This is a genomic window from Diaphorobacter sp. (assembly GCF_050251835.1).
Taxonomy (GTDB): domain Bacteria; phylum Pseudomonadota; class Gammaproteobacteria; order Burkholderiales; family Burkholderiaceae_C; genus JBFXIE01.
On sequence record NZ_JBFWLZ010000009.1, the window covers coordinates 18,130 to 74,603 of the forward strand.

At 67.1% G+C, this 56,474-nt stretch carries 51 protein-coding genes, 1 tRNA gene and 1 riboswitch (1 of these 53 running past the window's edge); of the genes, 28 read left to right on the top strand and 24 right to left on the bottom strand.

The window, feature by feature from the left end:
• From AB7E35_RS05075 to thiC, 11 genes are all read left to right on the top strand, one after another.
• Positions 1-641, top strand: a 641-nt coding sequence (locus AB7E35_RS05075; protein ID WP_428167180.1) for a glutamate ligase domain-containing protein, incomplete at its 5' end; no start/stop codon positions are given.
• A complete protein-coding gene (ftsW, locus tag AB7E35_RS05080; protein WP_428167181.1) occupies positions 638-1,924 on the top strand; it encodes a putative lipid II flippase FtsW in 1,287 nt (428 codons plus the stop codon). The genes AB7E35_RS05075 and ftsW, both read left to right, overlap by 4 nt.
• A complete protein-coding gene (murG, locus tag AB7E35_RS05085) occupies positions 1,921-2,994 on the top strand; it encodes an undecaprenyldiphospho-muramoylpentapeptide beta-N-acetylglucosaminyltransferase (protein WP_428162151.1) in 1,074 nt (357 codons plus the stop codon). Before ftsW ends, murG begins: the two co-directional genes overlap by 4 nt.
• A 76-nt stretch (positions 2,995-3,070) precedes the next feature.
• Positions 3,071-4,504, top strand: a complete 1,434-nt coding sequence (gene murC, locus AB7E35_RS05090; RefSeq protein WP_428162152.1) for a UDP-N-acetylmuramate--L-alanine ligase — start codon at positions 3,071-3,073, stop codon at positions 4,502-4,504.
• On the top strand, positions 4,501-5,499 hold the full coding sequence (locus AB7E35_RS05095; RefSeq protein ID WP_428167182.1) for a D-alanine--D-alanine ligase: 999 nt from the start codon (positions 4,501-4,503) through the stop codon (positions 5,497-5,499). The genes murC and AB7E35_RS05095 overlap by 4 nt, the downstream gene beginning before the upstream one ends.
• Complete coding sequence (locus AB7E35_RS05100) at positions 5,496-6,440, top strand: cell division protein FtsQ/DivIB (protein ID WP_428162154.1); 945 nt, start codon at positions 5,496-5,498, stop codon at positions 6,438-6,440. The genes AB7E35_RS05095 and AB7E35_RS05100 overlap by 4 nt, the downstream gene beginning before the upstream one ends.
• Before the next feature lie 5 nt (positions 6,441-6,445).
• The gene (gene ftsA / locus AB7E35_RS05105; protein WP_428162155.1) at positions 6,446-7,675 is read left to right on the top strand and encodes a cell division protein FtsA; all 1,230 of its coding nucleotides are present in this window, start codon (positions 6,446-6,448) and stop codon (positions 7,673-7,675) included.
• A gap of 165 nt (positions 7,676-7,840) precedes the next feature.
• The gene (gene ftsZ, locus AB7E35_RS05110; RefSeq protein ID WP_428162156.1) at positions 7,841-9,070 is read left to right on the top strand and encodes a cell division protein FtsZ; all 1,230 of its coding nucleotides are present in this window, start codon (positions 7,841-7,843) and stop codon (positions 9,068-9,070) included.
• A 210-nt stretch (positions 9,071-9,280) separates the two neighbouring features.
• Entirely contained in the window at positions 9,281-10,204 is a 924-nt protein-coding gene (gene lpxC / locus AB7E35_RS05115; protein WP_428162157.1) for a UDP-3-O-acyl-N-acetylglucosamine deacetylase, read from the top strand.
• 1 nt (position 10,205) lies between these two features.
• Positions 10,206-10,382, top strand: a complete 177-nt coding sequence (locus AB7E35_RS05120; RefSeq protein WP_428162158.1) for a hypothetical protein — start codon at positions 10,206-10,208, stop codon at positions 10,380-10,382.
• Positions 10,383-10,412: 30 nt separating this feature from the next.
• Positions 10,413-10,534: riboswitch (TPP riboswitch) on the top strand.
• A 99-nt stretch (positions 10,535-10,633) separates the two neighbouring features.
• Positions 10,634-12,511, top strand: coding sequence for a phosphomethylpyrimidine synthase ThiC (gene thiC / locus AB7E35_RS05125; RefSeq protein WP_428162250.1), 1,878 nt, complete (start codon positions 10,634-10,636; stop codon positions 12,509-12,511).
• 194 nt (positions 12,512-12,705) lie between these two features.
• Here the strand turns inward: thiC and ruvC are convergent, their stop codons facing one another.
• The 5 genes from ruvC to AB7E35_RS05150 form a co-directional block, all read right to left on the bottom strand.
• A complete protein-coding gene (ruvC, locus tag AB7E35_RS05130) occupies positions 12,706-13,266 on the bottom strand; it encodes a crossover junction endodeoxyribonuclease RuvC (protein ID WP_428162159.1) in 561 nt (186 codons plus the stop codon).
• Between the two features lie 80 nt (positions 13,267-13,346).
• Positions 13,347-14,063, bottom strand: a complete 717-nt coding sequence (gene mtgA, locus AB7E35_RS05135) for a monofunctional biosynthetic peptidoglycan transglycosylase (protein WP_428162160.1) — start codon at positions 14,061-14,063, stop codon at positions 13,347-13,349.
• Positions 14,064-14,155: 92 nt separating this feature from the next.
• Positions 14,156-15,007 (bottom strand): shikimate dehydrogenase, encoded by an 852-nt coding sequence (gene aroE / locus AB7E35_RS05140; RefSeq protein ID WP_428162161.1) that lies wholly within the window; start codon positions 15,005-15,007, stop codon positions 14,156-14,158.
• Positions 15,007-15,867: an energy transducer TonB gene (locus tag AB7E35_RS05145; RefSeq protein WP_428162162.1), complete on the bottom strand. Its 861-nt coding sequence runs from the start codon at positions 15,865-15,867 to the stop codon at positions 15,007-15,009. The genes aroE and AB7E35_RS05145 overlap by 1 nt, the downstream gene beginning before the upstream one ends.
• A gap of 79 nt (positions 15,868-15,946) precedes the next feature.
• On the bottom strand, positions 15,947-18,034 hold the full coding sequence (locus AB7E35_RS05150; protein ID WP_428162163.1) for a ribonuclease catalytic domain-containing protein: 2,088 nt from the start codon (positions 18,032-18,034) through the stop codon (positions 15,947-15,949).
• A gap of 246 nt (positions 18,035-18,280) precedes the next feature.
• Between AB7E35_RS05150 and AB7E35_RS05155 the strand changes: the two genes are divergently transcribed.
• Positions 18,281-19,855, top strand: a complete 1,575-nt coding sequence (locus AB7E35_RS05155; RefSeq protein WP_428167183.1) for a PglL family O-oligosaccharyltransferase — start codon at positions 18,281-18,283, stop codon at positions 19,853-19,855.
• 14 nt (positions 19,856-19,869) lie between these two features.
• Here the strand turns inward: AB7E35_RS05155 and AB7E35_RS05160 are convergent, their stop codons facing one another.
• The 3 genes from AB7E35_RS05160 to AB7E35_RS05170 form a co-directional block, all read right to left on the bottom strand.
• Positions 19,870-20,490, bottom strand: a complete 621-nt coding sequence (locus tag AB7E35_RS05160; RefSeq protein WP_428167184.1) for a YqiA/YcfP family alpha/beta fold hydrolase — start codon at positions 20,488-20,490, stop codon at positions 19,870-19,872.
• Between the two features lie 308 nt (positions 20,491-20,798).
• A complete protein-coding gene (locus AB7E35_RS05165; protein WP_428167197.1) occupies positions 20,799-21,173 on the bottom strand; it encodes a VOC family protein in 375 nt (124 codons plus the stop codon).
• Between the two features lie 43 nt (positions 21,174-21,216).
• Positions 21,217-22,125: a LysR family transcriptional regulator gene (locus tag AB7E35_RS05170; RefSeq protein ID WP_428162166.1), complete on the bottom strand. Its 909-nt coding sequence runs from the start codon at positions 22,123-22,125 to the stop codon at positions 21,217-21,219.
• A gap of 70 nt (positions 22,126-22,195) precedes the next feature.
• On the opposite strand from AB7E35_RS05170, the gene AB7E35_RS05175 reads away from it, so the two are divergent.
• The 8 genes from AB7E35_RS05175 to AB7E35_RS05210 all read left to right on the top strand — a co-directional run bounded on the left by AB7E35_RS05175 (position 22,196) and on the right by AB7E35_RS05210 (position 29,484).
• Positions 22,196-22,885 (top strand): class I SAM-dependent methyltransferase, encoded by a 690-nt coding sequence (locus tag AB7E35_RS05175; protein WP_428162167.1) that lies wholly within the window; start codon positions 22,196-22,198, stop codon positions 22,883-22,885.
• 49 nt (positions 22,886-22,934) lie between these two features.
• A complete protein-coding gene (locus AB7E35_RS05180) occupies positions 22,935-23,741 on the top strand; it encodes a hypothetical protein (protein ID WP_428162168.1) in 807 nt (268 codons plus the stop codon).
• Complete coding sequence (locus AB7E35_RS05185; RefSeq protein WP_428162169.1) at positions 23,728-24,309, top strand: hypothetical protein; 582 nt, start codon at positions 23,728-23,730, stop codon at positions 24,307-24,309. The genes AB7E35_RS05180 and AB7E35_RS05185 overlap by 14 nt, the downstream gene beginning before the upstream one ends.
• Positions 24,310-24,345: 36 nt before the next feature.
• Positions 24,346-25,527, top strand: a complete 1,182-nt coding sequence (gene rodA, locus AB7E35_RS05190) for a rod shape-determining protein RodA (protein WP_428162170.1) — start codon at positions 24,346-24,348, stop codon at positions 25,525-25,527.
• A 63-nt stretch (positions 25,528-25,590) separates the two neighbouring features.
• Positions 25,591-27,051: a metalloprotease TldD gene (tldD, locus tag AB7E35_RS05195; RefSeq protein ID WP_428162171.1), complete on the top strand. Its 1,461-nt coding sequence runs from the start codon at positions 25,591-25,593 to the stop codon at positions 27,049-27,051.
• A gap of 42 nt (positions 27,052-27,093) precedes the next feature.
• Entirely contained in the window at positions 27,094-27,714 is a 621-nt protein-coding gene (locus AB7E35_RS05200) for a hypothetical protein (RefSeq protein ID WP_428162172.1), read from the top strand.
• Positions 27,715-27,952: 238 nt separating this feature from the next.
• Complete coding sequence (locus AB7E35_RS05205; RefSeq protein WP_428167185.1) at positions 27,953-29,071, top strand: 3-deoxy-7-phosphoheptulonate synthase; 1,119 nt, start codon at positions 27,953-27,955, stop codon at positions 29,069-29,071.
• Positions 29,072-29,172: 101 nt separating this feature from the next.
• The gene (locus AB7E35_RS05210; RefSeq protein ID WP_428162174.1) at positions 29,173-29,484 is read left to right on the top strand and encodes a hypothetical protein; all 312 of its coding nucleotides are present in this window, start codon (positions 29,173-29,175) and stop codon (positions 29,482-29,484) included.
• A gap of 51 nt (positions 29,485-29,535) precedes the next feature.
• Here AB7E35_RS05210 and mpl read toward each other — a convergent pair whose 3' ends face one another.
• Positions 29,536-30,957 (bottom strand): UDP-N-acetylmuramate:L-alanyl-gamma-D-glutamyl-meso-diaminopimelate ligase, encoded by a 1,422-nt coding sequence (gene mpl, locus AB7E35_RS05215; RefSeq protein WP_428167186.1) that lies wholly within the window; start codon positions 30,955-30,957, stop codon positions 29,536-29,538.
• A gap of 208 nt (positions 30,958-31,165) precedes the next feature.
• Between mpl and AB7E35_RS05220 the strand changes: the two genes are divergently transcribed.
• The 7 genes from AB7E35_RS05220 to AB7E35_RS05250 all read left to right on the top strand — a co-directional run bounded on the left by AB7E35_RS05220 (position 31,166) and on the right by AB7E35_RS05250 (position 37,551).
• A complete protein-coding gene (locus AB7E35_RS05220; protein WP_428162176.1) occupies positions 31,166-31,777 on the top strand; it encodes a hypothetical protein in 612 nt (203 codons plus the stop codon).
• Positions 31,774-32,385 carry a TlpA family protein disulfide reductase gene (locus AB7E35_RS05225; RefSeq protein ID WP_428167187.1) on the top strand — a complete coding sequence of 204 codons (612 nt, stop codon included), beginning with the start codon at positions 31,774-31,776 and terminating at the stop codon, positions 32,383-32,385. The genes AB7E35_RS05220 and AB7E35_RS05225 overlap by 4 nt, the downstream gene beginning before the upstream one ends.
• A 111-nt stretch (positions 32,386-32,496) precedes the next feature.
• Entirely contained in the window at positions 32,497-32,955 is a 459-nt protein-coding gene (gene accB, locus AB7E35_RS05230) for an acetyl-CoA carboxylase biotin carboxyl carrier protein (RefSeq protein ID WP_428162178.1), read from the top strand.
• A gap of 15 nt (positions 32,956-32,970) precedes the next feature.
• A complete protein-coding gene (accC, locus tag AB7E35_RS05235) occupies positions 32,971-34,320 on the top strand; it encodes an acetyl-CoA carboxylase biotin carboxylase subunit (RefSeq protein WP_428162179.1) in 1,350 nt (449 codons plus the stop codon).
• Between the two features lie 91 nt (positions 34,321-34,411).
• On the top strand, positions 34,412-35,308 hold the full coding sequence (prmA, locus tag AB7E35_RS05240; protein ID WP_428162180.1) for a 50S ribosomal protein L11 methyltransferase: 897 nt from the start codon (positions 34,412-34,414) through the stop codon (positions 35,306-35,308).
• Positions 35,309-35,367: 59 nt separating this feature from the next.
• On the top strand, positions 35,368-36,627 hold the full coding sequence (locus AB7E35_RS05245; protein WP_428167188.1) for a zinc-ribbon and DUF3426 domain-containing protein: 1,260 nt from the start codon (positions 35,368-35,370) through the stop codon (positions 36,625-36,627).
• 27 nt (positions 36,628-36,654) lie between these two features.
• Complete coding sequence (locus tag AB7E35_RS05250) at positions 36,655-37,551, top strand: carbohydrate kinase family protein (protein WP_428162182.1); 897 nt, start codon at positions 36,655-36,657, stop codon at positions 37,549-37,551.
• A gap of 130 nt (positions 37,552-37,681) precedes the next feature.
• Here AB7E35_RS05250 and AB7E35_RS05255 read toward each other — a convergent pair whose 3' ends face one another.
• The 8 genes from AB7E35_RS05255 to AB7E35_RS05290 form a co-directional block, all read right to left on the bottom strand.
• A complete protein-coding gene (locus tag AB7E35_RS05255) occupies positions 37,682-38,278 on the bottom strand; it encodes a histone (protein WP_428162183.1) in 597 nt (198 codons plus the stop codon).
• A 189-nt stretch (positions 38,279-38,467) separates the two neighbouring features.
• Positions 38,468-39,658 (bottom strand): ribonucleotide-diphosphate reductase subunit beta, encoded by a 1,191-nt coding sequence (locus AB7E35_RS05260; RefSeq protein WP_428162184.1) that lies wholly within the window; start codon positions 39,656-39,658, stop codon positions 38,468-38,470.
• Between the two features lie 137 nt (positions 39,659-39,795).
• The gene (locus AB7E35_RS05265; RefSeq protein ID WP_428162185.1) at positions 39,796-42,696 is read right to left on the bottom strand and encodes a ribonucleoside-diphosphate reductase subunit alpha; all 2,901 of its coding nucleotides are present in this window, start codon (positions 42,694-42,696) and stop codon (positions 39,796-39,798) included.
• Positions 42,697-43,024: 328 nt separating this feature from the next.
• Positions 43,025-43,645: a 1,6-anhydro-N-acetylmuramyl-L-alanine amidase AmpD gene (gene ampD, locus AB7E35_RS05270; protein WP_428162186.1), complete on the bottom strand. Its 621-nt coding sequence runs from the start codon at positions 43,643-43,645 to the stop codon at positions 43,025-43,027.
• On the bottom strand, positions 43,642-45,159 hold the full coding sequence (locus AB7E35_RS05275) for a sigma-54-dependent transcriptional regulator (protein WP_428167189.1): 1,518 nt from the start codon (positions 45,157-45,159) through the stop codon (positions 43,642-43,644). Before AB7E35_RS05275 ends, ampD begins: the two co-directional genes overlap by 4 nt.
• Before the next feature lie 24 nt (positions 45,160-45,183).
• On the bottom strand, positions 45,184-46,875 hold the full coding sequence (locus AB7E35_RS05280; protein WP_428167190.1) for a sensor histidine kinase: 1,692 nt from the start codon (positions 46,873-46,875) through the stop codon (positions 45,184-45,186).
• A 3-nt stretch (positions 46,876-46,878) separates the two neighbouring features.
• Positions 46,879-47,103, bottom strand: coding sequence for a PP0621 family protein (locus AB7E35_RS05285; protein ID WP_428162189.1), 225 nt, complete (start codon positions 47,101-47,103; stop codon positions 46,879-46,881).
• Positions 47,100-47,900, bottom strand: a complete 801-nt coding sequence (locus AB7E35_RS05290; protein WP_428162190.1) for a cytochrome C assembly family protein — start codon at positions 47,898-47,900, stop codon at positions 47,100-47,102. Before AB7E35_RS05290 ends, AB7E35_RS05285 begins: the two co-directional genes overlap by 4 nt.
• Before the next feature lie 359 nt (positions 47,901-48,259).
• On the opposite strand from AB7E35_RS05290, the gene ffh reads away from it, so the two are divergent.
• Positions 48,260-49,636 carry a signal recognition particle protein gene (ffh, locus tag AB7E35_RS05295; protein ID WP_428162191.1) on the top strand — a complete coding sequence of 459 codons (1,377 nt, stop codon included), beginning with the start codon at positions 48,260-48,262 and terminating at the stop codon, positions 49,634-49,636.
• Between the two features lie 65 nt (positions 49,637-49,701).
• Here the strand turns inward: ffh and miaB are convergent, their stop codons facing one another.
• From miaB to AB7E35_RS05330, 7 genes are all read right to left on the bottom strand, one after another.
• Complete coding sequence (gene miaB, locus AB7E35_RS05300; RefSeq protein ID WP_428167191.1) at positions 49,702-51,066, bottom strand: tRNA (N6-isopentenyl adenosine(37)-C2)-methylthiotransferase MiaB; 1,365 nt, start codon at positions 51,064-51,066, stop codon at positions 49,702-49,704.
• 123 nt (positions 51,067-51,189) lie between these two features.
• The gene (locus tag AB7E35_RS05305; protein WP_428167192.1) at positions 51,190-51,612 is read right to left on the bottom strand and encodes a hypothetical protein; all 423 of its coding nucleotides are present in this window, start codon (positions 51,610-51,612) and stop codon (positions 51,190-51,192) included.
• A 102-nt stretch (positions 51,613-51,714) separates the two neighbouring features.
• Positions 51,715-51,791 (bottom strand) — tRNA-Met (locus tag AB7E35_RS05310).
• 26 nt (positions 51,792-51,817) lie between these two features.
• Positions 51,818-52,597, bottom strand: coding sequence for an enoyl-CoA hydratase (locus AB7E35_RS05315; protein WP_428162194.1), 780 nt, complete (start codon positions 52,595-52,597; stop codon positions 51,818-51,820).
• Between the two features lie 72 nt (positions 52,598-52,669).
• Positions 52,670-54,466 (bottom strand): M61 family metallopeptidase, encoded by a 1,797-nt coding sequence (locus tag AB7E35_RS05320; protein ID WP_428167193.1) that lies wholly within the window; start codon positions 54,464-54,466, stop codon positions 52,670-52,672.
• Between the two features lie 168 nt (positions 54,467-54,634).
• Entirely contained in the window at positions 54,635-55,348 is a 714-nt protein-coding gene (locus AB7E35_RS05325) for a DsbC family protein (protein ID WP_428162196.1), read from the bottom strand.
• A gap of 51 nt (positions 55,349-55,399) precedes the next feature.
• Positions 55,400-56,474 carry the 3' portion of an FAD-dependent monooxygenase gene (locus AB7E35_RS05330; protein WP_428167194.1) on the bottom strand. The gene runs 71 nt beyond the window's last position, so 1,075 of the gene's 1,146 nt are visible here — the last part of the coding sequence; its start codon lies beyond the right edge, outside the window; it ends in the stop codon at positions 55,400-55,402.

Below are 56,474 nucleotides of genomic sequence, written 5' to 3' on the forward strand. Positions count from 1 at the left end.
CCAAGGGTGCCCGGGCGCAACAGGCCGACCTGCACATCCAGCGCCTGATGCCCGAGGGCGCCCTGCGCATCCGCGGCCGGCACAACGCCATCAACGCCCTGGCCGCGCTGGCGCTGGCCCAGGCCGCGGGCTGCCCGCTGGGGCCCATGCTGTACGGCCTGCGCGAATACCGCGGCGAGCCGCACCGCGTGGAGCCCGTGGGCATCGTGCGCGAGGTGGAATACTTCGACGACAGCAAGGGCACCAACGTGGGCGCCACGGTGGCTGCACTGACCGGGCTGGGGGCCGACCGGCGCCTGGTGGTGATTCTGGGCGGCGACGGCAAGGGGCAGGATTTTTCACCCCTGGCCGCGCCGGTGGCGCGCTACGCCCGCGCCGTGGTGCTGATCGGGCGCGACGGGCCGCAGATTCGCGCTGCGCTGCAGGACTGCGGCGTGCCGCTGCTGGACGCCGCCACGCTGCCCGGCGCCGTGCAGCTGGCCGCGCAGCGCGCCCACGCGGGCGACGCCGTGCTGCTGTCGCCGGCCTGCGCCAGCCTGGACATGTTCGACAACTACGCGCACCGCGCCCAGGTGTTTCGCGATGCAGTGCAGGCCCTGGCCGAAGAGGCCGGTCAGCCGCTGCAAGGGGGGCTGGCATGACGGGCGCGACCAACCCGCTGCACAGCCGCCCCAGCGCGTGGCGGCGCCTGCTGGCCTGGGTGGGCGCGGCACCGGCGCGCGACGCCGACGTGCTGCCCGTGCGCGTGGGCGGCACCGAGTACCGCCGCACCGCCGCCACGCCCGCGCATGTGCTGGGCTTTGACCAGGCGCTGCTGTGGGCGGTGGTGCTGCTGCTGGCCTTCAGTGTGGTGATGGTGTATTCGGCCTCGATTGCCATGCCCGACAACCCGCGCTTTGGCAACATCGCGCCCACGCATTTCGTGGTGCGGCACGCGCTTGCCATCGGTGTGGGCTTTGTGGGGGCGCTGTTCGCCTTCCAGGTTTCCATGCAAACCTGGGAGCGCATGGCGCCGGCGCTGTTTCTGGTCTCCATTGCGCTGCTGATTGCGGTGCTGATCCCGCATGGGGGCACCATGGTCAACGGCGCGCGGCGCTGGCTCAGCCTGGGGGTGATGAACTTCCAGCCGTCCGAGCTGGCCAAGTTTGCGGTGCTGATCTACGCGGCCGACTACATGGTGCGCAAGATGGATGTGAAAGAGCGCTTCTTTCGCGCCGTGGTGCCCATGGCCACGGCCGTGGCCGTCGTCGGCGTGCTGCTGCTGGCCGAGCCGGACATGGGCGCCTTCCTGGTGGTGGCGGTGATTGCCATGGGCATCCTGTTTCTGGGCGGGGTGAACGCCCGCATGTTCTTTCTGATCAGCGGCATTCTGGTGGCGGCCTTCGGGCTGATGATTGCCAGCTCGCCCTGGCGGCGCGAGCGGGTGTTTGCCTACCTCGACCCGTTCAGCCAGGAGCACGCGCTGGGCAAGGGCTACCAGCTGTCGCACTCGCTGATTGCCTTTGGTCGCGGCGAAATCTTTGGCGTGGGCCTGGGCGCCAGCGTGGAAAAACTGCACTGGCTGCCCGAGGCGCACACCGACTTCCTGCTGGCCGTGATCGGCGAAGAGTTCGGCCTGGTCGGAGTGCTGGTGCTGATCGTGCTGTTTCTGTGGCTGACGCGCCGCATCATGCACATCGGCCGCCAGGCGATTGCACTGGACCGCGTGTTCTCCGGCCTGGTGGCGCAGGGCGTGGCCATCTGGGTGGGTTTTCAGGCCTTCATCAACATGGGCGTGAACCTGGGCGCGCTGCCCACCAAGGGCCTCACCCTGCCGTTCATGAGCTATGGCGGCTCGGCCATCCTGATGAATCTGGTGGCCATTGCGGTGGTGCTGCGGGTGGATTACGAAAACAAACTGCTCATGCGTGGAGGCCGCGCATGACGGGCCAGCGCGACAAGGTCGCACTCATCATGGCCGGCGGCACGGGCGGCCACATCTTCCCCGGCCTGGCCGTGGCCGAGGAGCTGCGCGCGCGCGGCTGGCAGGTGCACTGGCTGGGCACGCCCGGCAGCATGGAGTCGCGCATCGTGCCGCAGCATGGTTTTGCGCTGCAGACCATCGATTTTTCGGGCGTGCGCGGCAAGGGCCTGGCCACGCTGGCGCTGCTGCCCCTCAAGCTGCTGCGCGCCTTCTGGCAGGCGCTGGCCGTGGTGCGGCGCGTGCGCCCCGACGTGGTGGTGGGCATGGGCGGCTACGTCACCTTCCCCGGCGGCATGATGGCCGTGCTGGCCGGCAAGCCGCTGGTGCTGCATGAGCAGAACTCGGTGGCCGGCATGGCCAACAAGGTGCTGGCTGGCGTGGCCGACCGCATCTTCACCGCCTTCCCCGGCGTGCTGAAAAAGGGCCAGTGGGTGGGCAACCCGCTGCGCGCCGCGTTCACGCGGCAACCCGCCCCGGCCGAGCGCTTTGCCGGGCGCACCGGCCCGCTGAAGCTGCTAGTGGTGGGCGGCAGCCTGGGTGCGCGCGCGCTCAACGAGATCGTGCCGCAGGCGCTGGCGCTCATCCCGGCAGACCAGCGCCCCCAGGTCACGCACCAAAGCGGCGCCACGCAGATCGAGCAACTGCGCGCCAACTACGAGGCGGCGGGCGTGCAGGCCCAGCTGACACCTTTCATCGACGACACGGCCGCGGCCTATGCCGAGGCCGACGTGATCGTCTGCCGCGCGGGCGCCAGCACCGTCACCGAGATCGCCGCCGTGGGCGCGGCCGCGGTGTTTGTGCCGTTTCCGCATGCGGTGGACGACCACCAGACCACCAACGCGCGCTTTCTTGTCGATGCGGGCGGCGGCTGGCTGGTGCAACAGCCCGACCTGACGCCGCGCTGGTTGGCTGAAATGCTATTGAATACAGAGCGCCCCGCGCTGATGGAGCGGGCGCTAAAGGCTAAAACGATGCAGAAAACACAAGCCACCCGCGAGGTGGTCTCCGCGTGCGAGGAGCTGGCCGCATGAAGCAAGCCATTCGCCATATCCACTTCGTCGTGAACCTGCAGCACGCCGACGAGTTGTGCTGCGCCGGGGGCACGCCATGAAGCAGGCCATTCGCCACATCCATTTCGTCGGCGTGGGCGGCTCGGGCATGTGCGGCATTGCCGAGGTGCTGCACAACCTGGGCTACGGCGTGTCGGGCTCGGACCTGTCCGACAGCCCTACGCTGCGCCGCCTGCAGTCACTGGGCGTGGCCACCCACGTGGGCCATGCCGCGGCGCATATCGCGGGCGCGGACGCGGTGGTCACTTCCACGGCTGTGCAGGCCGACAACCCCGAGGTGCTGGCCGCGCGCGAGCGCAAGATTCCCGTGGTGCCGCGCGCGCTGATGCTGGCCGAGCTGATGCGCCTGCGCAAGGGCATCGCCATTGCCGGCGCGCACGGCAAGACCACCACCACCAGCCTGGTGGCCAGCGTGCTGGCCGAGGCGGGGCTGGACCCCACCTTCGTGATCGGCGGGCGCCTGAACAGCGCGGGCACCAACGCCAAGCTGGGCCAGGGCGAGTACATCGTGGTCGAGGCCGACGAGTCCGACGCGTCGTTCCTGAACCTGCTGCCCGTGATGGCCGTGGTCACCAACATTGACGCCGACCACATGGAAACCTATGGCCATGACTTTGGCCGGCTCAAGCAGGCCTTCGTGGACTTTCTGCACCGCATGCCGTTTTACGGCACGGCCATTTTGTGCATCGACAACCCGGCGATCCGCGACATCCTGCCGCTGGTGACCTGTCCGGTGACCAGCTACGGCCTGAGCGAAGGGGCCGAGGTGCGCGCCGTTCAAGTCCGCGCCGTGGGCACGCAGATGCACTTCACGGTGCAGCGGCGCAACGGCGTCACGCTGCCCGATCTGGATGTGGTGCTCAACCTGGCGGGCGAGCACAACGTGCTCAACGCCCTGGCGGCCATTGCCGTGGCCGTGGAGCTGAACGTGCCCGACGCAGCCGTGCTGCGCGCGCTGGCCGGCTTTACCGGCGTGGGACGGCGCTTCCAGCGCCACGGCGACCTGCCCGCGCAGGACGGCGGGCAGTTCACCCTCATCGAGGACTACGGCCACCACCCCGTCGAGATGGCCGCCACCCTGGCCGCAGCGCGCGGCGCCTACCCGGGCCGGCGCCTGGTGCTGGCCTTCCAGCCGCACCGCTACAGCCGCACGCGCGACTGTTTCGAAGATTTTGTGAAAGTGCTCGGCACGGCCGATGCCGTACTGCTGACCGAGGTCTATGCCGCTGGCGAGGCGCCCATCGTCGCCGCCGATGGCCGGTCGCTGGCGCGCGCGCTGCGCGTGGCGGGGCTGGTCGAGCCGGTGTTCATCGACAACGTGGCCGACATGCCCCAGCGCATCGCCACCGGCGCGCGGGGCGGCGACGTGGTGCTGTGCATGGGCGCGGGCTCCATCGGCGGCGTGCCCGCCAAGGTGGTTGAGTTGCTACAAAAAAGTGAGCTGCTAGCGCAGGAAGGACGGGCGCTATGATCCAAAATGACCAAAACATTGATGTGAAGGCGCTGGGCAAGGTGGCCGTGCTGATGGGCGGCACCTCGGCCGAGCGCGAGGTGTCGCTGATGTCCGGCGGCGGCGTGCTGCAGGCGCTGCGCTCGCGCGGGGTGGATGCCCATGCGTTCGATCCGGCGCACAGTGACCTGTCCGAGCTGAAAACCCACGGCTACACCCGCTGCTTCATCGCGCTGCACGGCCGCCACGGCGAAGACGGCACGGTGCAGGGCGCGCTGGAACTGCTGGGCATTCCCTACACCGGCTCCGGCGTGATGGCCTCCAGCATCGCCATGGACAAGATCATGACCAAGCGCATCTGGCGCTTCGAGGGCCTGCCCACGCCCGACTGGCGCCTGGTGGCCAGCAGTGCCGAGACGGCGCAGGCCTTTCAAGAGCTGGGCACGCCCATGATCGTCAAGCCCTCGCGCGAGGGCTCCACCATCGGTCTGACCAAGGTGACCTCGCTGGGCCAGTGCGAGCAGGCCTACCTGCTGGCCGCGCAGCACGACCCCGAGGTGCTGTGCGAGCAGTTCATCGACGGTGACGAGACCACCTGCCCGGTGCTGGGTCAGGGCGGCGAGGCGCGCGCGCTGCCGGTGATCCGCATCGTGGCGCCCGAGGGCAACTACGACTACCAGAACAAATACTTTGCCGACGCCACCCAGTACCACTGCCCCAGCGGACTGAGCGAGGCCGAGGAGCGCGAGATCCAGCGCATCGTCGTGCACGCCTACCGCACGCTGGGCTGCCGCGGCTGGGCGCGTGCGGACATCATGATCCGCAAGAGCGACCGCCAGCCCTTTTTGCTGGAAATCAACACCTCGCCCGGCATGACCGGGCATTCGCTGGTGCCCATGTCGGCCCAGGCCAGCGGCATCAGCTACCCCGACCTGTGCCTGCGCATCCTGGCCAGCGCCTCGCTGGACGCGCTGCAGGGCCGCGCCGGCGCGGCAGGAGGGCAGGAGCAGCCATGACGACCGCCACGCTGCCCGCACCCCTGGACGTGCGCCTGATGAACATGACCGCCACGGTCTTGTTCATCGGCTGCGCCGTGGGCGTGCTGGTGGCGGGCGGGAGCTGGCTGCTGCGCCACCCGGTGTTTGCCATACGGCAGATCGCCGTGGAGGGCGACCCGGTGCACACCAGCGCCATCAGCCTGCGCGCCAACGTGGCGCCGCAGCTGGAGGGCAATTTCTTCACCATCGACCTGCAGGCTGCGCGCCACGCCTTCGAGCAGGTGCCCTGGGTGCGCAGCGCCCAGGTGCGCCGCGAGTTTCCCGCCAGCCTGCGCGTGCAGCTGCAAGAGCATGACGTAGTGGCCTTCTGGGGCGCCGAGGGCAGTGAGGGCAGCGACATGTTGGTCAACAGCCACGGCGAGGTATTTGAGGCCGATGCCGGTGATCTGGAGCAAGGCCGCCTGCCGCGCCTGGTGGGTGTGCCGCAGCGCTCGGCCGAGATCCTGCAGATGTACCAGCGCCTGATGCCAGCGCTGGCGCCGCTGGGCTCGGGGATCGACACGCTGGAGCTCAAAGACAACGGCGGCTGGCGCGTCACGCTGGAAAACGCCGCCGTGCTGGAACTGGGCAGCGGCACCCCCGAGGTGCTGCTGGAGCGCGTGCGCCGGCTGGTCAACACCCTGCCTGCCGTGGCGCAGCAGCAGGGCCGGCGCGTGGATGCGCTGGAGTACGCCGACCTGCGCCATGAAAGCGGTTACGCGCTGCGCCTGCGCGGCGTGACCACGGTGGCCAACGAGGCGCTGCGGGCGGCGGCAGAGAAAGCGGCAGCGAAAGCGGCAGAAAAGGCCGCACAAAAAGCCGCACAAAAAGCCGCCGACCAGGCAGCCCGCAAGGCAGCCGCAGCGCGCACGGAGGCAAAAGCCAAATTGGCGGGACACAACACCCGAGGGGAGGACTGAAAACTATGGCAAGAGAGTACAAAGATGTGGTCGTGGGGCTGGACATCGGCACCGCCAAAGTCATGGCGGTCGTCGCCGAGGTGCTGCCCGGTGGCGAGCTGAAGCTGGCGGGCCTGGGCGTGGCGCCCAGCAACGGCCTCAAGCGCGGCGTGGTGGTCAACATCGACGCCACGGTGCAAAGCATCCAGCAGGCGCTGAAAGAGGCCGAGCTGATGGCCGACTGCAAGATCCAGCGGGTGTACACCGGCATCACGGGCAGCCATATCCGCGGCCTCAACTCCAGCGGCATGGTGGCCGTCAAGGACAAGGAGGTCACGCCGACCGACGTGGCGCGCGTGCTGGAGACGGCCAAGGCCATCAACATCTCCAGCGACCAACGCCTGCTGCTGGTGGCGCCGCAGGAGTTCGTGATCGACGGGCAGGACGTGAAGGAGCCCATCGGCATGAGCGGCATCCGCCTGGAGGCCAAGATCCACATCGTCACCGGCGCGCAGAGCGCGGCCGAGAACATCATCAAATGCGTGCGCCGCTGCGGGCTGGACGTGGAGCAGCTGCTGCTCAACCCGCTGGCCAGCAGCCAGGCCGTGCTGACCGACGACGAGCGCGAGCTGGGCGTGGCCGTGGTGGACATCGGCGCGGGCACCACTGATGTGGCCATCTTCACCGGCGGCGCGATCCGCCACACGGCCGTGATCCCGATTGCCGGCGACCTGATCACCAGCGACATCGCCATGGCGCTGCGCACGCCGACCAAGGACGCCGAGGACATCAAGGTGGAAAGCGGCTACGCCAAGCAGCTGCTGGCCGACCCCGAGGCGCAGGTGGAAGTGCCCGGCCTGGGCGACCGCAACCCGCGCATGCTCAGCAAGCAGGCGCTGGCCGGCGTGATCGAGCCGCGGGTGGAAGAGATCTTCTCGCTGGTGCAGCAGGTGATCCGCGAGTCCGGTTACGAAGAGGTGCTGTCGTCGGGCATCGTGCTGACGGGCGGCAGCTCGGTCATGCCGGGCATGGTGGAGCTGGGCGAGGACATCTTCCTCAAGCCCGTGCGCCGCGGCCTGCCCAAGTATTCGGGGGCGCTGGCCGACATGATCGCCCAGCCGCGTGCGGCCACCGTCATGGGCCTGCTGGAAGAGGCGCGCCAGGCGCGCCTGCGCGGCTTCAAGGTGGCGCAGAAAAGCGGCTCGGTGAAGACCGCTTTCGGCCGCTTCAAGGACTTCATCGTGGGGAACTTCTGACATGAACTACCCATGCCTTTGGATGGCCCGCGCCAGCCCGCACCCCAGACCCCGCGGCCGGTGGCAAAGCACCGGGCCGCCACCTGGCGCGCAACCCGCGCCATACCAACGATTTCCCCTTTTTTCAGCAATTGCAAATCACCCAGTAGTTTCAGGAGCACCATCATGACCATCGAAATGATCGAGTCCGAAGAGTTCAACCAGGGCACGCAGATCAAGGTGATCGGTGTCGGCGGCGGCGGCGGCAACGCTGTCGAGCACATGATTTCGCGCTGCGTGCAGGGCGTGGAATTCGTCTGCGCCAACACCGACGCGCAGGCGCTCACGCGCAGCGCGGCGCACCGCATCATCCAGCTGGGTGGCAGTGGCCTGGGCGCAGGCAGCAAGCCGGCCATGGCCCGCGAAGCCGCAGAGGCCGCCGAAACCGACATCCGCCAGGCGATCCAGGGCGCGCACATGCTGTTCATCACCGCCGGCATGGGCGGCGGCACCGGCACCGGCGCGGCGCCTGTGATTGCGCGCATCGCCAAGGAAATGGGCATCCTCACCGTGGGCGTGGTCACCAAGCCCTTCGACTGGGAGGGTGGCCGCCGCATGAAGAACGCCGACGAGGGACTGGCCGAGCTGGAAGCCAACGTCGATTCGCTGATCGTCGTGCTCAACGAAAAGCTGCTTGAGGTGCTGGGCGACGACATCACCCAGGACGAAGCCTTCGCGCACGCCAACGACGTGCTCAAGAACGCCGTGGGCGGCATCGCCGAGATCATCAACGAGTACGGCCAGGTGAACGTGGACTTTGAAGACGTGCGCACCGTGATGGGCGAGCCCGGCAAGGCCATGATGGGCACGGCCACCGCCAGCGGCCCCGACCGCGCCCGCATTGCCGCCGAGCAGGCCATCGCCTGCCCGCTGCTGGAGGGAATCGACCTGTCGGGCGCCAAGGGCGTGCTGGTGCTGGTGACGGCCAGCAAGGGCAGCCTGAAGCTGTCCGAGTCGCGCCAGGCGATGAACACCATCAACGCCTACGCCTCGCCGGATGCGCATGTCATCTTCGGCGCCGCCTATGACGACAGCCTGGGCGAAGACATCCGCGTGACGGTGGTGGCCACGGGCCTGTCGCGCCAGGGCGCGCGCCGCCAGACCATGCAGGTGGTGCAGGGCAGCTTGCGCACCGGCACCGACAACGTGGCCTACCAGATGCCTGCGGCCGGTGCTGCGCTGGGTGTGCCAGGCGGCATGGTGGGCGGCACGGCCCAGACCGACTACGGCAGCATGGCCGTGCCCAGCGTCTGGCGCACCAACCGCACCCAGGCCGCAGCGCGTGTCGATGCCCTGTCGTCGGGCGGCATGGACGATCTGGAGATTCCGGCCTTTTTGCGTCGGCAGGCTGACTGATTCGGCACTTCCCCCTGAGCGGCTTCGCCGCTTCCCCCATCCCTTTGCGCGCTGCGCGCTCAGGGAAGGGGGATGACGCCAGCGCGGCGGGGCGGCCCTTGCGCGGCATCTTCGGCGTGCGCCGCGCCGGTTTCAGGCACTTTGTTTTTCTATGAAGGTCATAGAGGAACATGGGCGCTCACTTTGAGACCGGGCCACTAAAATGCCCCGATGCTCCAGCAACGCACCATCAAAACCCTGACCCGCGCCGTGGGCGTGGGCCTGCACAGCGGCCAGCGGGTCGAACTGACGTTGCGCCCCGCTGCGGCGGACACGGGCATTGTGTTTCGCCGCGTGGATCTGCCCGAGCCCGTGGACATCCCCATCAACGCCACCGCCGTGGTCGATACGCGCATGGCCTCGACCATCGGCGCAGGGGGCGCCAAGGTGCATACGGTGGAGCACCTCATGTCGGCCTGCGCCGGGCTGGGGCTGGACAACCTCTACATCGACATCACCGCCGAAGAAGTGCCCATCCTCGACGGCTCCTCGGCATCGTTCGTGTTCCTGCTGCAAAGCGCGGGCGTGGAGCTGCAAAACGCGCCCAAGCGCTTCATCCGCGTGAAGCGCACGGTGGAAGTGCGCCAGGGCGAGGGCCAGCAACTCAAGTGGGCGCGCCTGGAGCCCTACCACGGCTTCAAGCTGCGCTTTGACATCGACTTTGCCCACCCGGCCGTCGATTCCACGGGGCAAAGCGTGGAGTTCGACTTTGGCGAGGGCAACTACGCGCGCGACATCGCCCGCGCGCGCACCTTCGGCTTCACCAAGGACGTGGAGGCCCTGCGCTCCAGCGGCCTGGCGCTGGGCGGCGGGCTGGACAACGCCATCGTCATGGACGACTACAAGGTGCTCAATTCCGACGGCCTGCGCTACGACGCAGAGTTTGCCCGGCACAAGATTCTCGACGCCATTGGCGACCTGTACCTTGTGGGCAAGCCGCTGCTGGCGGCCTACAGCGCCTTCCGGTCCGGCCACGCCATGAACAACCAGCTGCTGCGCGAGCTGCTGTCACAGCCTGACGCGTGGGAGGTGGTGAGCTTTGACAATGAGCGCCAGGCACCCGCGGGCTTTGCGCAGCCCGTGCGGGCGTGGTGACATGCTGATCTTCCGCTGGGCCGTGATGCTGCTGCTGATTGCGGCGGGCGTGTCGTTTGCCTTCTTTGTCGCAACCGGCCAGCAGCGCTACAAGCGCTTTGGCCTGGTGATCCTCAAATGGACGGTCATTGCGGCGTTCATGTTTTTTCTGGTGCTTATCCTGGAGCGTGTGCTGTAGCGCTTGCCGCGCGTCAAGTCACCTATACTCGCCCCCGCTCCGGGGTGCACGTAGAAATGATTTTCTGGGCGTGCTGAGATGGCGGACCTGACCGCCGGAACCGCGAACTTGATCTGGGTAATGCCAGCGTAAGAAGAGCTGCAGTCGAATGGGGAGAGGGCCGCGCGCACCCGCCAGGGGGCGCTCAGGCTTTTGCCATGCGATCGATAGCGGAGCAATTCCATCCATCCCTGATGAAGGAGCTGCCCGCCATGAATGCCCCCGACAAGTTCGCCAGCCTGCTGGCCCTCACGCGCGAACCGTTTCCCGCCTCCACCAAGTCCTACCTCACGGGCAACCATCCCGGCCTGCGTGTGCCCGTGCGGGATATCCAGCTCACCAACGGCGAGGTGGTCAGCGTCTATGACACCTCTGGCCCCTACACCGACCCTGCCGTGCAGATCGACGTGCGCAAGGGCCTGGCCAGCGTGCGCGGCGAATGGATCGCCGCGCGAGGCGACACCGAAAGCTACGAGGGCCGCGTGCGCAAGGCGCTGGACGACGGCCAGAAGGCCGAGGACGGCGACCGGCTGGCCCAGCTGCGTGCCGAAGCCGCTGCCCTGCAACGCCAGCCCTTGCGCGCCAGGAGCGGCGCCAACGTCACGCAAATGCACTACGCCAAGCGCGGCATCATCACCCCCGAAATGGAATACGTGGCCCTGCGCGAAAACGGCCGCCGCGAATGGATGGCGCAATACCAGCAGGACGCCGCGCGCGAGCAGCGCCTGGCCGGCAACCCGATGGGCGCCAGCATCCCCAAGATCATCACGCCCGAGTTCGTGCGCGACGAGGTGGCGCGCGGCCGCGCCATCATCCCGGCCAACATCAACCACCCCGAGGTGGAGCCCATGGCCATCGGGCGCAACTTCAAGGTCAAGATCAACGCCAACATCGGCAACTCGGCCGTCACCTCCAGCATCGAGGAAGAGGTGGAAAAGCTCGTCTGGGCCATCCGCTGGGGCGCGGACAACGTGATGGACCTGTCCACCGGCAAGAACATCCACACCACGCGCGACTGGATCGTGCGCAACTCGCCCGTGCCGATTGGCACGGTGCCCATCTACCAGGCGCTGGAAAAGGTGGGCGGCATTGCCGAGGACCTGACCTGGGAGATCTTCCGCGACACCCTGGTCGAGCAGGCCGAGCAGGGCGTGGACTACTTCACCATCCACGCCGGCGTGCGTCTGGCCTACATCCACCTCACGGCCAACCGCCGCACCGGCATCGTCTCGCGCGGCGGCTCCATCATGGCCAAGTGGTGCATGGCGCACCACCGCGAGAGTTTTTTGTACGAGCACTTCGAGGACATCTGCGACATCATGAAGGCGTACGACGTGTCGTTCAGCCTGGGCGACGGCCTGCGCCCCGGCTGCGCGTCCGATGCCAACGACGAGGCGCAGTTTGCCGAGCTGCACACCCTGGGCGAGCTGACGCAAATCGCCTGGAAGCACGACGTGCAGACCATGATCGAAGGCCCCGGCCACGTGCCCATGCACATGATCCAGGCCAACATGACCGAGCAGCTCAAGACCTGCCACGAGGCACCGTTCTACACCCTGGGCCCGCTGACCATCGACATCGCCCCCGGCTACGACCACATCGCCAGCGCCATTGGCGCCGCGATGATTGGCTGGATGGGCACGGCCATGCTGTGCTACGTCACGCCCAAGGAGCACCTGGGCCTGCCCGACCGCGATGACGTCAAGCAGGGCATCATCGCCTACAGGATCGCAGCCCATGCGGCCGACGTGGCCAAGGGCCACCCGGGCGCGCGCGCGCGCGACGATGCGCTGAGCCAGGCGCGCTTTGACTTCCGCTGGCAAGACCAGTTCAACCTGGGTCTGGACCCCGAGACTGCGCAGCAATACCACGACGAGACCCTGCCCAAAGACTCGGCCAAGGTGGCGCACTTTTGCAGCATGTGCGGGCCCAAGTTCTGCTCGATGAAGATCACGCAGGAAGTGCGTGACTTTGCCGCCGCCAAGGGCGTGGCCGAGGCGCAAGCGCTACAAGAGGGCCTGCAGGCCAAGGCCCAGGAGTTCAACCGCACGGGCGGCGAGCTGTACGTGCCCATTCACCCCGCCAGCTGAAAACCAAGGGTTGGGTCAATGGCTCACCCCCCGTTTTCCGTGGCGCTGCGCGCACCGCATGACACTGGCGCGACCCAGGCGAGAGCCACCGCGCAAGGGCCGCCCCGCCGCGCTGGTGGCGTCCACCTGCCCGCATTGCGCAGCAATGCGAGAGCGGGGGGAAGCGACGCAGTCGCACAGGGGGGTGTCCTTATTCAATAACTGCGCCCGCCCTTGTACATGGCGTGCTGGCGCCGCGCCAGTTGCGTCACCTCGCCCACGCGGGCCATGGCTGCGCCCGCGTGGGCGTGGGTAATGGCCAGGCCCAGGGCGTCTGCGGCGTCGGTGCCCGGCAGGCCGGGCAGCTCCAGCAGGCGGCGCACCATTTCCTGCACCTGGCTCTTGGCCGCGCGGCCGTGGCCCACCACGGCTTTTTTCATTTGCAGGGCGGTGTATTCGGCCACCGGCAGGTTGGCATTGACCAGCGCGGTCAGCGCCGCGCCGCGCGCCTGGCCCAGCAGCAGCGTGGACTGCGGGTTGACGTTGACAAACACAATCTCCACCGCCGCCGCGCCGGGCTGGTAGCGCGCCGCAACCTCGCTGATGCCGTCAAACAGCACCTTGAGCCGACCCGGCAGATCCCCCAATGCGAGGCCCGAGGCACGCCCTGTCGTGCGGATGGTGCCGCTGGCCACATAGCGCAGGCGATGGCCGTCCACGTCCACCACGCCAAAGCCCGTGGTCTGCAGTCCGGGGTCGATGCCAAGGATTCTCATTGCTCTCTTTTCAATAGCTGCTCACGCTTGTCTTTACTGGCTTGGGATCGATTCTGTTTCAAAACCGTAGTGTGAGCCGCTCATGGCAGCTCGCTGCGCCCCATGCGCGCCAGCAGCGCCCGCGTGCGGCCTGCCAGATAGGCGGAGCCGGGCGTTTTCTCGTAGCGCTTGGGCGCGGGCAGCATCACGGCCAGGCGGGCGGCCTCGGGCGCGGTGAGCTGGCGGGCGCTTTTGCCAAAGTAGTGCCGGGCTGCGGCCTCGGCGCCGAACACGCCCGCGCCCCATTCCACGTTGTTCAGGTAGATCTCCAGGATGCGCTGCTTGGGCAGCAGCTGCTCCAGCGCCAGGGTCAGCACAAACTCTTGCCCCTTGCGCACCAGGTTGCGCTCGCCCGACAGCAGCAGGTTCTTGGCCAGCTGCTGGGTGATGGTGCTGCCGCCGCGGATGCGCGGCGCGCGGGCGGTGGGGCGGCTGGCGGCCTGGGCTTCGGCGCGGGCGTTGCGCTCCCAGGCTTTTTCGATCGCGTCCCAGTCCACGCCGTCGTGGTTGACGAAGTTGTCGTCCTCTGCCGCGACCACGGCGCGCTTGAGGTGGTCGGAGATCTGCGCGTACGGCACCCACTGCTGGCGCCAGCGCAGACCGCCACCCTGGGCGATTTGTGCCCAGGCTTCCGAACGCTGGAAGGTGGTGGATTCAGGGTTGATGACCACCATGGCCGCGATGCGCGCCACAAAAAACAGCTGCAGCGCCAGCAGTGCCAGCGCCACCAGGGCGATCCAGCGCAGCAGGGGGCGCATTTCAGTTTTTCACCACGCGTTGCACGACGTGCGACCCATGCAACTGGCGCAACGCAGGCCAGCGGCGCAGCCGCTCAGGGGAATGTTTCATTTCAGGCCCCCGCAGCGATGGCCGTACGCAGCTCCTGCAGCACCTGGGCCGACGGCGGGCGCACGCCGCGCCACAGCTGGAAGGCCTCGGCCGCCTGCTCTACCAGCATGCCCAGTCCGTCGCGCGCGGTGGCGCCGTGGGCCGTGGCCCAGTCCAGAAAGCCTTGCGCTGCGGGGCCGTACATCATGTCGTAGGCCAGGCTGCCGGGGCGCAGCACGCTGGCGGGCACGGGTGCCGGGCTGCCTTCCAGGCTGCTGGCGGTGGCGTTGATGATGACATCAAAATCTGCCTCTGGCGCTTGTATGTCAAGCGCCAGTAGCTCAGTTTTTTGTAGCATGGCCAGCGCCGCATGGCTGGCGACCAGCGCGTGCGCGCGCCCGGCCGTGCGGTTGACCACGGCCACGCGCCGGGGCTGCTGCTGCAGCAGCGGGCCCAGCACGCCGGCCGCGGCGCCGCCCGCGCCCACCAGCAGCACGTCGCGCCCGGCCAGGGGCACGCCCGCGCCTTGGGTAATGTCGGCCACCAGGCCCAGTCCGTCGGTGTTGTCGGCGTGGATGCGGCCACCGTCGTCAAAAACCAGCGTATTGGCCGCGCCGGCCAGTTGCACGCGCTCGCTGCGGGTGGTGGCCAGTTGCGCGGCCTGCAGCTTGAAAGGCACGGTGATGTTGCAGCCGCGCCCGCCCTGCGCTGCGAAGTCGTGCAGCGCCTGGGCAAAGCCGTCCAGTGCCACCTGCCGGCGCTCGTAATGCAGGGCCTGGCCCGTCAGCTGGGCAAAGCGTTCATGAATCCAGGGCGAGCGGCTGTGGGCGATGGGGTTGCCCATCACGCAGTAGAGATCGGTGAGGGGGGTCATCAGCGCACGTCGGTCTGCAGGGTCTGGTCTCGCGTGAACTTGAAGCGCGAGACCACGGCAATCTGGTCGGCCTTGGCGCGCATCGCCGGGCCGAAGTGGCCAAACGGCCCCGCGGCGCGGGCGATGGCCTCGGCGCGGCTGTCCAGCAGGCGGTTGCCCGAGCCCTGCACCACCTCGGTGGCCAGCACCTGGCCGTCGTGGTTGACGGTGACGATCATGATCAGCTCGCCGTACAGCTTCTGGCCGCCTTGTTCCGGGAAGTTCTGCGTGCCCTTGTCTTCCACCTTGCGGCGCAGCGCGTCGTAATAGATGGCATAGACCTCCTCGCGCGTGGCGGGGCTGATGTAGCGCTTGCGCGGGCGGGCGTTTTCTTCGTTGATGCGCTTTTCGATCTCGGCCAGCAGCTTGACCAGCTGGCGGCGCTTTTCGTCCTGCTCCTCGCGGTCGGCGCTCTGGCTGGGCTTGCGCGGGTCGGGTTCGGGCATCACGGCCAGTTGCCGGCGCAGCTGGGCCAGCAGCTGTGCTTGCTGCTCCTGCATCTGATCCATCTTGCGCTGGGCATCTTCCAGGTCGTCGCCAATGGCATTGAGGGCCGAATAGGGCAGGGGGCTGGTGGCGCGGCCCTGTGCGGCGTCGCCCCCGCCGGCCAGCGACGCCTGGGCGATGGCCTGGGCCTGGTCGGGGCGCTCAGCGGATTTGGCGTTGACCAGGATCACCTCGAGCGGCGTGTCCTGGAACACACGGTTGAAGCCCTCGGGATCGACAAAGCGCACCGTGAGCAGCATGGCGTGCACGGCAACCGACACGGCCAGCGCAATCTGCAGCGTGGTCAGGCGTTGGAGCAGGGCCGGGATTTTCATCGTCAGGCAATCCCCAGGGGGCAAAAGGCCGCCACGGGCAAGTGGCAAACGGCGTGGCGGCGTGGCGTGCGGGCGGTGTTCACGGCGCCCGATTATCAGTGGTGCCGCTGGCGCCATCGCCTTCGGCTTCGTTGACATCCACCGCAATGGCGATGGGGCCGGCCACGGCTTCTTCGTCGCCCTCGTCCTCGTCCACCGGGCCGTCGTCGCTGGCATCCTGCGGATCGTCCAGCCGCGCGAGCAGGGTGCCGGCCACGTCCAGCGTGATCTCGTCGATCTCGCCCAGCTTCACGCGCACGCGGGCGCCGCGCGGCAAGGCTTGTGCGCCCAGCACGGGCAGCACCAGCGGCAGGGTGTCGGCGCGCACCAGGAAGCTGCCGTTGGGCCCCTCCTTGAACACGGTGGCGTCCAGCTCGGTGATCTGGTTTTGCTGCAGGTACTTCAGCGTCCAGAAGCGTTCCATGCCGGCCTGGTAGCCGTTGTAGGCGCTGTAGGCGGCATCAAAGCTGCTGATGATGGAAAACAGCTCGGCGTCCTTGGGCTTGAAGGGCGCTGCCAGCGCGGCGGTCTTGCCGTGGCGCGCGCAGGCAATGATCTGCCACTGGTTCACCAGATCGACATAGCGGCGCAGCGGTGACGTGGCCCAGGCATAGCTTTTGACGCCAATGCCCGCGTGCGGCAGCGCCTTGGTGGACATGCGCACCTTCACGCCCGGCGCCAGGCTGGCCTGGCTGCGGTAGATGCCCGGCACGCCGTGGTCGGCCAGCATGTTGCCCCAGGTGCTGTTGGCGACGATGGCGGCCTCGGCCACGATCAGGTCCAGCGGCGCGCCGCGCTTGCGCGTGCCGATGCGCACGATCTCGCTGCCGTCGGGTTCATTCTTGCCGTTGCCTTCCAGGCGGAAGTTGTAATCGGGCCGGTTGAAGGTCTCGGGCTTGCCGCGCACCACCTCGCGCTGGGCCTTGAGCTGCTTGGCCAGGCGGTGCAAAAACGATAGCTGTTCGCGCAGGTCCAGCAAGGGCTGGGGCGTGTTTTCATGTTGAATGGACGGGTCGGCCAGCCATTCTTCGGTGACGATGTGGTCCAGCTGGTCGTGGCGCAGGTTCACGCTGACAGGCACGCGCTCCAGGCGTGTCTCGGTGGCGGTGATGGCCAGCGTGGCCTCGTCGATCGTCACGTACAGCGACACGGCCGGGTTGGCGCGGCCCTCGTCCAAGGTGTAGATCTGCACCACGTCGTCGGGCAGCATGGTGATCTTGTAGCCCGGCATATAGACGGTGGACAGGCGCGTGCGCCCCAGCTTGTCCAGCTCGCCGCCGGGTTGAATGGCCAGGCCCGGCGCGGCAATGTGGATGCCCAGCGTCACCGTGCCGCTGCCCAGGCCCTGTACCGACAGGGCGTCGTCGATCTCGGTGGTCTGCGAATCGTCGATGGAGTAGGCCTGCACGTTGGCCAGCGGCAAATCTGCGGGCGGTTGCGGCGCGGTAACGGCCGGAAAGCCCGTGCCCTTGGGGAAGTTGTCGAACAGAAAGCGCTTCCAGTGGAACTGGTAGCTGGAATCGATCGCGCCTGCGGCCTGCAGCAGATCCAGCGGCGCCCTTTGCGCGCTGCGGCTGGCGTCCACCACGGCCTTGTATTCGGGCGCGTTCTTGTCGGGCTTGAACAGGATTTTGTAGAGCTGCTCGCGCACGGGCTGCGGGCAGCGGCCGGCCACCAGCTCGGCCGCCCAGGCGTCGATCTGCGCCTGGATCTGCTTTTTCTTTTCGATGGCGGCCAGGGCCTGTTGCAGGATTTCGGGGGCGGCTTTTTTGAAACGCCCCTTGCCCGCCCGGCGAAAGTAGTGCGGCGCCTCAAACAGCGCCACCAGCATGCCGGCCTGCTCGGTGACGGGCGCGTTGGCAGAAAAATAGTCGCGCGCCAGGTCGGCAAAGCCAAACTCGTCTTCGGGCGCGAACTCCCAGGCCAGCGGCAGCTCCACGCCGGCGGCGATGGCGCGCGCCTGCGCCAGCAGCTCGGCCGGGGCGGGCTTGTCGAACTTCAGCAGGATGTTGGCGGCCTTGACCTTGACGCGCTTGCCCGAGTCGAGCTCGATTTGCGCGGAGGTGTCGGCTTCGGAGAGGATGCGGCCCGCCAGGAACTTGCCGGCTTCGTCGAACAGTGCGTGCATAGGGGCGCGATTTTCCCACGGCGGGGCCGCGGCTTTTGCGCCAACCTGCGCCAGTCCGGGAATAGCTACTGTTTTGATAGCTGTCAGCGTCTGATGGACGGGCGCCAGGGGCTTTGACGGCACCCGCTTGACGGCCACCACGGCCGCGCCGGTGGTCCGTGCCTATGATGTGCGCCACCATGCCGTGCCTGTCTGCCACGAACCTGCCATTCCTGATTGCGCCCACGCGCCTGCCGCCGCCCTGCCATGCGTGTTGATATTGCACCTTTGATGGCGCTGGCCGTGGCGCTGCCCTTTGTCTTTGGCGTCACCCAGGCGCCGTACTCCAACTTCTGGCCGTTGATGGCCAGCGGCGCCTGCGCCTGGCTCATCGCCGCTTGCGCCTGGACGGGCGCCTGGCGGCCGGATGCGCAGCGCCTGGGGCGCAGTCTGGCGGCGGGCCTGGTGCTGGCGGCGCTGATGGCCGCGGTCATCGGCCTGGTGCAGTTTTTTGTGGGCGACCCCGGCTGGGAGCCCTGGGTGCATCCTTCCGTGCCGGGGCAGGCGCTGGGCAACCTGCGCCAGCGCAACCAGCAGGCCACGCTGCTGGCGCTGGGGGTGTGGGCCTTGCTGTGGTGGGTGGCGCGGCTGCAGGCCGGGGGCGCGGCGCTGTCCGATCAGCGCGGCCCGCAGCGCTGGCTGGCGCTGGTGGCGGCGTCGCTGGTGCCCTGGGCGCTGGCGGCGCTGGCCGCGTCCGGTGCGGCCACGGCGTCGCGCACGGGGGCGTTGCAATGGCTGATGGTGCTGGTGCTGCTGTGGTGGTGGCGCAGCAGCGGTGCGCTGGCGCTGGTGGTGGGCGCGGTGGGTGTGGCGCTGTATCTGCTGGCGGCCTGGTGGCTGCCGCAGTATCTGATGCAAGTCACCGGTGTGCAGATGGAGGGCCTGTTCGTGCGGCTGGCCGGCGAGTCGCGCGCCTGTACCAGCCGCACCGCGCTGTGGTCCAACGTGCTGCAGCTGATTGCCCAGCGGCCCTGGACCGGCTGGGGCTGGGGCGAGCTGGACTACGCGCACTACATCACCCCGTTTGCGAGCGAGCGTTTTTGCGTGCTGCTGGACAACGCGCACAACCTGCCGCTGCACCTGGCGGTGGAGCTGGGCCTGCCGGCCGCGCTGGCGCTGTGCGGCCTGCTGCTGTGGGCGCTGTGGCGCGCCCGGCCCTGGCGCGAGGCGCAGCCCCACCGCCAGCTGGCCTGGGGCGTGCTGGCCATCGTGGGCCTGCACAGCCTGCTGGAGTTTCCGCTGTGGTACGGGCCGTTTCAGCTGGCCACCGCGCTGGCCGTGCTGGTGCTGCTGGAGCCCCTGGCCCGGCGCGCGGCGTGGTGGCGCCGGGGCGGCGGGCAGGGGGGCGGTTTTTCAGTGGGCCGGGTGCTGGCGGGTGCCGCGCTGCTGGCTGCGCTGGTGTGGGCTGGCCTGCTGGTGCGCGACTACGACCGCGTGAGCGCGCTGTACCGCCCCGCGGCCGAGCGCCCGGCGGCCCTGCGCGGCATGACGGCGGCCGATGTGGCGCGGCAGGTGTGGTTCTTTCAGGCGCCGGCGCAGTTTGCGCAGCTGACCACCACGGCGGTCACGCCCGCCAATGCGCCGCAGATGCACACCCTGGCGCAGCAGCTGCTGCACTACTCGCCCGAGCCGCGCGTGATCGAAAAGCTGATCGCCAGCGCCCAGTTGCTGGGCCTGCAGGACGATGTGGCGCTGCACACCGACCGCTACCGCCGCGCCTATCCACGCGACTTTGAACGCTGGCAGCGCGGCACAGCAGCTGGCGGCGCGCCGTTGCAGTGATCCGGCTTGGCGTGTCAGCCCGGGTTTCCCAGGCCATCACCCAAGCCGTCCTCCAGGCCGCAAAAGGCCAGCACCCCGGGCAGATGCGCGGCAAAGTCGCTCAGCGCATGGTCGCCGCCGGGCAGCACGCGCTGGCGGGCCTGCGGGTAGCGGGCCACCATCTCGCGCCAGTCCAGCACCTCGTCGCCCTGCGCGGCAATCAGCAGCTGCGGCCCGGCGGGCGGCTGGTGGCGCACGTCCAGCGTCTGCAGCTCGCCGATGAACTCGGGCCGGAAGAAAAAGCGCTCCTCGGGGTTGTGCCAGGCGGTCTGCTCGCCGATGTGGCGCGCCAGATCGCGCGCGGGGTTCACGGCGGGGTTGAGCAGCACGCTGGCGCAGCGCGCGTGCTGCGCCACCCAGCTGGCGTAATAGCCGCCCAGCGATGAGCCGATCACCGCCATGGCCGGCCCCTGTGGCCAGTCGGCAATGCCACGCGCCACCAGCGCCATGGCCTCGCGCGGCGAGGGCGGCAGCTGCGGGCACCAGAAAGTCACTTCGGGGCGGTGACGGGCCATGTGCGCGGCCACCAGACGGGCTTTGGTGGACTGGGGCGATGAGCGAAAGCCGTGCAGGTACAGCAGGTGGGTGGTGGGCATGGAGGGCAAGGGCAGAAAATCAGGGCGGTTGCGGCGTGCGGGCCAAGTTTCAATCCAGGGCCAAAGAATAATGGCAGGCGCGTGCCGCCTCGATGGCGACGACGATGGAGGCACGCACCTGCGGGCTGTTTTTCCAGCAGTTCGATCCGGTGAGCTGCGCGTCGCGCGCCAGGTGCGCCAGCGACTCGATTCCATCTGTACAAGACGCGCGATCACTGTGGAGCCAACGCCTGTGACGGCCAGCAGGGCGCGGCGCTTACTGAGGCTGAGGGCATGGGCTGGTTCCGGTTCCTTCGGGCGCTGGTGTTTCAGGCCATGGCTTCGATTTTGTGGCCGTCCAGGTCGTGTACGAAGCAGCCGTCATAGGCGTCGCTGTGCTCTGGGTGCGGGCCGGGCGGGCCGTCGCAGCGGCCGTCGTGGATCAGCGTGGCCTGGTGGAAGGCATCTACCTGTGCGTTGTTATCGGTCAGAAACGCGATGTGCACGCCGTTGGCGGTCTGCGCCGGTTGCATGTCGTGCGGGTGCTGATTCCAGAACTCGGGGAATGCGCGGCCATAGGCGACGGCCTGATGCTCGCTCCAGTCATGCACGCGGCCAATGCCGAGCGCGACCAGCACGGCGTCGTAAAAGGCCACGGCCTCGCTGAAGCGGTTGGTGTCCAGCGAGACGTGGGACAGCGGCAGGCGATCATGGCCGCAACCAGCGCGTCGGCGTCGGGCGCGGGGTTCAGGCGCTGGTAGCTGGCGACGGCCCGCATGCCGGCCGCGTCAGCCCTTCGGCCAGCCAGCCGAACACCAGGCGCATGCGGCGGGACGTGCGCAGCTCGCGGTGCGTCACCAGCCAGAGCGGGAATTCGATCGGCGGCATGTCGTCGAGCACGCGTACCACGTCCGGCGTGGCGGCGGCGATTTCGTCCAGCATGAAGCCGATGCCCAGCCCCTGCCGCACCAGCGCCCATTGCACGGTGCTGTTCTCGGCATGGCAGGTGAAGCTGGCGCTGTCCACCGGTAGGCCGTGGGCGCGCAGATAGGCCAGGTAATGGCCGCCGCGGTCGCTGCCGACAAAGGGCAGTGCGGTGGCCTCGTCGGCGCGGCGCGGGTGGCCGTGCGCCAGCGCCCAGTCGCGCGACGCGTAGGCGTGCGCGGTGCATTGCCGCAGCAGGCGCGCGATCAGGTCTGGCTGCTGGGGTGGCACGTGGCGCACGGCGATGTCGGCCTCGCGCCGGCGCAAATCGCTCAACGCGTTGGAGGCGATCAGCTCGACCGTGATGCCCGGCGCCCGGGCGCGAATGGTCTTGACGAGCGGCGGCAACAGGTAGGTGGCCACCATGTCGCTGGCCGACACGGTGACCACGCCTTCCACCGCCTGCGAGCGCCCGGTGGCCGCCAGTGCCAGTGCGTCGGCGGCGGCGCCCATGGCGCGCGTGTGCTCCAGCAGGTCGAGCCCGGACTCGGTCAGCGCCATGGCCTTGCCGACGCGCTCGAACAGTGTCACGCCCAGGCTGGCCTCGAGGGCGGCAACCTGGCGGCTCAACGTCGGCTGCGTCAGTCCCAGCTTGCGTGCGGCAGCCGAGAGCGAGCCGCATTCGGCCGTTTCCAGGAAGGCGTGCAAGTGGTTCCAGTCGGGCTGATTCATGCAAAAAAGTATATCGCTATTGATTTTCTTGTGGATTTCATGCATTCAAGTATGGAACTACTATGTCGGCATGTCTTCTCCCTGCTTTAACGCATTCCCTCGCCCCGTTGGCGCGCCGCTGGCCGGCGCACGCCAGGCGCGCTTTTGGAATCGCATTGCGCGCCGCTATGCGGACGCAGCCATCGCCGATTTGGCCGGTTACGAACGCACGCTGGATTGCGTGAGCGCCCTGCTGTCGCCCGAGCATGTCGTGCTGGAGATCGGCTGCGGCACTGGCGCCACGGCGCTGCGCCTGGCGCCAGCGGTCGGACGCTGGCTGGCCACCGACGTGTCGCCCGCGATGATCGACATCGCCCGCGATCGGCTGGCGGCCCAGTCAACGCCGGGCCTGGACTTTGCCGTGGCCGATGCCGACGCGATGGCTTTCGACACGGCGGCGCACGACCGGGTGCTGGCCTTCAACGTGCTGCATTTGGTGAGCGACCTCGAGCGCGTGCTCACGGGCGTGGCGCACACGCTGCGTGCCGGCGGGCTGTTCATCGCCAAGACGCCGTGCATCGCCGAGATGAATCCGCTGCTGGCGTTGGCTGGTGTGCCGGTGATGCGGGCGCTGGGCCTGGCGCCGCCGCTGCTGCGGCTGGATGAGTCGCGCCTGTGCGCCGCGCTGCGGCGCGCCGGGCTGGAGGTGATCGCCATTGAGCGGCACGGCACGCGCGGTCGCGACGCTCGGCCATTCATCGTCGCGCGCAAGCCGGGTTGAGCGGTGGCGCTGTTCTCGTTTGTTCAATCCGCGAATCGGAGTTTTCATCATGTCAGTTCTTCGGCACCTTCGCCATGTTTCATGCCAGCGCCCAGCCGTTGCGGCCGCCGCGCTCGCCGCGCTCGCGCTTTCCGGCTGCGGCGGCGGCAGCGACGACGACGCGGCTGGCCCGTTTCGAGTCGGCGGCACCCTGACTGGCCTGGGCGCCGGTCACGTGCTGGTGCTGCGCAACAACGGCGGCGACGATCTGCGCCTCGACGCCAACGGCCCGTTTGTCTTCGGCGCCCGACTGGCCAGCGGCGCCACCTATGACGTCACTGTCAAGACCCAGCCCGATGGGCAGACCTGCGGTGTGACCCGGGGCAGCGGCACGGTGAGGGACGACGTGGACACCATCGCGGTCGCCTGCGCGGGTAGCACCGGCTCGCCGGTCGCGTCGGGCACGGCGGCGCTGGAAGGCGAGTGGATCAATCCCAAGGTGTGCTCGCCGATGGGCGGTGGCCAGTCGGCGCGCCAGATGGTGACGATTGTTCGGAGCAGCGACAGCGTGGTGAACTATCACGCCGGCACGCTGGTTTACGCCACGCCCGACTGTCGGGGGGGCGGCAACGCGCTCGTCAGTCCGGTGGGTACCGTCACGTTTTCGCGCATCGAGGGCAATGCTACCGTCGCCGCGCACTGGGGAAGCTGGCGCCAGATCACTGGCGCCGCCGCGGCCGTTGTTTGGGCCAAACCCGGCAACGACACGCTGTGCCTGCTTGGTGACGAGACGCCGTCCATCCTGCCCACACTCGACCGTGTCGCGCAGGCCGCGGCTGTGCTGGCGCAGCACAACGGCTGCCATGTGCGGCGTTGAAGCGGGCATGGCTGGCTGGCGCGCCGCCCTCGCGCCGGCGCTGGTTGGCGGCGCGCTGCTGGCCGGCTGCGCCAGCACGACGGTGGCATTCGACCCGCCCCAGCCGGCCGCGCTGTGCGAGCCAGACGCTGCCGCACGCGTGCTTTGGGCATCGCGCTGGCGCGTCGACCAGAAGGACGTGGCAGCGCGCGAGAGGGCGGCCGAGGACGGGCTGCGGATTTTCCTCCTCGCCGACGGCTGCTTCGCGCGCGCCGAACTGCGGCGGGTGGAGGCGCTGGACGCAGTCCTGCAGGCCGAGCGCGCCCGCGCATCATCGGACGGTGTCGTGATGCTCGGCATCGAGATCCAGGAGCTGGGCCCAATCGTGCGGCTGTTCGCATCACCCGCGCTGGTCGAGGGCGGCACCCAGGTGGTGTTTCGCGTGCTGAGCCATCCGTCGCACGGCGCCGCGGTTGCGCAGGCGTTCACCGTTCGCTGGCAAAACGGCGGTCCGGGCGTCATCAAGGGCGTCGAGCACCTGCGCGACGACATGCGCGCGGCGCTGCGCAGCGGCTTGCGTGATCGTTGACGCGCCGCCGCGGGTGCACGCCCGATAATCGCGCCCATGTCCGCCGTTTTCGACCAACCCTCGCCCCTGCGGCGCATCCTGCCGCTGCTGCGCGGCTTTGACTGGCCGCTGCTGCTGCTGCTGCTGGCGCTGTCCTCCATCGGCCTGGTGGCCATGTATTCGGCGGGCTACGACCACGGCACGCGCTTTTACGACCACGGGCGCAACATGCTGCTGGCCGCCGGCATCCTGTTCGTGGTGGCGCAGGTGCCGCCGCAGCGGCTGATGATGCTGGCCGTCCCTCTCTACACCCTGGGCGTGGTGCTGCTGGTGGCGGTGGAGCTGTTCGGCATCACCAAGAAGGGGGCGACGCGCTGGATCAACGTGGGCGTGGTGGTGCAGCCCAGCGAGCTGATGAAGATCGCCATGCCCCTGATGCTGGCATGGTGGTTCCAAAAGCGCGAAGGCCAGCTGCGCGCGCTGGACTTTGTGGTGGCGCTGGCGCTGCTGCTGATTCCCGTGGGGCTGATCATGAAGCAGCCGGATCTGGGCACATCTTTGCTGGTGCTGGCCGCCGGGCTGTCGGTGATCTTCTTTGCGGGCCTGCCCTGGAAGCTGGTGGCGCCGCCGGTGCTGGCGGGTGCCGTGGGTATTGCGCTCATCGTCTGGTTCGAGCCGCAGCTGTGCGCCGATGGCGTGGACTGGAGAGTGCTTCACGAATACCAGCGCCAGCGCGTGTGCACGCTGCTGGATCCCACGCGTGACCCGCTGGGCAAGGGCTTTCACATCATCCAGGGCATGATCGCCATCGGCTCGGGCGGGGTGTGGGGCAAGGGCTTCATGGCGGGGACGCAGACGCACCTGGAGTTCATCCCAGAGCGCACCACCGATTTCATCTTTGCCGCCTTCTCCGAAGAGTTCGGCCTGGCGGGCAACATCACGCTGATCGTCTGCTTCATCTTGCTGGTGTGGCGCGCCCTGGCGCTGGCGGTGGGTGCCACCACGTTGTTTGGCCGCCTCATGGCGGGGGCCGTGGCGATGATCTTTTTTACCTACGCCTTCGTGAACATGGGCATGGTCAGCGGCATCTTGCCCGTGGTGGGCGTGCCGCTGCCGTTTGTGAGCTATGGCGGCACGGCCATGGTGACGCTGGGGCTGGCGCTGGGGGTGCTGATGTCGGTGGCCCGCGCGCAGCACCAGACCGTGCAGAAGCCGCCGCAGTCCTTGCAGATGCCGTAAGGGGCGTTTGCCCGCCAACCCGCCCGGTGCGCGGGGGCGTTGGCCGCTGCCTACAATCACTGCATGATTTCCCGCGAACCCACCATCGAACGCTTGGGCCTGGCCCGCGAGCTGCTGCTCACCCCCTTCGGCCTGGACGAGTCCCACCTCTCCCGCGCCCTGGCTGAGATCCGCGCGCACCGCGTGGATGATGCCGATCTGTACTTCCAGTACACCCGCAGCGAGGGCTGGAGCCTGGAGGAGGGCATCGTCAAGACGGGTTCGTTCTCCATCGATCAGGGCGTGGGCGTGCGTGCCGTCAGCGGCGAGAAAACCGCGTTTGCCTACTCCGACGACATCTCCGAGGCCTCCTTGCTGGACGCGGCCCGCACGGTGCGCTCGATTGCGTCGGCATCCCGGTCCGGCAAGGTGCGTGTGGGCGCCAAAAAGATAGCGAGCAGCCGCAGCCTCTACCCTGGCATCGACCCCATCGCCTCGATGGACAGCACGGCCAAGGTGCAATTGCTGGAGCGCGCCGAGCAGCGCGCTCGCGCCAGGGACCCCCGCGTAGTGCAGGTCATGGCCGGGCTGGCCAGCGAGTACGACGTGGTGCTGGTGGCCCGCGCAGACGGCACCCTGGCGGCCGACGTGCGCCCGCTGGTGCGCATGTCGATCACTGTCATCGCCGAGCAGGGCGAGCGCCGCGAGATGGGTTCCGCCGGTGGCGGCGGGCGCTTTGGACTGGCGTACTTCAGCGACGAGCAGATCGCCCAGTACGTCGATGAAGCCGTCAACGCCGCCCTGGTCAACCTGGAGTCGCGCCCCGCGCCCGCTGGCGAGATGACCGTGGTGCTGGGCCCCGGCTGGCCCGGCGTGCTGCTGCATGAGGCCGTGGGCCACGGGCTGGAGGGCGACTTCAACCGCAAGGGGTCGAGCGCCTTCAGCGGCCGCATCGGCCAGCGCGTGGCGGCCAAGGGCGTCACCGTGCTGGACGACGGTACCATCGCCGACCGGCGCGGCTCGCTGAACGTGGACGACGAGGGCTACGCCACGCAGCGCAACGTGCTGATCGAGGATGGCATCCTGAAGGGCTACATTCAGGACGCGATGAACGCGCGCCTCATGGGCGTCAAGCCCACGGGCAATGGCCGGCGCGAGAGTTACGCCCACATCCCCATGCCGCGCATGACCAACACCTACATGCTGGGCGGCGACAAAGACCCGCAGGAAATCGTCGCCAGCATCAAGAAGGGCCTGTACGCCACCAACTTCGGCGGCGGGCAGGTGGACATCACCAGCGGCAAGTTCGTCTTCAGCGCCAGCGAGGCGTACTGGGTGGAAGACGGCAAGATCCAGTACCCCGTCAAGGGCGCCACCATCGTCGGCAGCGGGCCGGAGTGCCTCAAGCGCGTCACCATGATCGGCAACGACATGCGCCTGGACAGCGGCGTGGGCACCTGCGGCAAAGAGGGCCAGAGCGTGCCCGTGGGGGTGGGCCAGCCCACCATGCGCATCGACGGCCTGACGGTGGGCGGCACGGCCTGATCCGCACGCCCCGCTGCTGCGCCCGCGCACCAGGTGTCGTCCATGTCTGCCTCAGTGTCCAGCTGGCGTGAGCACACCCCGCAGTCGTTTGCGCAGTTCAGCCGTTTCTTGCGCGACGGCGTCATCCGCGAAGAAACGGCCCAGCTGCGCCTGGCCCTGGGTGAGTTGTCTGAGCACATTGAAGCCGCCACGCAGGCACGGCGCAGTGGCCTGGGCCTGGACGAAGTGCAGAGCAGCGCCGCGGCATTGGAGCGGTATGCGCGCCAGCACCAGCTGCAGCTCACCGGCATGGGCTCGGCGTGGCACGCGCTGTACGAATTTGGCGCCTACCAGAGGGCGCTGCGCCAGCTGCGTGATGCGCTCGCCCGCTGGCAGGATGCGCTGCAGCGCCGCAGCGCGAGCGAGGCCGAGCACTTCGGCGCGTTCGAGCGCCAGGCCTGGCGCACCCTGGGCGAGGCCCTGCTGATGCTGGACATGTACGAGCACGGCGGGCGCGACAGCGGCCATTCGCAGCCCTGGGCCCAAGCGGGCGGGCGGTCCGGTTCATCGAGCGGTTCAACGCCTGACGGCCACGGCGGCAGGCTGCGCCCGCCGCGCCGACCATCGTTGCTGGCCCTGCTGCGCCGTTGGTGGCAGGCGGCATCAGGGCGTGGACGACCATAGAGCTTGTAGCGCAGAGGCAACAGCCGCAGTATGTTGCAGTGCACGCAATACGTGCTACATTGACCCGCATGTCGGTTCGCAGCGCTTTTTACTTTTACTTTTGGTTCTCTGTCCATGGCGGATGAGAGGTAAGCGCGCAGCCTGAACTAGCCCCCTACTCCTAAAACCGCCGAAGCTGAAAAGCCCGGCGGTTTTTTGTTTTTTGACCCACCTTGACTTTCTTCCAAAGGACGCACCCATGACCGCCAACCCCGCCACCGCCGATGCCTGGTATGCGCACGTCGATAGAACCAGCCAGACCGACGACCAACGCATTGAGGACATTACCGTGCTGCCCCCTCCCGAACACTTGATCCGCTTCTTCCCCATCCGCGGGTCTGAGGTCGAGTCGCTGATCGCCGACACGCGGCGCAGCATCCAGCGCATCATGAGCGGCGAGGACGACCGCCTGCTGGTCATCATCGGCCCCTGCTCCATCCACGACCCGCACGCAGCGCTGGAATATGCGCGCAAGCTCAAGGCCGTGCGCGAGCAGTACAAAGACCAGCTCGAAGTGGTGATGCGCGTTTACTTCGAAAAGCCCCGCACCACCGTCGGCTGGAAGGGCCTGATCAACGACCCCTACCTGGACGGCAGCTACCGCATCGACGAAGGCCTGCGCATTGCGCGCCAGCTGCTCATCGACATCAACCGCCTGGGCGTGCCGGCAGGCAGCGAGTTTCTGGACGTGATCTCGCCCCAGTACATCGGCGACCTGATCAGCTGGGGCGCCATCGGCGCGCGCACCACTGAAAGCCAGGTGCACCGCGAGCTGGCATCGGGCATTTCGGCCCCCATCGGTTTCAAGAACGGCACCGACGGCAACATCCGCATCGCCACCGACGCCATCCAGTCCGCCAGTCGCGGGCACCACTTCCTGTCGGTGCACAAGAACGGGCAGGTGGCCATCGTGCGCACCTCGGGCAACAAGGATTGCCACGTCATCCTGCGCGGCGGTAAGGCGCCCAACTACGACGCCGCCAGTGTGGCCGCCGCCTGCAAGGACCTGCAGGCCGCGGGCCTGCCCGCCACGCTGATGGTGGACTGCAGCCATGCCAACAGCAGCAAACAGCACGAAAAGCAGCGCGACGTGGCGCGTGACATCGCCGCGCAGATCGCGGGCGGCTCGCGCAGCGTGTTCGGCGTGATGGTGGAGAGCCACCTGCAGCCCGGCGCACAGAAGTTCACCCCGGGCAAGGACGACGCCAGCGCGCTGGAATACGGCAAGAGCATCACCGACGCCTGTCTGGGCTGGGACGATTCCGTCGCCTGCCTGGCCGACCTGGCTGCCGCCGTGCAGGCGCGGCGCGCGGTGTAAGCTTGCATCATGGTGCGGCGCGCCAGTGCCGCACCGGCTCAACGTTTGCCGGTTCCCGTTCACTGTTCATCCACATATTTAATAGAGAGGCGAGACAGCTCATGCACAGCGAAGTATTGGTCACCCTGACCCCCGATCAGGAATTCCGTCTGGATCCGCAGGGCGCGCAGCCCCTCACCAACGAGGACGCCCGCCGCTGGCTGGACGATGAGTTTGTGCGCCTGGACTGCGAGCCCCTGCGCGCCAGTGGCAAGGTGCTGCTGGCCGACAAGGTGTTGACCGTGGCGGCTGCTGCGGGTGCCACTTTGCTGTCAGACCCGGCCTGGGCCGGCCAGTTTGCGCGTGCGACCGTCGCCGCGCTGGACAGGCCCGTGGTGCGCGTGGATGTGGCAGCGATGGCCGTCAGTTTTTAACATTCAAGCCAAATAGGCTTCCAGCGCTTGTGCAGCAAGCGCTGGAAGCTACTATTTTGATAGTGATTTGAGCAGCTTGGCGTGCACGCCGCCAAAGCTGCCATTGCTCATGCAGACGATGTGGTCGCCCGGCCGCGCCGCAGCGCTGACCTGGGCCACCAATGTGGCCAGGTCGCCAGCCGTCTGGGCGCGCGCGCCCATGGGGGCCAGCGCCGCGGCGGCATCCCAATCCAGCCCGGCGGTGTGGCAAAAGGCCAGGTCGGCGGGCTCCAGCGCCCAGGGCAGTTGCGCCTTCATGGTGCCCAGCTTCATGGTGTTGCTGCGTGGCTCGAACACCGCGAGGATGCGCGCTGCATCACCGCCCTCGGCGCCCAGGCGCCGGCGCAGCCCGTCCAGCGTGGTGCGCAGCGCCGTGGGGTGGTGGGCAAAGTCGTCATAGACGCTGATGCCGCGCACCGTGCCGCGCAGTTCCATGCGGCGCCTGACGTTCTCAAAGCGCGCCAGCGCCAGCGCCGCCTGCGCCGGGCTCACGCCCACATGCTCGGCGGCGGCAATGGCGGCCAGTGCGTTGAGCTGGTTGTGCACGCCCGTCAGCGCCCACTGCACGCGGGCCACGGCGCGGCCTTGGTGCAGCACCTCGAAATCATGCGGCTCGCCCTGCGTGCTGAAGTCGCTCACTGCCGCGCCAAAGCTGGCCACGCCGCTCCAGCAACCGGCGTGCAGCACGCGTGCCAGGCTTTCTTCCAGCCCGTTGACCACCACACGTCCCGATGGCGGCACGGTGCGCACCAGGTGGTGAAATTGCCGCTCGATAGCCGCAAGATCGTCAAAGATGTCGGCGTGATCGAACTCCAGGTTGTTCAGCACCGCAGTGCGCGGGCGGTAGTGCACAAACTTGCTGCGCTTGTCAAAGAACGCGGTGTCGTACTCATCGGCCTCGATCACGAACAGCGGCGCCGTGCCCAGCGGCCCCGGCCCGGCCGTGGGCCGCACGGGGGCGCCCAGCCGGGCGGACACGCCAAAGTTCATCGGCACGCCGCCCACCAGAAAGCCCGGCGCCAGCCCTGCGCATTCCAGAATCCAGGCCAGCATCGAGGTCGTGGTGGTCTTGCCGTGCGTGCCGGCGACGGCCAGCACATGGCGGCCGTGCAGCACGTGCTCAGCCAGCCACTGCGGGCCGCTGGTGTAGGGCGCGCCCGCGTCGAGGATGGCCTCCATCAGCGCAAACTTCGGGCTGCCATCAGCCAACCGGGCGCGGCTGACGACGTTGCCGATCACGAACATGTCGGGCTGGAGCGCCAGTTGATCTGCGCCATAGCCTTCGATCAGGTCGATGCCCAAGGCGCGCAGCTGGTCGCTCATGGGGGGGTAGACGCCGGCATCGCAGCCAGTGACGCGGTGACCCGCTTCGCGCGCCAGCGCGGCCAGGCCGCCCATGAAGGTGCCGCAGATGCCCAGGATGTGTATATGCATGGGTGTGATTCTATGAGCCTGTGCGCCGACGCTGGTCTAAGCAAAAAAGGCGCCAGCGCTTTACCAGCGGTCGCCAAAAGCTATCAAAACAATAGTTCTGGAGCGCCTTTGGCTTGCAGTACCCGCGCTGGGCACATTGTGGGTCGTCACACCGTTGGTACGGGTTGGCGCCACAATGCGGCGGTTCGTCCTCTGGGTAGCTGTCGCCATGCAAAACGCACTCGCCACTGAAATCGCCAACGCCGCGGCCCGCCTGGTGGTCGAGGAGGGGCTGGAATGGGGCCCGGCCAAGCGCCGCGCCGTCAAAGAGTTGGGCCTGCCCGCGCGCACGCCGCTGCCCGACAACGACCTTGTGGAGGACGCGGTGCGCGAATACATCGGCCTGTTTTGTGCCGACACCCAGCCTTTCGAGCTGCGCGCCCTGCGCGAGCTGGCACTGGTGTGGATGCAGCGCATGCAGGCTTTTCGGCCTTATCTGGGCGGCGCGGTGTGGCATGGCACGGCCACCAGGCTATCCGATATTTACCTGTCATTGTTCTGCGATGACTCCAAATCTGCCGAGATCGCCCTTATCGACCACCATGTGAATTACGAGCCGCGCTCCGTGACCGGGTTTCGGGGCGAATTGGTCGATATGCTGAGTCTGAGCAGTCGCTCGCCCGAACTGGGCGAAGAAATAGGCGTGCACCTGCTGATCTACGATCTGGACGACCTGCGCGGCGCCTTGCGGCCAGACGCGCGTGGCCGAGTGCAGCGGGGCGACGCGCAGGCGGTGCGCCGGTTGCTGCAGCAAACCCCCACTTCTTCCACGTCATCATGAGCCCATCGCACTTGCCGCAGGCAGATTCATCGTCCGACTCTCTGCCGTCCAGCGCCAAACGGTCCGCGGTTGAAGCTGCGGGCGCTGCCTCGCGCCGACGCTGGATCACCCTGGGTGTGGGCGCGCTGGCGGCGCTGGGGGGGGTGGGTCTGGCCAGCTGGCGCATGCAAGGCGGCGGCGCCACGCAAGCCGCGCCGCAGAACTTCTGGCAAACCAGCTTTGAAGGGCCCGCCGGCGAGACTGTGCAGATGGCGGCATTGCGCGGCCGCCCGCTGCTGTTGAATTTCTGGGCCACCTGGTGCCCGCCCTGTGTTGAAGAGCTGCCGATGCTCAACCGCTTTTATGGCGAGCATCGGGCCAAAGGGTGGCAAGTGCTCGGATTGGCGATCGATCAGCCGTCCAACGTGCGCAAATTCCTGCAACGCCTGCCACTGGACTTTCCTACTGTGCTGGGCGGCTTGGCCGGAACCGACCTGGCGCGCAGTCTGGGCAACCAAAAAGGCGGTTTGCCGTTTACCGTGCTGTTCGATACAGATGGAAGTATCTTGAAGCGTAAAATAGGGCAGTTGACGACGCAAGACCTGCAGGACTGGGCCCGCCTGATGTGATGGCTGGGTGTTTCCATAACGAAGAAGATGGCAATTGCGGCGGATTCACGGGAAAAGCATGAAATTGAGGTAAATTTCGCCACCTTTCCGTTTTTAGCCGTTGGAGCTCCCATGGATTTGCGAAAACTCAAAACCCTCATCGACCTGGTTTCCGAGTCAAATGTTTCCGAACTCGAAATCACCGAAGCCGAGGGCAAGGTGCGCATCGTCAAGAGCGGCGGAGCTGTGGTTCAGCAGTTTGTGGCGGCGCCCGTCCAGGCGCCCGTCGCCGCTGCTCCTGCCGCCGCAGCCCAGCCCGTGGCCGAATTGCCGGCGCCGGCCGCAGCGGTTGCCTCCGGGCATGTTGTCAAGTCGCCCATGGTCGGCACCTTCTACCGTGCGTCCAGCCCCGGCGCCAAGCCCTTCGTCGAGGTGGGCAGCCAGGTCAAGGAAGGCGACATCATCTGCATCATCGAAGCCATGAAGATCCTCAACGAGATCGAGGCCGACAAGACTGGCACCGTCACGCGCATCCTTGGCGAGAACGGACAGGCCGTGGAATATGGCCAGCCGCTGTTCGTGATCGAATAAGGCGGGTCTGCGCATATGTTCAAAAAAATCCTGGTCGCCAACCGTGGTGAGATCGCGCTGCGCATCCAGCGCGCCTGCCACGAGTTGGGCATCAAGGCCGTGATGGTCTATTCCGAGGCCGACCGCGACGCCAAGTACGTCAAGCTGGCCGAAGAGGCGGTGTGCATAGGCCCGGCGCCGTCGCCGCTGAGCTACCTGAACATGCCTGCCATCATCTCGGCGGCCGAGGTGACCGACGCCGAGGCCATTCACCCGGGCTATGGCTTTTTGTCCGAGAACGCCGACTTTGCCGAGCGGGTGGAGAAAAGCGGCTTTCAGTTCATCGGCCCTTCGCCGGAGTCCATCCGCATGATGGGCGACAAGGTGTCTGCCAAGCAGGCCATGATCCGTGCGGGCGTGCCCTGCGTGCCCGGCTCCGATGGCGAACTGCCCGACGATCCGGTGCAGATCCGCCGCATTGCCAAGGCGGTCGGCTACCCGGTCATCATCAAGGCTGCCGGTGGTGGCGGTGGGCGTGGCATGCGTGTGGTGCACACCGAGGCCGCACTGGTCAACGCCGTGCAGATGACCAAGGCCGAGGCGCAGGCCGCCTTCGGCAATCCGGCCGTGTACATGGAGAAGTTTCTCCAGAACCCGCGCCACATCGAGATCCAGGTGCTGGCCGACAAGTACCGCAACGCCGTGTACTTGGGCGAGCGCGACTGCTCCATGCAGCGCCGCCACCAAAAGGTGATCGAGGAGGCGCCGGCACCGGGTATTCCGCACCGACTGATCGAAAAGATTGGCGAGCGCTGTGTGGCGGCGTGCAAGAAGATGGGCTATCGCGGCGCAGGCACGTTCGAGTTTCTCTACGAGAACGGCGAGTTCTACTTTATCGAGATGAACACCCGCGTGCAGGTGGAGCATCCGGTGACCGAGTGGATCACGGGCGTGGACATCGTGCGCACCCAGATCATGGTGGCGGCGGGCGAGAAGCTGCCGTTTACACAGCGCCAGATTCAGTTCCGCGGACATGCGATCGAATGCCGCGTGAACGCCGAGGATCCGTACAAGTTCATTCCTTCGCCGGGCCGCATCACCATGTGGCACGCGCCGGGCGGGCCAGGCGTGCGCGTTGACTCACACGCTTACAACAACTATTACGTGCCGCCCAACTATGACTCCATGATCGGCAAGATCATCGTGCATGGGGACACCCGCGAGCAGGCCCTGGCGCGCATGCGCACGGCGCTGTCCGAGACCGTGATCGAGGGCATCAACACCAACGTGCCCCTGCACCGCGAACTAATGGTGGACGCCAACTTTGTGGCTGGCGGCACCAACATCCACTATCTTGAAGAATGGTTGGCGCAGCGCAAGCGCTGACCGGCCTCAGTGTCGCAAGGCACCACGATGCTGGCATCTGGCGACAGATGCCAGCATTTTTCATTGATTTCGACGGCCCGGAGGGTGACCCATGTTTGAGCTGAGCCTGCTTTGTCCCGAAGACCGGGTGGAAACGCTGAGCGATGCGTTCGACGCGCTGGAGGCGCTGAGCGTGTCGGTCGAGGATGCCGATGCACAGACCGATGCCGAGCAGGCCTTGTTTGGCGAGCCAGGCATGCCCGCCCCGCGCGAGGGCTGGCAGCGCAGCCGCATCACGGCGCTGTTTGCATCCAGGGAACCGGCGCAAGAGGCAGCCGTGCTGCTGCAGGCGCAGGACTTCTTTGCGGGCTGCACCGTGCTGGGCATCGCTGCCGTGCAGGAGCAGGACTGGGTGCGCCTGACGCAGTCGCAGTTCGAGCCGGTGGAGATCACGCCCGATTTCTGGATCGTGCCAACCTGGCACGACCTGCCCGCTGCGGCCCGCCGCAGCATCCGGCTCGACCCCGGGCTGGCCTTCGGCACCGGCACGCACCCCACCACACGCATGTGCCTGCGCTGGATTGCGCGCCACGGTGGCGAGGGCGGTGGCCAGGCTCTGGGCCGTGTGCTCGACTACGGGTGCGGCTCGGGCATCCTGGCCATGGGCGCGGCCAAGTTCGGGGCGGTGGACATTGACGCTGTGGACATTGACCCCGCAGCCGTGGAAGCCACGCGCCAGAACGCGCTGGCCAACCAGGTGCAGCTGAAGGCCGGACTGCCGCAGCTCGGCCAGGGCGAGTATCAGACGGTGCTGGCCAACATTCTGGCCACGCCGCTGAAGGTGCTGGCTCCTTTGTTGTGCGCCCATGTGGCGCCGGGCGGTCACCTGGTGCTGGCGGGCATTCTGGAGCGCCAGGCCCAGGAGCTTCAGGATGCATACGCCCCCTGGTTGGACCTTCAGGTGGCCGACAGCGAAGACGGCTGGATTTTGATGACCGCACGCCGCTGACCAGGGGCCGGGCCCGTCCGCAGATGTGGGCGCGGCAGGCCTCCTACAATCGCCAGCCGATGAGCCAGATCACCCGCTGCCCTTACTGTGCAACGACCTTCAAGGTCGTCAAGGATCAGTTGCGGATTTCCGATGGCTGGGTGCGATGCGGGCAGTGCAAGGAAGTGTTCAACGCGCACGAACACATGGTGCAGCTGGAGCCCGCGCCTCTATTGCCTCCATTGCCGCTGGATGAACTGCAGCCGCCCCTGCTGCCGGCGCCTGTCAGTCAAGCGCCGCGGACCGCCCAGGTCTGGAGCAGCGCCAGGGCGAATCGTGCGGTGGCCGATGGGGCGGGGGATGTGCTGCTCCCGTCGCCAGAGCCCTCTTTTCTGGCAGCGCAGCCGCCCACCGCGGCACCGCCTCAATCGTCCGTCGAACTGGCCGAAGGTGCGCCGGATTCGAGAGGCTACGAACTGCCGGGTGCATTGCAGCCTGACGGCGAATGGCTGCCAGAGCCCGATGCCGCGATGCCGCGGGATGCTGCCAGCACGCAGCCCGAACAGGACGAGCCCGAACAGGACGAGCCTGAACACCCGATTGAGGACGTGACCGTTGAGTTGGCGCAGCCACAGTCCGGGCGAGCGAACGCCCAGGAAGCGCAGGTGGCTGAAGACGCGCCGTTCGCGCCTGCCAAGGCGCCTGCCGATATGCCCGCCGAGGTGCCGGTCGAGGTGCTGGTCGAGGTGCCGCAAGAGGCGGATGCCGCGGTGGGTGACCGCGATCATGCTGAGGAGCAGACGGAAACCGGCTTGCCGGTCGAGCCGGAGTTTGTGAAGGCGGCCCGGCGCAATGCTTTCTGGCGCATGCCGGTGGTGCGCGGGGTGCTGGCGCTGGTGACGGTGGTTCTGTTGATGGGGCTGGCGCTGCAGATAGCAGTGCACAACCGCAACCTCATCGCATCGCAGCATCCGGCGGCGCGCGGCTGGCTGGCAAGCCTGTGCGAACCCCTGCAATGCACGCTGCAGGCGCCGCGGCACATTGCGGCGGTGGTGATCGACAGTTCGTCCTTCCTCAAGGCGCGCAACGACCCTGCCGCCTACCAGTTGCAGATGAGCGTCAAGAACACGTCGTCGCTGACTGTGGCCATGCCCGCACTGGAGCTGACACTGACCGATGCGCAAGACCAGCCAATTCTGCGCCGTGTGCTGCAGGGCGATGAACTGGCAGCGCCTGCCGAGCTGGCGCCGGGCTTTGTCTGGAATGGCGCGGTGTCCTTGCAGGTCACACAGGGCGCAGCCCAGGTGGCCGGCTATCGGCTGCTGGCGTTTTACCCCTGAATTTCTTCACTCCAACCACATCACCTTATGGCTGCCCTGATTTGCGGTTCCCTGGCCTTCGACACCATCATGACCTTCGAGGGGCGATTTGCCGAGCAGATACTTTCCGAGCAGCTGCACATCCTCAACGTGTCTTTTCTCGTGCCCACGCTGCGCAGGGACTTTGGCGGCTGCGCCGGCAACATCGCCTACAGCCTCAAGTTATTGGGCGGCGCCCCTTTGCCGATGGCCATGCTGGGCGCCGATGGCGGCGAGTATCTGGCGCGTTTGAAAAACCTGGGTATCGATACCCGCTTTGTCGGCCAGGCGCAGGAGACCTACACCGCGCAGGCCATGATCATGACCGACCGGGACAACAATCAGATCACGGCCTTCCACCCGGGCGCCATGATGCAGGCCCACCGCAATCGCATCGAGCAGGGCGCCGGAGCGCAGATCGGCATCATTGCCCCAGACGGGCGCGACGCCATGCTGCAGCACGCCGCGCAATTCGTGGATGCCGGCATTCCCTTCGTCTTCGATCCGGGGCAGGGGCTTCCCATGTTTGATGGGGAAGAGCTGCGCCACTTCATCGGGCAGTCCAGCTGGATTGCCGTGAACGACTACGAGGGCAAGATGCTCTGCGACCGCACCGGCTGGAGTCTGGCGGAGATTTCGCACAAGGTGCGCGGGCTTGTCGTGACGCTGGGGGCTGAGGGCTGCGAGGTCTGGCAGCAGGGTGTCTGCACCGCCGTGGCGCCAGTCAGGCCCGCACAGGTGGTGGATCCCACGGGGTGTGGTGATGCCTGGCGCGGCGGGCTGCTGTATGGCCTGGAAAAAGGCTGGCCCTTGCTGCGCTGCGCGGAGCTGGGTAACCGCCTGGGCGCCTTGAAAATCGCCCAGCGCGGTCCGCAGAACTACACGCTGGACTTCACCCCCGAGTGATGGGCGCGGCCTTTCACTGCATGCCGCGCCGGTGCATGGCCGCGTTCACGGGTTTGCCGTCAAACCCGTGATCCCATAAAAAACCCGGCGTATGCGCGCCGGGTGGATGGGCGTCACCGGCCTTCCGTTTTTACGGCTTGCCCCCGGTGGGGAAGGGCCATGCGGCCTGGGGGTTCAGCGTGGTCTGGGCAGCAGGTGCTGCTGCCTTCTGGGCGACTGCCTTCGTGGTGGCTGTGGCTTTCTTGGCAGGCGCTGCCGCTACCTTTTTGGCAGCCGTGGCTTTCTTGGCGGGTGCGGCTTTCTCGGCTATGGCCTTCTTGACGGGCGTTGCTGCTTTCTTGGCGGGAGCCGCGGCCTTCTTGACCGGCGCTGCCGCTACCTTTTTGGCAGGGGCTGCAGCTTTCTTGGCCGGCGTTGCCGCAACTTTCTTGGCGGCGGCTTTCTTGGCGGGTGCGGTCTTCTCGGCTACGGCCTTCTTGGCGGGGGCTGCCGCCTTCTTGGCGGGCGCTGCCGCTACCTTCTTGGTGGCAGGCGCTTTCTTGGCGGGTGCAGCGGCCTTTTTGGCAGGTGCTGCTGTAGCCTTCTTGGCTACTACGGCTTTCTTGGCGGGCGCCTCGGTTTCCGTGGCAACTACGGCGGCCTTCTTGGCTGCCGGTGCCTTGGTGGCCGGTGCGGCCTTTTTCGCTGGAGCTGCCTTCTTAGCAGCGGGTTTCTTCGCAGTTGCCATCATTTTCTCCTTGGGTCGATTTGCAAAGAGCACTCCACGCCTGCATTGGGCGTGGAACGATCCATGGCAACGACACGATGCGCGTCACCACGAATGCGGAAACGCTCCCCGACCATGGCGTGAGGCGGCGCCGTGTGCAAGGAGCGTGGTTGAAAAATCATGGCCTGTGGGTCAACGGTGCTGGAGGATTTAATCCCAGGACAGCGCCCCGCCGGACTGGTACTCGATGACGCGCGTCTCGAAAAAGTTGCGCTCCTTCTTCAGGTCGATCATCTCGCTCATCCAGGGGAAGGGGTTTTCTTCGTTGGGAAACAGCGCCTCCAGGCCGATCTGCGTGGCGCGGCGGTTGGCGATGTAGCGCAGGTAGCCCTTGAACATGCTGGCGTTCATGCCCAGCACGCCGCGCGGCATGGTGTCTTCGGCGTAGCGGTATTCCAGCTCTACGGCCTGGAGGAACAGCGCCTTGATTTCTTCCTTGAACTCCGGCGTCCACAGGTGGGGGTTCTCCAGCTTGAGCTGGTTGATCAGGTCGATGCCGAAGTTGCAGTGCATGGACTCATCGCGCAGGATGTACTGATACTGCTCGGCAGCGCCGGTCATCTTGTTTTGCCGGCCCAGCGCCAGAATTTGCGTGAAGCCCACGTAGAAGAACAGCCCTTCCATCAGGCAGGCAAAAACGATCAGCGACTTGAGCAGGGTCTGGTCGGTTTCGGGCGTGCCGGTGTGAAAGTGGGGGTCCATGATCGCCTCGATGAAGGGGATCAGGAACTCGTCCTTGTCGCGGATCGACGGCACCTCGTTGTAGGCGTTGAAGATCTCGCCTTCGTCCAGGCCCAGCGACTCCACGATGTACTGGTAGGCATGGGTGTGGATGGCCTCTTCAAAGGCCTGGCGCAGCAGAAACTGCCGGCATTCCGGCGCCGTGATGTGGCGGTAAGTGCCCAGCACGATGTTGTTGGCGGCCAGGGAGTCGGCCGTGACGAAGAAGCCCAGGTTGCGCTTGACGATGCGGCGTTCGTCTTCGGTCAGGCCGTTCGGGTCTTTCCAGAGCGCGATGTCGCGGTTCATGTTGACCTCCTGCGGCATCCAGTGGTTGGCGCAGGTGGCCAGGTATTTCTCCCAGGCCCATTTGTACTTGAAGGGCACCAGCTGATTGACGTCGGTCTGGCCGTTGATGATGCGTTTGTCAACGGCTGACACGCGGCGATGCTGGGGCGTGCTTGAAACAGGCGGCGAGGTGTGCGCTGCAGTGCCTGCTGCGGCATGCAGGGCAGGGTGCTGGAAATCGGCAGGCGGCGCCTTTGCCAGGCGGTCGTTGGAGAGACTGCCATCCAGGTGTTTTTGCGATGAGGGCTTGACTTCGTCGTCCCAGGTGAGCATAGGTTTTCCAGTGGGCGGATTATGGAAGCAGTGCTTCAAAAAGAAAAGCACCAGAGCGTTGCCAGACGGTGATCTGTTGCTTCACATCACATGCGGCCGCAGGCCATTGCGCGGCGCGCAGCCGCATGTGTGCGACCTTATTGACAGGCTTCGCAGCCTGGGTCGTCGATGGCGCAAAACTTCACGTCGGTGGCAGGCTCCGTGGTGGCCTGAAGGGGCGCTGCGGCAGCAGTGGCTGCGCTGGCGGATTTAGCGCCGTCGGACGACACGGCATTGAGCTGGCGGGTGTTCACCGTGCTCATTTCCACGTGCGTGGCGCTTTGCGTGCGCAGGTAGTAGGTGGTCTTCAGGCCGCGCACCCAGGCGAGCTTGTAGGTCTCGTCGAGCTTCTTGCCCGATGCGCCGGCCATGTAGATGTTCAGGCTCTGTGCCTGGTCTATCCATTTCTGGCGGCGCGCCGCGGCCTCCACCAGCCACGTGGGCGCGACCTCGAAGGCCGTGGAATACAGGGCCTTGATGTGCTGCGGCACGCGGTCGATCGGATGCAGCGAGCCCTTGAAGTGCTTCAAGTCCATGATCATCACGTCGTCCCACAGCCCCAGCTGCTTGAGGTCTCGCACCAGGTACTGGTTGATGACGGTGAACTCGCCCGACAGGTTGGACTTGACCGACAGGTTGCCGAACGAGGGCTCGATGGAGGCATCGACCCCCACGATGTTGGAGATGGTCGCCGTGGGCGCGATAGCCACGCAGTTGGAGTTGCGCATGCCGTCGCTGGCGATCTTGGCGCGCAGCGCCTGCCAGTCCAGGCGCATGCTGCGATCCACATCCACATAGCCGCCGCGCTCGCGCTGCAGCAGCTGCAGCGAATCCAGCGGCAGCACGCCCTGGGACCACAGCGACCCCTGGTAGCTGGTGTACCGGCCGCGCTCGCGGGCCAGCTCGGTCGAGGCCCAGTAGGCGTAGTAGCAAAGGGCCTCGGTCGAGGTGTCGGCAAACTCCACCGCCGCGTCGCTGGCATAGGGGATGCGCAGCTCGTACAGCGCATCCTGGAATCCCATCAGGCCCAGGCCCACCGGGCGGTGGCGCAGGTTGGACTGGCGCGCCTTGTCCACGGCGTAGTAGTTGATGTCGATCACGTTGTCCAGCATGCGCATGGCCGTGCTGATGGTCTTTTGCAGCTTGCCGTGGTCCAGCTGGCCGTCTTTCAGGTGGCGCGCCAGGTTCACCGAACCCAGGTTGCACACCGCTGTTTCGGTGTCGCTGGTGTTGAGCGTGATCTCGGTGCACAGGTTGCTGGAATGCACCACGCCCACATGCTGCTGGGGCGACCGGATGTTGCACGGATCCTTGAAGGTGATCCACGGGTGGCCGGTCTCGAACAGCATCGACAGCATCTTGCGCCACAGGTCCACCGCGGGCACGCGCTTGAACAGCGCAATGTCGCCGCTGTCGGCTTTCGCTTCGTAGGCGGTGTAGGCCGCCTCGAAGGCCTGACCATACAGGTCATGCAAGTCGGGCACGTCGGACGGCGAGAACAGCGTCCACTGGCCCTTTTCCATCACGCGCTTCATGAACAGGTCGGGGATCCAGTTGGCCGTGTTCATGTCGTGCGTGCGGCGGCGGTCGTCGCCGGTGTTCTTGCGCAGCTCCAGAAATTCCTCGATGTCCAGGTGCCAGGTTTCCAGGTAGGTGCAGACCGCGCCCTTGCGCTTGCCGCCCTGGTTGACGGCCACGGCCGTGTCGTTTACCACCTTCAGGAAGGGCACCACGCCTTGCGATTCGCCATTGGTGCCCTTGATGTGCGCGCCCAGCGCACGCACGCGCGTCCAGTCGTTGCCCAGGCCGCCGGCAAACTTGGACAGCAGGGCGTTTTCCTTGATCGATTCGTAGATGCCGTCCAGGTCGTCCGGCACGGTGGTCAGGTAGCAGGAAGACAGCTGCGAGCGGCGCGTGCCGCTGTTGAACAGGGTGGGCGTGCTGCTCATGAAGTCAAAGCGCGACAGCACCTCGTAGAACTCGATGGCGCGCGCCTCGCGGTCGGCCTCATTCAGCGCCAGGCCCATGGCCACGCGCATGAAAAACGCCTGCGGCAGCTCGATGCGCGTCTTGCGCACATGCAGAAAGTAGCGGTCGTAGAGCGTCTGCAAACCCAGGTAGTCGAACTGCAGATCGCGCTCGGGCTGCAGCGCGGCGCCCAGACGGGCCAGGTCAAACTGCAGCAGGCGCTCGTCCAGCAACTCGTGATCGACGCCCTGGCGGATGAAGCGCGGGAAGTAGTCCGCATAGCGCTGGCCCAGCTGCGGCAGGCTCAGTGTCTCGCCCAGCACCTCCTGCGCGATGGTGTGCAGCAGCAGCCGCGCGGTGGCGTAGGTGTAGTCGGGCTCTTTTTCGATCAGCGTGCGCGCCGCCAGGATGGCCGCCTTGTACACCTCTTCGACCGGCACGCCGTCGTACAGGTTGCGCAGCGTCTCGGCCAGGATGGGCTCGGGGCGCACCTCGGTGCTCAGGCGGGCGCAGGCCTGGGTCAAAAGCGCCTCCAGCCCTTGCTGGTCAAGCGCTGCAAGCTCTCCTTTTTGTAGCACGCGCAGAGCGGGCGAGGGCGCCACGGCCTCGGCCTTGTGCTGGGCGCGCTCTTGCGCGCGGCGCTCGCGGTACAGCACATAGGCGCGCGCCACCTCGTGGTGGCCGCCGCGCATCAGGCCCAGTTCGACCTGGTCTTGCACGTCCTCGATGTGGAAAGTGCCGCCGCCAGGGCGAGAGCGCGACAGGGCGCGCACCACCGTCTGGGTCAGCGCGTCCACCACTTCGCGCACGCTGGCCGATGCGGCGCCCTGCGCGCCATGCACCGCCAGAAACGCCTTCATCATCGCCACGGCGATCTTCTGCGGCTCAAACGGCACTACCGCGCCGTTGCGCCGCATGATCTGGTAGTGGGCCCATGCGCTTGCGCACGCAGGGCCGGGCGCCGGGGCGTCGGCCAGCGGCTGCGGGGAGCGCGTGGTGTCAGGTGCGGAGTGAAGGGGCGCAGCTTGCATGTGTTCCTCTCGGTTGGGGTGGGATGACGGCGCGTGGCCAGCCTGACGCAAGAGCGCCGCGAGGCAGGTGGGCAACGCGGCGCTGGTGATGGTTGGGCACTATAGATGGTGTGTGTGATTGACTCAAGACACCATAGGTAGTGTATCCCCGAATCAAGAGCATGCCGGGGAAATGAGCGGCTACAGGCGCAGGTGACCCTGGCCCGCGCCGCGCCTTGCTGCATCAGGCCGTAGCCAATGGCGGTGCGTGCTGGCGGCGTTTTTGCGTCTGGAGCGCACGTCGCGCCTTGCGGCGGCGGTCGGGGCGCAGTGGCCGAGGGCCAGAAAATCAGTTTGTAAAAGCTTGCAAGCCCGTGGGCCTGCGCTCGGTGGGCGGGAACATCACGCCTGAGCCGGCAAAAGCCGACCGCAGCCGGTGCCAGTCAAACCCCGGCCCGGGGTCGTGCTTGCGCCCGGGCGCAATGTGCTCGTGGCCCGCGATGTAGTGGATGGGATAGCGCCGCGCAAGGGCCGCGCACAGGCGGCTCAGGGCGGCGTACTGCGCGTCTTCAAAGCGCAGGCCTTCCAGGCCTTCAAGCTCTATGCCGATCGAGTCGTCGTTGCAGCCGTCGCGCCCCCGGTAGTGGGAGCGGCCGGCATGCCAGGCCCGCCGGTCTGCATCCACGAACTGCCAGACGGCGCCGTCGCGGCAGATGAAGAAGTGTGCCGACACCTGCAGCCCGCGGATTTGCTGAAGGTACGGGTGCGCATCCCAGTCGAGCTGGTTGGTGAACAGCTGGTGTACCTGCTTGCCGCCGTACTGGCCGGGCGGCAGGCTGATGGAGTGAATGACGATCAGGTCGATGACCGCGCCCGCCGGCCGGCTGCCGTGGTTGGGCGAGCCCATACGCTGCGCCGGTGCGTACCAGCCGCCTTGCCAGGGCTGCGATTCATTGCGGCGCGTGGTCATTCGGACGAGTGGTCGCGTGTGTCATCCAGCGCGTCACCGTGCTTGTCGCCATCTTGCGGCATGGTGATGTTCAGGCGAGCGATGCGGTAGCGGATCTGGCGCAGGCTGATGCCCAGGCGCACCGCGGTGGCGGTGCGGTTGTAGCCCGTGTCGCGCAGTGCGCGCACCAAAATCTCGCGCTCTTGCTGATCCAGCCAGGCTTGCAGGTCGCTGGGCAGGGGCGCGTCGGCGGGGACAGCGGACGGCGGTGGCAGATCGGCCTTCACGCCGGGCGCGGGCGCGGGCGCTGGCGCAGGCGCTGCGCCGCCCTGCGCAGCCACGGGGCATTCCACCTGCAGCTCGTGGCCGTCGCTCAGGGCCACGGCGCGGTGCAGCAGGTTCTCCAGCTCGCGTACGTTGCCGGTCAGGGGGTGCTGCGCAATACGCTGCAGCGCCTGATCGGTCAGGCGCGGCACGGTGATGCCCGACTCTTGCTCGATGCGCGCCAGCAGCGCCTCGCACAGCGCGGGCAGGTCTTCGCGGCGCTCGCGCAGGGGCGGGATCAGCAGCTCGATGACGTTCAGGCGGTAGTACAAGTCTTGGCGAAAACGCCCGGCCTGCACGTCGGCAGCCAGGTCGCGGTGCGTGGCGCTGACGATGCGCACGTCCACTGCCTCTTCCTGCGTGGAGCCCAGCGGGCGGATGCTGCGCTCCTGAATGGCGCGCAGCAGCTTGGACTGCATGGCCAGCGGCAGATCGCCGATCTCGTCCAGAAACAGCGTGCCGCCCCGGGCGGCCTGAAAGTAGCCCTCGCGGTCGTGGGTGGCGCCGGTGTAGGAGCCCTTGCGCGCGCCGAAGAATTCGGCTTCGAGCAGGTTCTCGGGGATGGCGCCGCAGTTCACTGCCACCAGCGGGCCGTCGGCGCGCTGGCTGCTGGCATGCAGCGCGCGCGCCACCAGCTCCTTGCCGGTGCCGGATTCGCCGCGGATCAGCACCGGCGCCATGCTGCGCGCCACCTTGGCGATGCGCTGCTTTACGTTGCGCATGGCTTCGGACTCGCCAATGAGGCGCTCCAGCATGGGGTTGGGCGCATCCGGCACGGCTGTGGCGATGGCCGTGCTGCTGCCTGCACGCGGTGCATGGGCGGGGGGCAGCACGCCCCCGATGCCCTGCACGGCCGAGGCCACCACCGAGCGGAACTGCTTCAGATCCACCGGCTTGGTCAGATAGTCGAATGCCCCTGCGCGCAGGGCCTCCACGGCGTTCTCGGCCGAGCCGTAGGCGGTCATGACCACGCAGCGCTCGCGCCGCTGCTGCTCGCGCAGGTCATACAGCAGATCCATGCCGAAGCCGTCGGGCAGCCGCATGTCGGTGATCACGGCGTCGAATTTCTGGCACTGCAGCTGCTCGCGCGCTTCTTGCACGCTGGCCGCGGTTTCCACGCGGTAGCCCTCGCGCAGCAGCGTCAGCTCGTAGAGCGTGCGCAGGTCGGGTTCGTCATCGACCACGAGAATGGATGCGGCTGTGGCGTTCATGGTGCGGTGGTTCGTGTCAGCCTCTCAGACCACGATTGTGTCAAACAGCGATGCGTTGTCTGCAGGGCGGGTGATGCTGCGGAAAGTGACGTTGAAGGCGTTGCCCGCCACTTCGCCGCGAGCCAGGCTCAGGGTGCTGCGCTGGTAGGCGATGGCCGCTCCGTGGCGCTGGCACAGCTCGCGGCAGATGTACAGGCCCAGGCCGCTGGAGCGGCTCTCCGACGAGAAAAAGGGCTCGAACAGATGCCGCTCGACGGACTTGTCCAGCGGCGCGCCATCGCTCCAGACCTGCAGGCTGGCCGCGCCGCCGGCGGGCGCGCGCGTGGTCAGACACAGCGAGTCAGGCCCCGGCCGCATGTAGCGCAGGGCGTTGTCCAGCAAATTGATCAGCACCCGCCGCAGATGCTCGGTATCGAACTCGACCTGCGTCGTGCCCGCGTTCAGCACCAGCTGCCCCTGGCGGCGCGCGGGGTCGTGCGCCTGCCAGTCGCTCCAGATTTGCGCCACCGTGGCATCCAGGGCCAGGGTGGATGAGGGCGCATACCCGATCAGGTGTTGCACCCGGGCGATGTCCAGCACGTCCTCGGTGATGCGCACCAGCCGATCGGCGTTTTGCCGCACCATGAGGGCCAGTCGCTGGTGGCCGGGGTCGGTCAGGTCTTCGGCCAGCAGTTCATTGGCCTGGACGATGGCCGCCAGCGGGTTGCGTATCTCGTGGGCCACCGCGGCTGACATGCGGCCCATGGCGGCCAGCTTTTCCGTGCGCAGCCGGGCTTCCATCTCGCGCAGGTCATGCAAAAACATCACGCACAGCGGCTCCTCGTCCAGCGCGCCCTGCGTCTGGGTCAGCCAGGTGCGTATGCGCAGCGCCATGGGGCTTTGCCCCTGGTGCAGGATGGTGACGTCCGCATGCCGCGACTGCCCTGTGTGAAAGGTGTCCTGGGCCAGCTCCATCAGGGGCTTCCAGGCGGTCGTGTGTGCCAGCGCAAGCGGTGCGGGGCTGCCGGCTTCTCGGCCCAGCAGCAGCAGGGCCGCCGGATTGGCCAGGCGCACCTGGCTCTGGCGGTCCAGCACCAGCACGCCGTCGGCCACATGCTGCATGACCAGTGCGCTCACGGCCCGCTGCGTGCGCGCATCCATCTGGCTGCGCCGTGCGGTCTGCTGCTCGCTGGAGACCTTGGCCGCCAGCAGGTGCACCAGGTAGGCCACGATGAAATAGCCCGTGCCGGTGATGGCCGCCTGCAGGTAGCGCTGCGCCGTGTCGGTGCCACTTTGCCAGCCCAGCCACCAGGCCCAGGTCAGCAGCAGCAGGGTGATGCCGGCCGTGGTGCCCAGCGCCAGGGTCAAGGTGCCCAGTACCCCCGCCATCAGAATGGGCAGACCGAACAGCGGCGTGAAGTTCATGCCGCCGGCTTGCTGCAGCACCTGCAGCACGCTGATCAGCAGGATGTCCACGCCAAGGGTGGGCAGCCAATGCACGCCCGGCCGCGGGTCGGGCGGCATGTGGCCGCCCAGCACTCGCAGCAGGCCCGTGGCCAGCAGGTAAGCCAGGCTGGCGCCCAGCAAAAGGGGTTCGCTGACCTGGTTGAGCGCCAGCCCCAGCAACTGCAACAGGAGCAGCGTCACCGCCACCATCACGCGCGCTGTCAGAAACGCATTCCACAGGCGCTGGAAAGGCAGGCGGCTGGCGCGGGGTGGGGCCGCGGGTTTTGGCATGGCTCAGGCGGGCCCCTGCTCGCGGTGCGCGCGGCTGCAATAACTGCGCCCATCCTTGCACAGCGCATCGTCGCGTGGCAGGTGCACACCACAGTGCGCGCAGGTCACCATCGGCTGCGGTGGCGCAATGCGCGGCGGCGCAGGCGGGCGCTGCGACGGCGGGCTGCGCTGGCCGCGCCAGATGGCATAGGCGACCGCCAGCACCGCCAGCACGATGAGGTACTTCATGCAGACCGCCCCAGCACCACTTCCATCACGAAGCGCGAGCCCACATAGGCCAGCAGCAGCAGGGCCGTGCCTGCATACAGCACGCGCACCGCGCTGCGCCCGCGCCAGCCAAAGCGCGAGCGGCCCAGCAGCAGCACCGCGAACGTGGCCCATGCCAGTAGCGAGAACACTGCCTTGTGATCCCACAGCCAGGCGCGGCCGTAGAGCTGCTCGCTGAACAGCCAGCCCGCCACCAGCGTGGCCGACAGCAGCACAAAGCCCGCCGTGACGAAGCGGAACGTGAGGCGCTCCAGCGTCAGCAGCGGCAGGCCGCTTTGCACGTCAACCGCCTGGCGGATCTGGCGTTCGGCGCGGCTCATGAGCCAGGCGTGCACCACCGCGGCGGCAAACAGGCCATAGCAGGCAATGCCCAGCGTGAGGTGCAGCGGCAGCCAGGGCGATGCCGACACATGCAGCGGCCTGCCAGGAAACAGCGCCGCCATCAGCACGGCTGCGCCGCCCAGCGCGCACAAAACCCAGCGCGTGCGCATCTGGGGAAACAGCTGGCGCTCCACGGCGTAGGTGGTCAGCACCAGCCAGGCAGTCATCGACAGCGCCGCTGCAAAACCGAAGTGGGGCGCACCGCCCAGCAGACCCCAGGCCAGCGCGGCGGCATGCAGCGCCCAGGCCGACGCCATGACAGCCAGGTGGTTTTGCCCCGTTGTGGCGCGCGACGCCGCAGCCGCAGCCAGCGCGTAGGCGCCAGCAGTGGCCAGGGCCAGCAGCCAGGCGAGCGGGGAAGCACTGGGTAAAATCATGGGTTAGCAGTTTAGAGCCTGTTCACGGTCTTTTCATGGCGCCCGCAAGGCAGCAAAACGCTGCAATCAAGGCGCACGTCGCAGGCCATGCTGTGGCCTGGGCAAGGCGGGCAACGATGAGTGCGACGTTTTGCTGCCTTGCCCATAGGGTTGCCCCGCAAGGGTGGCGTCTGCGGTGTTGCAAATCCTCGCCGGGCCACCAGCCCGGCTGCGGTTGGCGCCTTGCAGCCACCGCCCTTGCGGGGCAACGGGCGCCATGAAAAGACCGTGAACAGGCTCTTAGCCTTTCGCCCCTGGTTGCCGGGGCTGTGGCATCGGCGGGCGGCGTGCCCGAGCCGGTGCATCTGGAGCTTTGGGCCATGGCCTCCGCACTCACCGAAAAACTCACCCGTCTCGTCAAGGAGATGCGCGGCCAGGCCCGCATCACCGAATCCAACGTGCAGGACATGCTGCGCGAAGTGCGCATGGCCCTGCTTGAAGCCGACGTGGCCCTGCCCGTGGTGCGCGACTTCATTGCCCGGGTCAAGGAAAAGGCGCTGGGCGAAGAAGTGCTGGGCAGCTTGAAGCCCGGGCAGATGCTGGTGTCCATCGTCAACCGCGAACTGGCCGTCACCATGGGGGAGGGGGTGTCCGACATCAACCTCGCCGCCCAGCCGCCCGCCGTGATCCTGATGGCTGGCCTGCAGGGCGCAGGCAAGACCACCACCACCGCAAAACTGGCCAAGCACCTGATCGAAAAGCGCAAGAAGAAGGTGCTGACGGTGTCGGGCGACGTGTACCGCCCAGCGGCCATAGAGCAGCTCAAGACCGTGACGAAGCAGGCCGGCGCCGAATGCTTCCCCAGCACGCCGGACCAAAAGCCCCGCGACATCGCCGTGGCCGCGCTGGATTATGCGAAGAAGCACTACTTTGACGTGCTGCTGGTGGACACCGCCGGCCGCCTGGCCATTGACGAAGTGCTGATGCAGGAAATCAAGGATTTGCACGCCACGCTGAACCCGGTGGAAACCCTGTTCGTCGTCGATGCCATGCAGGGCCAGGACGCGGTCAACACCGCCAGGGCTTTCAAGGAGGCGCTGCCGCTGACCGGCATCGTGCTCACCAAGCTGGACGGCGACTCGCGCGGCGGCGCGGCGCTGTCGGTGCGCCAGATCACGGGCGCGCCGATCAAGTTTGCCGGCGTGTCCGAGAAAATTGATGGCCTGGAGGTGTTCGATGCCGAGCGCCATGCCGGCCGCATCCTGGGCATGGGCGACATCGTGGCACTGGTCGAGCAGGTGGCCGCGGGCGTGGACATGGAAGCCGCGCAGAAACTCGCTGCCAAGGTCAAGAGCGGCGACGGCTTCGATCTGAGCGACTTTCTGGGGCAGTTGCAGCAGATGAAGCAGATGGGCGGCCTGTCCAGCCTGATGGACAAGCTGCCCGCGCAGCTGACGGCCAAGGCCGGTCAGGTGGACATGGACAAGGCCGAAAAGGACATCAAGCGCAAGGAAGGCATCATCCAGAGCATGACGCCGCTGGAGCGCCGCAAGCCCGAGATCATCAAGGCCACGCGCAAGAAGCGCATCGCCGCCGGCGCCGGTGTGCAGGTGCAGGAAGTCAACCGCCTGCTCAAGGAGTTTGAGCAGATGCAGGACATGATGAAGAAGATGAAGGGCGGTGGCCTGATGAAGATGATGAGAAAGATGGGCGGCATGAAGGGCCTGGGCGGCGGCATGCCCAAGATGCCGTTCTAGGCTTCAAGCCTTTTTGGCTTTCAGCCCTTGTTTTACAAGCGCTGAAAGCTATCATTTTTGATAATTCAGGCGGTGGCGCCCGTGATCACCAGCTCGCCGCGCAGCGTGTAGGTGCGCGCTTCGGTGATCTTCACGTCGATCAGCTGGCCAATCAGGCGCTGGTGTTGGCCATGCGCTGGGAAGTTGACCACGCGGTTGCACTCGGTGCGGCCCATCAGTTCGCTGCCGTCGCGCTTGGACACGCCCTCCACCACAATGCGCTGCACCGTGCCCACGCGCTCCTGGCTGATTTCCAGAATGTTGCGGTTGATGACGGCCTGCAGCTCCTGCAGGCGGCGCAGCTTCACCTCGTGCGGCGTGTCGTCGGGCAGGTTGGCGGCGGGCGTGCCGGGGCGCGGGCTGAAGATGAAGCTGAAGGAGTTGTCAAAGCGCACGTCGTCGATCAGCTTCATCATCCTGGCAAAGTCTTCCTCGGTCTCGCCCGGAAAGCCCACGATGAAGTCTGAGCTCATCGCCATGTCGGGGCGAATGGCGCGCAGCTTGCGCACCGTGCTCTTGTATTCCATGGCCGTGTAGCCGCGCTTCATGGCCATCAGGATGCGGTCTGAGCCGTGCTGCACCGGCAGGTGCAGGTGGCTGACCAGCTTCGGAATTTTGGCGTAGGCCTCGATCAGGCGCGGCGTGAATTCGTTGGGGTGGCTGGTGGTGTAGCGGATGCGCTCAATGCCCGGAATCTCGGCCACGTATTCCAGCAGCAGCGCAAAGTCGGCTTTCTCGGCCAGTCCCTCACCGGCTACGCCGTGGCCCATGGCGCCCAGGTAGGCGTTCACGTTCTGGCCCAGCAGCGTCACTTCTTTCACGCCCTGGTCGGCCAGGCCGGCCACTTCCACCAGCACGTCCTCGAACGGGCGGCTGACTTCCTCGCCGCGCGTGTAGGGCACCACGCAGTAGCTGCAGTATTTGGAGCAGCCTTCCATGATCGACACGAATGCGCTGGCGCCTTCCACGCGGGCGGGCGGCAGGTGGTCAAATTTCTCGATTTCAGGAAAGCTGATGTCCACCTGCGGGCGGGCCTTGGCGGCACGCTGGTTGAGCAGTTCGGGCAGGCGGTGCAGCGTTTGCGGGCCGAAGACCACATCAACAAACGGCGCGCGTTTGATGATCTCTTCGCCCTCCTGGCTGGCCACGCAGCCGCCCACGCCAATCAGCACGCCCTTGTCCTTGAGGTGCTTGACGCGGCCCAGATCGCTGAACACCTTCTCCTGCGCTTTTTCGCGCACCGAGCAGGTGTTGAACAGGATCAGGTCGGCGGCCTCGGGGTCGTCGGTGGGCTCGTAGCCTTGGGCGGCTTTCATGACGTCGGCCATCTTGTCCGAGTCGTACTCGTTCATCTGGCAGCCGAAGGTTTTGATGAAAACTTTCTTGGACATGGCTTGTGTCTCGCAAACAAAGGGCAAGGGGTAACGGCAAAAAGTAAACGGCAAACCGCGGGCACGCCGCAGCATGCGCGGCATGTCCCGTGGTCGGGCAGCGGCAGGGCTGGCCGGCAGCGCCTAGCGCAGCGCTGGCTGCGCGTCTGCTTCGGTGCGGATGTTGGTCGCCGTGGCGTCGCTGCCCTTGCGCGGCTGGGCAGCCTCTGCAGGGGTAAGGATCCAGGCGGTGAGCAGCCAGCCGGTGCTGGCTTCGGTCATGTAGTTCACCGTGACGCTTTTGCCCTGCAAGGTGTGCGCCATGACCAGCGAGTTTTGCGGCCCGAACAGGCGCAGGCCCGGCGCCAGGCGGATGGGTTGGCCGTTCAGGGTGGCCGTGGCGGGGTTTTCCACGGTGAGCGTGCCGCGCAATGCGGCCGGCGGAAAGTTGCGGCCCTGCGCCACCTGGGCGAAGGAGGGCGCCGCAGTGCAGGCTGCGGCGGCGCACAGGGCAGCTAGCCACCAGCGGCGCGGGTGGGCAGGGCGGAGGGTGTTGCAGCGGTTCATGGTGTACATCCAGGGGCTGAAACGAAGATTCTAGTGACGGCCGAGGTCCGTCACGCGGCAAAAATAAAAACCCGCAGCACCTGGGGCGCTGCGGGTTGGGTCTGGTGGTCGTAGAGGGACTTGAACCTTCGACATCAGCATTATGAATGCTGCGCTCTAACCAACTGAGCTATACGACCAAGAGTCCGGCATTATATAGATGTTTTTATTGGTGTGTGAAGTTGGCTGCGCGCTTGTTCACGAAGGCGTCCATGCCTTCTTTTTGGTCTTGCGTGGCAAACAGTGCGTGGAACAGGCGGCGCTCGAACATCACGCCGTCGCTCAGGCTGCCTTCGAAGGCGCGGTTCACGGCTTCCTTGGCGGCCATGACGGTGATCTGCGAGAAGTTCGCGATGATCAGGGCGGCGCCCAGGGTTTCTTCCATCAGCTTGTCCAGCGCGACCACGCGGCTTACGAGGCCGGAGCGTTCTGCTTCCACTGCATCCATCATGCGGGCGGTGAGGGCCATGTCCATGGCTTTGGCCTTGCCCACTGCGCGCGGCAGGCGCTGCGTTCCGCCAGCGCCGGGAATCACGCCCAGCTTGATCTCGGGCTGGCCAAACTTGGCGTTGTCTGCCGCGATGATGAAGTCGCACATCATCGCCAGCTCGCAGCCGCCGCCCAGGGCGTAGCCGCTCACGGCGGCGATGACGGGCTTGCGGATGCTGCGGATGGTTTCCCAGTTGCGCGTGATGTAGTCGCCCTTGTAGGCGTCGGCAAAGCTGTAGGTGGCCATGGCGCCAATGTCGGCGCCGGCGGCGAAGGCTTTTTCGTTGCCGGTGATCACGATGCAGCCGATGTTCTCGTCGGCATCAAATGCCTTGAGCGCCGCGCCCAGCTCATCCATCAGCTGGTTATTGAGTGCGTTGAGCTGCTTGGGGCGGTTCAGGGTGATGACGCCGACCTTGTCGGCTTCGGTGCGAACTTCAATACATTCGTAGGCCAAGGGTCTCTCCAGTGTGTTGTGGATGAATCGACCTCACTATACCCAAGGCCGGTGATGGTGGACTGTCGGGCGCTACACCGCGCTGGCGGTGCCCAGCCAGCGCTGCGCCGCGGCGGCGTCGTGCACGTCCAGGCGCACCGCGTCGCCGGTGGCCTGGGCGGGCGGCAGGGCCAGCGGCAGGCGCAGCAGGCGCCGGTCGCGGGCCACGATGGCCGTCACATCGGTGGCGCTGCCAGCGTACAGGGGCACATCGTCGATCTTGTGCAGGCGCCAGGCCTGGCCCGGTGTCTCCAGCGCCAGCCATTCGTCGCCCGCCATGAAGCCCGCGGCCTCGGCAGCGCCGCCGCGCAGCACGGTCTTGATCTGCAGGCTGCCGTTGTCCTGCACGCGCAGGCCCAGGCGCTGGGCCAGGGGCGCGGGGTCTGTCTGCAGGCTGATGCCGTGGCTGGCCAGCAGTTCGGCCAGGGGCAGGTCTTGCGTGCCATGCACCCACTGCGCGATCTCGTCCGACCAGTTGCGGCCCGACAGCTCCTGCAGCACGGCCAGCAGATCGGCTTCGGCCATGGGGCCGCCCTGGGTGCGCTGCCACAGCGCGCGCATCACGTCGTCCAGTGTGGTGCGGCCACCCTGGCGCAGCGCCAGGTCCAGGCACAGGCCGACCAGCGCGCCCTTGGTGTAGTAGCTGACGGTGCTGTTGGGCGTGTTCTCGTCCTGCCGGTAGTACTTGACCCAGGCGTCAAAGCTGGCCTGTGCCACCGACTGCACCAGCCGCCCCGGCGTCTGCAGCACCTGGTTGATGGTCTTGGCCAGCAGCTTGAGGTAGGTGGCGTGGTCAATCAGGCCGGCGCGGCGCAGCAGCAGGTCGTCGTAGTAGCTGGTGAAGCCCTCGAAGAACCACAGCAGCTGCGTGTAGTTCTCCTTCGTGTAGTCGTAGCGCGCGAACTCGGCCGGGCGCAGGCGCTTGACGTTCCAGGTGTGAAAGTATTCGTGGCTGACCAGGCCCAGCAGCGTGGTGTAGCCCTCGCTGGCATGGATGTCCTTGTCGCTTTGGCCCAGGCGTGGCAGGTCGCTCCGGCTGCAGATGAGGGCGGTGGAGTTGCGGTGCTCCAGCCCGCCGTAGCCGTCGTGTACCGCGTTGAGCATGAACACGTAGCGCGCAAATGGCGGCTTGTCGAAAGGCGGCTGCTGCCCGTCATGCCAGAAACGGATGGCCTCTTCGCAGATGCGCCGCACATCGCGCACCAGGCGCTGGCCATCCAAGGAGGGCGCGGCGCCTGCCACCACCAGCTGGTGCGGCACGCCGCAGGCGGTGAAGTCGGCACGCCACAACGGCCCCATCTCCACGGGGCAATCGACCAGCTCGTCGTAATCGCGTGCACGGTAAAGCCCGAAGCCCGAGGGCGCGGTCTGCACCGGCTCCAGCCCCGTGGCCAGCGACCAGCCGGCCAGGGCGGGCGGCTGCACGACTTCCAGCGTGTGCATGTCGCCTTCCTTGCCGTGCACGCGCAGGCACAGGCTGGTGGCGTTGAAAAAGCCCCGCGTGGCGTCCAGCCAGGCGGTGCGCACGGATGTGTCGTAGGCCGCCACCTCGTAGCTCAGCACCAGCGGCGTGCCTGCCACGCACTGCACGCGCCAACGGTGCTTGTCCTGCTGTTGCAAGGCCACGGGCACGCCGCCTTGCTGCGCCTGCAGCGACTGCAGGTTCTTGGAAAACTCGCGCACCAGGTAGCTGCCCGGAATCCACACCGGCAGCGATACCTCTTGCTGCGCGGCGGGCGCCGCCACGGTGAGCGCCACGCGGTACAAGTGAGTGTGGGTCTGCGCCGGGTCGATGCGGTAGTGGATGGCGACCGGTGTGATGTCGGGCATGGGCAGGTGATGCAGAGAGAGAGGCTTCAAAAACAATAAGCCCAGGCGGTGGTGACGGGACGATTTGCAGTAAAAGTGGCTGTAGCCCTTTTAAATCAAGCGCAAGTAGCTATCAACTATATAGCGACTCATGGGCCGTGCCGACGCAGCCACACTGCGGCCAACGCCTTACTTGCCGGCGGCTGCGGCCAGTCGTTTTTCGACGTCCTGTGCGGGGATGGCCCCGGGCACGCGCGAGCCGTCGGCAAAGATCAGCGTGGGCGTGCCGGTGATCTTGTGCTTGCGCCCGAATGCCAGGTTGCGCTGCAGCGCGGCCGTGTCGCAGCTGGCGGCGGCGGGCGTCTTGTCGCGCAGCATCAGATCGTCCCAGGCGGCGACGCGGTCTTTGGCGCACCAGATGTTGCGCGACTTCTCGACCGAGTCGGGGCTGAGGATGGGGTAGAGAAACAGGTACACCGTCACGTTGTCCACGTTCTGCATGTCCTTCTCAAAGCGCTTGCAGTAGCCGCAGTTGGGATCCTCGAACACCGCCAGCTTGCGCTCACCCTTGCCGCGCACCAGGGTGAAGGCGTCTTGCAGTGGCAGCGCCTTGAAGTCCACCTCCGTCAGCTTGTTGATGCGGTCTTCGGTCAGGTTGCGCCGCGCCTTGGTGTCGATCAGCTCGCCCTGGATGAGGTAGTTGCCCTGGGCGTCGGTGTAGAACAAATCCGTGCCGATGCGCACTTCGTACAGCCCCTTCATGGGCGTTGCGCGCACTTCGTCGATCTGCTGCAGCTGCGGGATGCGTTCGGCCAGCGCCTTGCGGATCGCGGCGTCCTGTGCCGAAGCGTTCAGGCCCAGGCACAGGGCGGTGGCGGCCAGCAAGGTGGGAAGAATTTTCATTGCGTCGGTTCCGTTTCTGTTCAGTAAAGGAGGAGTGATGAGGGCGGGTTGTCAATCGGCGCCCATGGCCTGGCGGGCCACCCAGGCCTTGATCGGGCCGCTGCGCTCAAAGCCCTTCATGCCCCAGTTGCGCAGGGTCTGCAGGGCGCCTTCGCGCCGGGTGAAGAGTTGCTGCAGCCCGTCCATCGCCAGGCCCATGGGCAACAGTGCGGCCTTGCGTTCGCGCTCGTAGCTGCGCAGCAGCCGCAGGTCGTCCACACCGCGCCAGGCGGCGCGCCCGTGCAGCACACGCGCCAGCGCCCGCGCGTCGCCCAGGCCCAGGTTCAGGCCCTGGCCTGCCAGCGGGTGCACGTTGTGCGCTGCGTCGCCGGCCAGCGCCCAGCTGCGGCGCGCGTCCAGGCTGGACTGGGGCGTTGCAGGCATGCTGCCGCACCAGTGGCGCGCCAGGGCCTGCTGCAGCGGCCAGCTGGCGCGCGGGCCGGCCAGGTGCAGCGCGCCCAGCGCATCGCGGCTGGCTTCGCGCAGGCGCTGGGTGAAGGTGTTCTCGTCGGCCTGCAGCCACTGCGCGGCGTGCTCTTGCGCCACGGACCAAACCACGGCAACGGTGTGGCCTTGCGCTCCATCCATAGGCAAAAACGCCAGGATGCTGCCGTCGGGCGCAAACCACTGGCGCGCCACTTGATCGTGGGGCCGCTCGCACTCGAGGCGCGTGGCGATGGCGTGCTGGGAATAGGGGGTGATGTCAAAGTGCACGCCGAATTCGTCGCGTGTGCGGCTGGCGCGGCCTTCGCACACCACCGTGAGCGCCGCAGCGACGGGTTCGGCGACCGACTCCACCAGCGGCTGAAAGCGCACGGCGTCTGCCAGGCGCGCCTCCAGCGCCGGCACGTCCACAATCCAGGCCAGCGCATCGCGGCCATGCTGCGCAGCGTCGAAGCACACCATGCCGCCTTGGTCGGCGTGCACCTGCATCTGCAGCACGCCCGTGGCGTGTTGTGCATCGGGCCAGCCGCGCACGGACTCCAGCAGCGCACGCGAGGCTGCGTTGAGGGCGTAGGCGCGCACATCATCTGGTGCGGGTGCGCCCGCAGGCGGGCCGGCTAGCGCCACGCGCAGCCGATCGCGC

Coding starts and splice junctions, on each gene's coding strand:
- tldD (WP_428162171.1), top strand. CDS start 25,591: ATGATTTCCCGCGAACCCACCATCGAACGCTTGGGCCTGGCCCGCGAG.
- AB7E35_RS05250 (WP_428162182.1), top strand. CDS start 36,655: ATGGCTGCCCTGATTTGCGGTTCCCTGGCCTTCGACACCATCATGACC.
- AB7E35_RS05100 (WP_428162154.1), top strand. CDS start 5,496: ATGACGACCGCCACGCTGCCCGCACCCCTGGACGTGCGCCTGATGAAC.
- AB7E35_RS05285 (WP_428162189.1), bottom strand. CDS start 47,103: ATGAAGTACCTCATCGTGCTGGCGGTGCTGGCGGTCGCCTATGCCATC.
- mtgA (WP_428162160.1), bottom strand. CDS start 14,063: ATGCGCCCCCTGCTGCGCTGGATCGCCCTGGTGGCGCTGGCACTGCTG.
- accB (WP_428162178.1), top strand. CDS start 32,497: ATGGATTTGCGAAAACTCAAAACCCTCATCGACCTGGTTTCCGAGTCA.
- murG (WP_428162151.1), top strand. CDS start 1,921: ATGACGGGCCAGCGCGACAAGGTCGCACTCATCATGGCCGGCGGCACG.
- prmA (WP_428162180.1), top strand. CDS start 34,412: ATGTTTGAGCTGAGCCTGCTTTGTCCCGAAGACCGGGTGGAAACGCTG.
- AB7E35_RS05225 (WP_428167187.1), top strand. CDS start 31,774: ATGAGCCCATCGCACTTGCCGCAGGCAGATTCATCGTCCGACTCTCTG.
- AB7E35_RS05185 (WP_428162169.1), top strand. CDS start 23,728: ATGTGCGGCGTTGAAGCGGGCATGGCTGGCTGGCGCGCCGCCCTCGCG.
- AB7E35_RS05145 (WP_428162162.1), bottom strand. CDS start 15,867: ATGAAAATCCCGGCCCTGCTCCAACGCCTGACCACGCTGCAGATTGCG.
- AB7E35_RS05210 (WP_428162174.1), top strand. CDS start 29,173: ATGCACAGCGAAGTATTGGTCACCCTGACCCCCGATCAGGAATTCCGT.
- AB7E35_RS05260 (WP_428162184.1), bottom strand. CDS start 39,658: ATGCTCACCTGGGACGACGAAGTCAAGCCCTCATCGCAAAAACACCTG.
- AB7E35_RS05220 (WP_428162176.1), top strand. CDS start 31,166: ATGCAAAACGCACTCGCCACTGAAATCGCCAACGCCGCGGCCCGCCTG.
- ftsW (WP_428167181.1), top strand. CDS start 638: ATGACGGGCGCGACCAACCCGCTGCACAGCCGCCCCAGCGCGTGGCGG.
- AB7E35_RS05170 (WP_428162166.1), bottom strand. CDS start 22,125: ATGAATCAGCCCGACTGGAACCACTTGCACGCCTTCCTGGAAACGGCC.
- AB7E35_RS05320 (WP_428167193.1), bottom strand. CDS start 54,466: ATGCCCGACATCACACCGGTCGCCATCCACTACCGCATCGACCCGGCG.
- ftsA (WP_428162155.1), top strand. CDS start 6,446: ATGGCAAGAGAGTACAAAGATGTGGTCGTGGGGCTGGACATCGGCACC.
- ffh (WP_428162191.1), top strand. CDS start 48,260: ATGGCCTCCGCACTCACCGAAAAACTCACCCGTCTCGTCAAGGAGATG.
- AB7E35_RS05245 (WP_428167188.1), top strand. CDS start 35,368: ATGAGCCAGATCACCCGCTGCCCTTACTGTGCAACGACCTTCAAGGTC.
- mpl (WP_428167186.1), bottom strand. CDS start 30,957: ATGCATATACACATCCTGGGCATCTGCGGCACCTTCATGGGCGGCCTG.
- rodA (WP_428162170.1), top strand. CDS start 24,346: ATGTCCGCCGTTTTCGACCAACCCTCGCCCCTGCGGCGCATCCTGCCG.
- ruvC (WP_428162159.1), bottom strand. CDS start 13,266: ATGAGAATCCTTGGCATCGACCCCGGACTGCAGACCACGGGCTTTGGC.
- thiC (WP_428162250.1), top strand. CDS start 10,634: ATGAATGCCCCCGACAAGTTCGCCAGCCTGCTGGCCCTCACGCGCGAA.
- AB7E35_RS05205 (WP_428167185.1), top strand. CDS start 27,953: ATGACCGCCAACCCCGCCACCGCCGATGCCTGGTATGCGCACGTCGAT.
- AB7E35_RS05150 (WP_428162163.1), bottom strand. CDS start 18,034: ATGCACGCACTGTTCGACGAAGCCGGCAAGTTCCTGGCGGGCCGCATC.
- AB7E35_RS05095 (WP_428167182.1), top strand. CDS start 4,501: ATGATCCAAAATGACCAAAACATTGATGTGAAGGCGCTGGGCAAGGTG.
- AB7E35_RS05305 (WP_428167192.1), bottom strand. CDS start 51,612: ATGAACCGCTGCAACACCCTCCGCCCTGCCCACCCGCGCCGCTGGTGG.
- AB7E35_RS05255 (WP_428162183.1), bottom strand. CDS start 38,278: ATGGCAACTGCGAAGAAACCCGCTGCTAAGAAGGCAGCTCCAGCGAAA.
- ftsZ (WP_428162156.1), top strand. CDS start 7,841: ATGACCATCGAAATGATCGAGTCCGAAGAGTTCAACCAGGGCACGCAG.
- AB7E35_RS05275 (WP_428167189.1), bottom strand. CDS start 45,159: ATGAACGCCACAGCCGCATCCATTCTCGTGGTCGATGACGAACCCGAC.
- AB7E35_RS05160 (WP_428167184.1), bottom strand. CDS start 20,490: ATGCCCACCACCCACCTGCTGTACCTGCACGGCTTTCGCTCATCGCCC.
- AB7E35_RS05290 (WP_428162190.1), bottom strand. CDS start 47,900: ATGATTTTACCCAGTGCTTCCCCGCTCGCCTGGCTGCTGGCCCTGGCC.
- lpxC (WP_428162157.1), top strand. CDS start 9,281: ATGCTCCAGCAACGCACCATCAAAACCCTGACCCGCGCCGTGGGCGTG.
- ampD (WP_428162186.1), bottom strand. CDS start 43,645: ATGACCACGCGCCGCAATGAATCGCAGCCCTGGCAAGGCGGCTGGTAC.
- AB7E35_RS05280 (WP_428167190.1), bottom strand. CDS start 46,875: ATGCCAAAACCCGCGGCCCCACCCCGCGCCAGCCGCCTGCCTTTCCAG.
- miaB (WP_428167191.1), bottom strand. CDS start 51,066: ATGTCCAAGAAAGTTTTCATCAAAACCTTCGGCTGCCAGATGAACGAG.
- AB7E35_RS05200 (WP_428162172.1), top strand. CDS start 27,094: ATGTCTGCCTCAGTGTCCAGCTGGCGTGAGCACACCCCGCAGTCGTTT.
- AB7E35_RS05175 (WP_428162167.1), top strand. CDS start 22,196: ATGTCTTCTCCCTGCTTTAACGCATTCCCTCGCCCCGTTGGCGCGCCG.
- aroE (WP_428162161.1), bottom strand. CDS start 15,007: ATGACCCCCCTCACCGATCTCTACTGCGTGATGGGCAACCCCATCGCC.
- murC (WP_428162152.1), top strand. CDS start 3,071: ATGAAGCAGGCCATTCGCCACATCCATTTCGTCGGCGTGGGCGGCTCG.
- AB7E35_RS05120 (WP_428162158.1), top strand. CDS start 10,206: ATGCTGATCTTCCGCTGGGCCGTGATGCTGCTGCTGATTGCGGCGGGC.
- AB7E35_RS05180 (WP_428162168.1), top strand. CDS start 22,935: ATGTCAGTTCTTCGGCACCTTCGCCATGTTTCATGCCAGCGCCCAGCC.
- AB7E35_RS05265 (WP_428162185.1), bottom strand. CDS start 42,696: ATGCAAGCTGCGCCCCTTCACTCCGCACCTGACACCACGCGCTCCCCG.
- accC (WP_428162179.1), top strand. CDS start 32,971: ATGTTCAAAAAAATCCTGGTCGCCAACCGTGGTGAGATCGCGCTGCGC.
- AB7E35_RS05155 (WP_428167183.1), top strand. CDS start 18,281: ATGCGTGTTGATATTGCACCTTTGATGGCGCTGGCCGTGGCGCTGCCC.
- AB7E35_RS05325 (WP_428162196.1), bottom strand. CDS start 55,348: ATGAAAATTCTTCCCACCTTGCTGGCCGCCACCGCCCTGTGCCTGGGC.